The following is a 57,671-nucleotide window of genomic DNA, read 5'->3' on the forward strand; positions in this document are numbered from 1 at the left end:
CAAAGAGTAAATATTGTGATTCTTTATCCATAATAAATCGCCAAAATATATTCACACCACAAATAAAAACGCAATTGAAAACTAAAATAGAGTACAACAAAGCCAAATCGCAATATATTATTAATCTAAAAAACAATGGCGGGATAAATTAAAAAATGAATCATTCCATAACCAGTCATCCCTGCGACAACGTATCTTTAGCACAATTAACCGAACTGGCGCAGTCAGGAAATAGTGAAGCTCAATATATATTAGGCCGTTTATATAATGACGAGCGTATAGATGGCAGCGAAGAGGATAAGCTCTCTTTTTATTGGTTGCAGCAGGCAGCTGAACAAGGACACTGCGAGGCGCAATATTGGCTCGGCTTACGATACAAAGACACGCCTACCGAAATGAAAGATAACACTCTGGCTTTATTCTGGTCAGAAAAAGCCGCACAGCAAGGACACCGCCACGCTTTCAACACATTAGGCTGGGTTCAGGAAGGAAAAACCGGGATGGCGCCAGATTATGCTCAGGCCGTCATCTGGTATCGCAAAGGGGCAGAACAGAGCCACTGTTATTATGCGCAAAATAATCTCGGCAGAATGTATGAAGCGGGTCTGGGCATCGAAAAAGATTATAATCGGGCGCTTTACTGGTATAAACAAGCGGCGTTACAGGGTAATGCCACCGGTCAGATGAATCTGGCCGATATGTATTGGGGCGGTCGCGGCACGACAAAAAACCTACGCCTGGCTACCCTATGGTATTTGAGAAGTGCGCTACAAGATAAAGCTCATTCCCAGTACCAGCTTGGCTACGCGTATAGCGAAGGGGAAGGCGTCAAGCAGGATTATCAGCAGGCAATGCACTGGTATCAACAAGCTGCGGCTCAGGGAAATAGCAATGCTTGCGTTAATATCGGCTGGATGTACAAACAAGGACACGGTGTCGAGCGTGACGATGAAGAAGCGCTTAGCTGGTTTCATCGGGCGGCGGAAGCAGACAACGTTACCGCATGGTATAACCTTGGCTTTATGTACCGCGACGGGCGCGGTACCGCAGTGGATGTGAAGCAGGCGCTTTACTGGTTCAAAAAAGCACAGCCCACGGGCAAATGGAACGTCGATGAAGAGATCCGCAAACTGGAAGCCCAACTGCACGCTTAACATGGCGGACGGCAACCGTCCGCTCACGATAATGAACCTTACGGCTCGAACGGCCTGCGCTGGAACTGATCGTGCCCACACTTCGGGCAGAGCGGCAGCACATCCGGCGTGTAAACCGCCAGATGATAGTGGCATTTCTCGCACACCAGATTCCCCAATCCCACCACTTCGCCACTGTGATACACGCCGTGGTGATTCAAATCCTGGAATACCTCGCGCCATTCCAGCTGGGTTTTGTCGGTAATGTCCGCCAGTTCCTGCCAGAGACTCTCTTTAATCACCCGCAAGAAGACGCTATCGTCCTGGCTCTCTTCGTAGCTCATGGCGAACTCTTCCAGATCGCGTCTGACAGCGCGCGTCAGTTCGTCCACCTCGGTTCGCGTTAACTCCCCTGTTTGCATCACGCGCTGGCGCGCCTGCTCCACCAGCGCATCAATGTCGCGCTCGCCATTGCGTAAACGCTCGCTTAATGAGGCCACCAGTTCACGGTAATATTGAGCAACCTTGTTCATCACTTCACCTCTTGGATCGTTAACTGCCTATAATAATAGACGTTATTTGCGTTACGCTTTGCAAGGCTGCCCACAGAGTCTGTAAATTCTTGTCAGGCCGACTCGCGTATCCAGCGCGTCAGCGAGGTACGATCGACATTTAACCGTTTCGCCACTAACGATTTATTATCCCTTTCCGCCTCTAATAATTTTCTCAGAATACGCAGGCGAATCGTTTTATAATCGCCAGCCAGCATCTGGCAGTCGTGGCAGGTATTTGGCTCGCGTCGGCTCCCCTCTTCCAGATCGTCCAGCAAGAGGCGTCCCTCATCCAGCGTTGCCGGGGAGTGATCAATAGAGAGCACCAGCCGTTCGATAATATTGCTTAACTGCCTGACGTTTCCGGGCCAGGCGAAGCGCTGAAGCTCTTGCCACAGCGCCGGGGTTAACGTTAGTGCCGGGCGTTTATAATGCTGGCTGAAACTAGTAAGCAGCGACAGGCCGATGGCTTTGATATCCTCCGGACGTTTGCGTAGCGGGATGGTGGTCACTTTTAATACGTTAAGCCGATAGTAAAGATCTTCGCGAAATGTCCCGTCCGCAATGAGCTTCGTTAACGTCTGATTGGTCGCCGCAATCACGCGAATATCAACAGGTATCATCTGGTCTGAGCCCAGCCGCATAATCTGCCGCTCCTGCAATACCCGTAATAAGCGCGTCTGTAGCGGTTTATCCAGTTCGCTAATCTCATCCAGAAAAATGGTACCGTGGTGCGCTAATTCAAACAGGCCTATTTTGCCTTTCGGCGACGCGCCGGTAAATGCGCCGGCGACATAGCCAAAGAGTTCGCTCTCCAGAATCTGAGGGGCCATCGCGCCGCAGTTAATGGCGACAAACGGGCCGTTGACGCGTTGGCTGGCATTATGAATACTTTGCGCCAGCACCTCTTTCCCCGTCCCGCTTTCGCCATTAATTAAGATAGTCGCGTCCGTACCGGCATAATTTTTAATGATCGCCAGACGACGCAGCATTTCCGGGTTTTCGGTAAGCAGATCGTCGAAATGATAGCGGGCGCTCAAGCCACGGCGAGACAGTTCCTGGCGGCGAACATGATGTTCCGCCCCCTGTAAACTGGAGACGGTTTGCATCGTCAACACCACCCGGCTTAACTGTCTGGCCGCAAATACCGGATACAGATTAACCACCATCGCGCCTTGCGGCGTATCGACGACTTTCGCGCTGACGGTTTTTCCCTCACGTAATGTATGCCGCTCCTGGAGCAATACCTGTTTCAGAAAAGACGCGTCATAAATTTCACCGGAGGCGTTAATTTTAAAAAGTTGGCTCGCATATTTATTGTAATGCAGTAACGCGCCGGTATCATCAAGCGTGATAACAGCTTTATCAAACTGATCGAGAATCAGCTGCAGATGATGACGCTCGAGTAATTGGCTGCGAAAAGCCAGATATAATGAGCGGGCTTCTTCCAGAGCTTCGGTTATTGAGGCTGGGCTGGAATCAAGTAAACGGAATTGAGATCCCAGCGGTGAAAAATAATCCTGACAAACGGTATCGCCAACAATGCAATCTAATGGCGTGGACGCTAATTGTTGCTTCAGGCAAGAAATCGTTTCTTTATCATTTCCCTGTAAGGTAAAAATTTTATAGTTAATATTTAACTGTTCCGCTACGCGCGCGCATCCTTTGATCACACTGGAAAAGCCGACAATACCGACAGTGCCTTTTTGTCCTTTAAAAGGGATAAGCGCATCAAGAATGTCGTAGCCGGACATTTTAATTTCGACTACCGGTAATTTACTGTGCTTTTTTAATATTTCCGCACAGCCGCCACGACTAATCAGTACCTGGTGCCCACGGGACTCTAATAAAGGTAGCTCATCCAGGATACGATTAAGCGTCGTTTGATGAATAGTGACGGCGTAATCCAACTGCGCGACCAGCGCCTCGGCAGCCTTTGCCAGTTGCGGGTAAGGAGAGACAAAACAGAGAGGAGATGCGGCTATATCTTTCGTCTTATTCATCACTCACCATCCTGTTGGTTTATGAACGGGCGAGACCGCCCGTCGTGATTTATTTTCCGCCGAAACGCTAACCGCCTGCGGCGGCTGGGTTCAGTTTACGATCGTAGCGTTTTTTTATCCATACGGTCAGGAAGGGGGCGCACAGAGCGGTAATAATCGTCGAGGCCGCCACCTGCGCCGCCGCCGTCGACGCCAGGTCAGTAAAATGCGGATCGAGCAGCGCGATTGCCGCTGGCGTCGCGACGGCGTTGCCAGAGGTGGTGGATACCGCCGCGCCTGCCACGCCGCTGCCTCCCGTCAGACGATCGGCGAAAATATTAAAAAATCCGCCAATCGCCACCGTCATGAGTCCCAGTAAAATGCCTGAAGAACCTGCCGTGATAAGTCTTGCGAAATCAATACCGTATCCTAACCCAAAGGCAAAAAAGGGAATCGTTACCACGCTGCCCTGTTTAAGAAACTTGCGCATGTCCTCATCCAGATTACCCAAAATCATGCCAATGATAATGGGAATAATAACCGCCACCAGATTCATAAAGGGTATCGACACCATGCCTGCCGACCCTAACGCCAGCATGGTGAAAAAGGGACCATCGTTCAACGATATTACCGCAATCGCGCCGCCGTCGGTTTCATCGCCGTACTCCCCCACCAACGCGGCATATAACCCACTGTTCGAGTTGGTCATCGCCGAAATAATCGCTAAAGCCGACAGACCTAATAACCCATCCGGGCCGCAAAATTTCCCGACCAGAATGCCAATAATCACGCCGCTGGCAAATTTCGCAAAGGTGATAGCAGCGCCTTTTTTCAGTGCTTTCGGCGCGGCTTTAAACTGGATATCCGCGCCCATACAGACTAAAAACATACCTAAAATCGCCATTGCGCCATGCGAAATAGAGGTGACAAAACCGCCTATTTCCAGCGCCTCCGGCGCAAAGGTTTTAAACAATGCGCCGATGATCAGCGGTACAACCATCATACCACCAGGAAAACGTTCCAGTGTTTTTTTAATTTTCATAGTTTATTCCCAGGAGATAACCGGACAGCTTGTGCTGCCCGATTTGGTATCAGAACGTCGGCGCGATCTTATAAATAGAGAATTCGTTATGACCTAAATCTTCTGATTTAGTCGTTTTCCCATTCGCGACGCGTAAAATTTCCTGATAAATTTCCTCGCCCATTTGCGTAATAGAAGCCTCGCCAGACATAATGGCGGACACATCAATATCAATATTGTCCTGCATCATTTCCCACGTTGCTTTATTACCCGTAATTTTTATTACCGGCGCTATTGGGTTACCGGCAGGCGTTCCGCGACCGGTAGTAAAAATAACGATCTGCGCTCCACCCGCCACCATGCCGGAAATAGATTCAATATCCTGCCCCGGGGTATCCATAATCCACAGGCCCGGATGCGTTGGACTATCGGCATATTCCAGTACGCCCTGTAGCGGCGCATGACCCGCTTTATGCATACAGCCTAACGATTTTTCTTCAATGGTAGTCAACCCGCCTTTAATATTGCCCGGCGTCGGCTGTCCCCCGCGAATATCCTCGCCCAGCGCTTTTGCTCGCGCCTCGCAGCCGACCACTAAATCAATGAGCTGTTGACCAACCTCCGGCGTCACCGCGCGTTTCGCCATCACATGCTCGGCGCCAATAAATTCCGTCGTTTCAGAAAGAATTGAGCTTCCGCCACAGCGTATCAGCTTATCCGAGGCGACCCCGCAGGAAGGGTTAGACGCCAGCCCCGATGTCGTATCTGACCCGCCGCACTCCATCGCCAGCAGCAGCTCGCTAACCGGTGCTTGCTGCGGTTTTTGCATGGAGAGTTGTTGCGCATAGTCGCGGGCCAGCGAAATCCCCCTGGCCTGACATTTAAGCGTGCCGCCCTCTTCCTGAATGGTGATGCAGGAGGTCGGTTTGCCAAATGCGGTAATCTCTTCTGCGATGCGCAGCGGCTCCGCGCCTTCACAGCCTAAGCCCACAACCACAATAGCGCCGACGTTGGGATTATTCGCCACATTAATCAATGTCTTTTCCGTCAGACGCGCATCGCCTGCTACCTGGCAGCAGCCAAAATCGTTATTCACCCATGTCGCGCCTTTTACCTGCCGGGCAATATCCTGGGCAACTTTATTCGCACAAACGCTGGTAGGTAAAATCAGTACATAATTACGGATGCCAAAACGGCCGTCAGGGCGGCGGAAACCCAAAAAAGTCTCATTGCTCATAATCATTTTCCCTTGTTTTATATTATTTCCAGTCACCACGTCCGCGTTCGCTTTCCACATTGTGGACGTGCACATAGTCGCCACTTTTTATTTCCTGAGTGGCGCGGCCAATGGATTCGCCATATTTATAAACTTCGCCATGAAAAGGCACATCGCAGATGGCGAATTTGTGGCCAAATGGCACATCCTGATGTAACACAACGCTTATCTCGCGTTCGCCAATGAACATTGTGGCGGTTTCGCCGGCCTTGAGCGCCGTAATAGCCGTCGCGACGCAATCCTGAGGGTGAATCACCACTGCATTTTTTTTCACGATTAACTCCTTTGCTTTAGTCCTGTCTTCCCTAATCAAAAGGCGTGCCATTTTTTAACTACATGGTTTATATGACTTTATTTTTACAGGCCGATCTGGCGGTGACAGGAACTGCGGTAATTTGCCTCAGTCGTGTCGCATTTTGCGTCACCTCCTCACGGACGCCTGGCGCGACAAATGTTCTACCCCCTGTTTTGACGTGCGTGTTTGGGCTATGCTATGCGGATCTAAACACCACCTCTAAAGCTACATTTGTAGCTGTATCGAAAACAGGACTACTGGCTGCCATGCAAGAGCAATACCGCCCGGAAGAGATAGAATCCAAAGTACAGCTTCACTGGGATGAGAAGCGCACATTTGAAGTGACCGAAGACGAGAGCAAAGAGAAGTATTACTGCCTGTCGATGCTTCCCTATCCTTCTGGCCGACTACACATGGGCCACGTACGTAACTACACCATCGGCGACGTGGTTGCCCGCTACCAGCGTATGCTGGGCAAAAACGTGCTGCAGCCAATCGGCTGGGACGCCTTCGGCCTGCCGGCGGAAGGCGCGGCGGTGAAGAACAACACCGCGCCAGCGCCGTGGACGTACGACAACATCGCGTACATGAAAAACCAGCTCAAAACGCTGGGTTTTGGCTATGACTGGAGCCGTGAAATCGCGACCTGCACCCCGGAATACTACCGTTGGGAACAGAAGTTCTTCACCGAGCTGTATAAAAAAGGCCTGGTGTACAAGAAGACTTCTGCCGTTAACTGGTGCCCGAACGATCAGACCGTTCTCGCCAACGAACAGGTGATCGACGGCTGCTGCTGGCGCTGCGACACCAAAGTTGAGCGTAAAGAGATCCCACAGTGGTTTATCAAAATCACCGCTTACGCAGACGAGCTGTTGCGCGATCTGGATAAGCTGGACCACTGGCCTGATACCGTAAAAACGATGCAGCGCAACTGGATTGGCCGCTCTGAAGGCGTGGAAATCACCTTCGATGTGAAGGGTTACGATAACACGCTGACCGTCTATACCACCCGTCCGGATACCTTTATGGGCGCCACCTACCTGGCAGTGGCCGCCGGTCATCCGCTGGCGCAAAAAGCGGCGGCGAACAACGCCGAGCTGGCGGCGTTCATCGACGAATGCCGTAACACCAAAGTGGCCGAAGCCGAAATGGCGACCATGGAGAAAAAAGGCGTCGACACCGGCTATAAAGCGATTCATCCGTTAACTGGCGAAGAGATCCCGGTCTGGGCGGCAAACTTTGTCCTGATGGAATACGGCACTGGCGCGGTGATGGCCGTTCCGGGTCACGATCAGCGCGACTACGAATTTGCCTCCAAATACGGTTTGACCATCAAGCCGGTGATTCTGGCCGCCGACGGTTCCGAGCCGGATCTTTCCGAACAGGCGCTGACCGAAAAAGGCGTGCTGTTTAACTCCGGCGAGTTCGACGGCCTGGCCTTTGAAGCGGCGTTTAATGCCATTGCCGATAAACTGGCGGAAAAAGGCGTCGGCGAACGTAAAGTGAACTACCGTCTGCGCGACTGGGGCGTTTCCCGTCAGCGTTACTGGGGCGCGCCGATCCCGATGGTCACCCTGGAAGACGGCACCGTGCTGCCGACGCCGGAAGATCAACTGCCGGTTATTCTGCCGGAAGACGTCGTCATGGACGGCATCACCAGCCCGATTAAAGCCGATCCTGAGTGGGCGAAAACCACCGTTAACGGTATGCCGGCGCTGCGTGAAACCGACACCTTCGACACCTTTATGGAATCGTCATGGTACTACGCGCGTTACACCTGCCCGCAGTATCAGGAAGGAATGCTGGATTCGAAAGCGGCAAACTACTGGCTGCCAGTCGACATCTACATCGGCGGTATTGAACATGCCATCATGCACCTGCTCTACTTCCGCTTCTTCCATAAGCTGATGCGCGATGCGGGCATGGTCACCTCTGACGAGCCGGCTAAGCAGTTGCTGTGTCAGGGCATGGTGCTGGCGGATGCGTTCTATTATGTCGGCGAGAACGGCGAACGTAACTGGGTTTCGCCAGTTGACGCTATCGTCGAGCGCGATGAAAAAGGCCGCATCGTCAAAGCAAAAGACGCAGCGGGTCATGAGCTGGTCTACACTGGCATGAGTAAAATGTCCAAGTCGAAAAATAACGGTATCGACCCGCAGGTAATGGTTGAACGTTATGGCGCGGACACGGTACGCCTGTTTATGATGTTCGCTTCTCCGGCGGATATGACTCTGGAATGGCAGGAGTCCGGCGTAGAAGGCGCAAACCGCTTTATTAAACGCGTCTGGAAGCTGGTTTACGAACACACCGCTAAAGGTCCTGTCGCGGCGCTGAACGTCGATGCGCTGAGCGAAGATCAAAAAGCGCTGCGTCGCGATGTGCATAAAACCATTGCCAAAGTGACCGATGATATCGGCCGCCGTCAGACGTTCAACACCGCCATTGCGGCGATCATGGAGTTGATGAACAAACTGGCGAAAGCCCCGCAGGAAGGCGAACAAGACCGTGCACTGCTTCAGGAAGCGCTGCAGGCCGTCGTGCGTATGCTTAACCCGTTCACCCCGCACGTCTGCTTTACCTTGTGGCAGGAACTGGGTGGCGAAGGCGATATCGACAACGCGCCGTGGCCGGTTGCCGACGAGCAGGCAATGGTGGAAAACACCACGCTGGTTGTCGTGCAGGTTAACGGTAAAGTTCGCGGTAAGATCACCGTTGCGGTGGATGCCACCGAAGAACAGGTGCGTGAACGTGCAGGCCAGGAACATCTGGTGGCAAAATATCTTGATGGCGTTACCGTGCGTAAAGTGATTTACGTTCCGGGTAAACTCCTCAATCTGGTTGTTGGCTAAGCGCGGGAGGAAGCGTGCGATATCTGGTAACACTGTTGTTATCTCTGGCGGTGCTGGTCACCGCCGGATGCGGCTGGCATCTGCGTAGCACTACGCAGGTTCCGGCTTCAATGAAAACGATGATCCTCGATTCAGGCGATCCGAACGGTCCGCTAAGTCGTGCGGTACGTAATCAGTTACGGCTGAATAACGTAAACCTGCTTGATAAAGACACAACGCGCAAAGACGTTCCGTCTCTGCGGCTTGGAACGGTGACTATTTCGCAGGATACGGCGTCAGTGTTCCAGGACGGCCAGACGGCGGAATATCAGATGGTGATGACCGTCAATGCCTCGGTATTGATTCCGGGCCATGACATCTATCCTATCAGCACGAAAGTGTACCGTTCGTTCTTCGATAACCCGCAGATGGCGTTGGCGAAGGATAACGAGCAGGCCATGATCGTTCAGGAGATGTACGACAAAGCCGCTGAACAGCTGATTCGTAAGCTGACCAGCGTCCGCGCGGCGGATATTCAGGCGACGAAAGAGGAGGCTACCGCCGACAATGAGACGGCGGCGCCCGCCTCTACGCCAGCACGCGTCTCCACTACGCTGAGTAACTAATGATCAGGTTGTATCCTGAACAACTCCGCGCGCAGCTCAACGAAGGGCTGCGTGCGGCATATCTGCTATTGGGCAACGATCCGCTGCTGCTGCAGGAAAGTCAGGACGCTATTCGTCTGGCGGCTGCGTCGCAAGGCTTCGAAGAGCACCACGCTTTTACTCTCGATCCCAGTACCGACTGGGGATCGCTTTTCTCACTCTGCCAGGCGATGAGTCTGTTCGCCAGTCGTCAAACGCTGGTGCTGCAACTGCCGGAAAACGGGCCTAACGCGGCAATGAATGAGCAACTCGCCACGCTGAGCGAGCTGCTGCATGACGACCTGTTATTAATAGTACGTGGAAACAAGCTCACCAAAGCGCAGGAAAACGCCGCCTGGTATACCGCGCTGGCAGACCGTAGCGTTCAGGTCAGTTGTCAGACGCCGGAGCAGGCGCAGCTTCCCCGCTGGGTGGCCGCCAGAGCGAAAGCACAGAATTTGCAACTGGATGACGCCGCGAACCAACTGCTGTGCTATTGCTATGAGGGCAATCTGTTGGCGCTGGCGCAGGCGCTGGAACGGCTGTCGCTGCTTTGGCCTGACGGTAAGTTAACGCTTCCTCGCGTGGAGCAGGCCGTCAATGACGCCGCCCACTTTACCCCTTTTCACTGGGTGGATGCGTTACTGATGGGGAAAAGCAAACGCGCGCTGCATATTCTGCAACAGCTACGCCTCGAAGGCAGCGAGCCGGTTATTCTGCTGCGGACCCTCCAGCGAGAGCTGCTGCTACTGGTCAATCTCAAACGTCAGTCCGCGCATACGCCGTTACGCGCGCTGTTTGATAAACACCGGGTCTGGCAAAACCGTCGCCCCATGATCGGCGACGCGTTGCAGCGTCTCCATCCTGCGCAGCTTCGCCAGGCCGTGCAGTTACTGACGCGTACAGAAATTACGCTCAAACAGGATTATGGTCAGTCGGTATGGGCAGATCTTGAAGGGCTATCGCTCCTGCTCTGCCATAAGGCGCTGGCAGACGTATTTATTGATGGGTGATATGAAATCGTTACAGGCTTTATTCGGCGGCACCTTTGATCCGGTGCATTATGGACATCTTAAACCTGTTGAAACGCTGGCGAATCTGATCGGCTTATCGCGGGTGATTATTATGCCTAACAATGTGCCGCCGCATCGCCCCCAGCCGGAAGCCTCCAGCGCGCAGCGTAAATATATGCTGGAGCTGGCTATCGCCGATAAGCCGCTTTTTACGCTGGATGAACGCGAGCTACAGCGAAACGCGCCCTCTTACACTGCGCAAACGCTGAAAGCATGGCGCGAAGAACAGGGGCCCGAAGCGCCGCTGGCGTTTATTATCGGCCAGGACTCGCTGCTTAACTTCCCCACCTGGCATGATTACGACACCATCCTTGATAACACTCACCTGATCGTTTGTCGTCGTCCGGGCTATCCCCTTGAAATGACGCAGGCGCAACACCAGCAGTGGCTGGAACAGCATCTGACCCATACGCCGGACGATCTGCACCAGTTGCCAGCCGGTAAAATTTACCTGGCGGAAACGCCCTGGCTTAATATCTCCGCAACCCTCATCCGCGAACGGCTGGAAAAAGGCGAATCCTGCGACGATCTGTTGCCGGAAAACGTGCTGAACTACATCAATCAGCAGGGGCTATACCGGTAAGCACATTGCGCAGCGCCGCCAGCAGACGCTCGTTTTGCGCAGCGCTGCGTATCGCCACACGATAATAGCGGCTATCCAGCCCCGGGTAGTTAGCGCAGCTACGGATTAAAATCCGCTGCGTCAGCAACCGTCGCTGCAGATCAATATCCTCTCGCTCACAGCGTAACAACAGATAGTTTGCCCGCCCGGGATAGACCGTCAGCAGGGGGAGCTGACAAAGCGCCTGATAAAACCGGGCGCCCTCCTCCCGTAACCAATGCCAGGTCGCCTGTTGCCAGGCGCTATCCTGTAACGCTACCTCACCGGCAAGCGCCGCCAGCGCGTTAACCGACCACGGCATTTGTTGGCGACGCATCCGCGCTACCGCCGCGTCATTGCTGTTGACGAGATATCCCAACCGCAGGCCGGGAATGGCATAAAATTTGGTCAGCGAACGCAGCACCCAGATATGCGGATTATCTTTAAGAGCAGGAATAAAGCCCGCCTCATGCGGAATAAAATCGATAAACGCTTCATCCAGGATCAGGTTAATGTTCAGCGATTTGCAGCGATCGGCAATGGCCTGTAATAACTGCCGCTCCGGCAGCAGGCCGGTAGGATTATTGGGCGTACACAGAAACAGGCAGTCCAGATCGGGCGTCAACGCCTCAAGAATGGCATCGGTAAGCTGCCAGCCATCCGCTTCGCGTAGAGACCAGCGACGAATTTCACAGCCAATTTGCGCCAGCGCCCGGCCATACTCCGCGAAACCTGGCGTGACAATCATTGCACGACGCGGTTTAAGACCGCTCGCCACGGTAAAGATTGACTCCGTCTCGCCATTTCCCGCCAGTATCCACGATGCCGGCACCTGGTGATGACGCGCCAGCGCCTGGTGCAAATGAAAATAATCGGCGTCCGGGTAGCGCTCAATGCAGTCCAGATTGTCGATAAGCGCGCGTTTCACGCTGACAGGCATACCCAGCGGATTAATGTTTGCGCTAAAATCCAGTAACTGGTCAGGCGAGATGCCCAACACCGTCGCGGCTTCCCGAATGTTACCGCCATGCGCGCTGTTGAATAACGCCATTATGCCTCCGGCCAAAAAACGCTATTTTAGTGAAAAAAACGTTGCGCAATCAGGGGCATTATCATGTTTTGCGCATTTAACCTCATGAGGAATACCATGCGATTGTGGCTGGTGCGTCATGGCGAAACCGAGGCCAATGTCGCCGGGTTGTATAGCGGACATGCTCCCACGCCGTTAACGGAAAAAGGGATTGGCCAGGCGAAAACGCTACATACTTTATTGCGCCACGCGCCATTTGACAGGGTGTTATGCAGCGAACTGGAGCGCGCGCGCCATACCGCCCGGCTCGTACTGGAGGGCCGGGATACGCCGCAACACATCTTACCTGAGCTTAATGAGATGTACTTCGGCGACTGGGAAATGCGCCATCACCGCGACCTCACCCATGAAGATGCCGAAAGCTATGCCGCCTGGTGTACGGACTGGCAGAATGCGGTTCCGACCAATGGCGAGGGTTTTCAGGCTTTTACCCGGCGCGTAGAGCGCTTTATCTCGCGACTCGACGCGTTTAGCGATTGCCAGAACCTGCTGATCGTCAGCCATCAGGGCGTACTCAGCCTGTTGATTGCCCGTCTGCTCGCAATGCCCGCCGCCTCGCTATGGCATTTCCGGGTAGAACAGGGATGCTGGAGCGCAATCGACCTGTGCGAAGGGTTCGCCACCCTGAAAGTATTAAATAGTCGTGCCGTCTGGCGGCCTGAGTGATGAATTTTCCGTTTTTTCTCGCCGCAGCGGTTTCGCCCATTGACAGCCCCCGACAGGCTGTTATTCTCCGCAGCCAGGCTTTTTTCACCTTGCAGAGCTTTGCAGAAATTGTTTTACAAAAATGGCGATGCTTTCTGTGACGTGGGATGGGATGATAATCTGGTTTTAAACGCCGATCCGGCGACATAAGTCCCGGTATCGCCGCTGATTCAGGTATACTACACGGCGTCCCGCCGGAAGGTTAGCGTTAACTCGCAACGCCTTACCGGTCTAGCCTGTTGGCCTTTTTTCTATCGTTATAACGCAATTATTCACCCAGGGGGAAAACTTGCAGGGTAAAGCACTCCAGGATTTTGTTATCGACAAAATTGATGACCTGAAAGGTCAGGACATCATCGCCTTAGATGTTCAGGGTAAATCCAGTATCACCGACTGTATGATTATTTGTACCGGCACCTCCAGCCGTCACGTTATGTCTATTGCCGACCACGTGGTGCAGTCGTCGCGCGCGGCCGGTATGCTGCCATTGGGCGTCGAAGGCGAAAATGCGGCTGACTGGATTGTCGTCGATCTGGGCGATGTGATTGTGCATGTCATGCAGGAAGAAAGTCGCCGCCTGTATGAACTGGAAAAACTCTGGAGTTAATGCGTGAAGCTGCAACTTGTCGCTGTCGGCACGAAGATGCCCGACTGGGTTCAAACGGGATTTACGGAATATCTGCGTCGTTTTCCGAAAGATATGCCCTTTGAGCTGATCGAAATCCCTGCGGGCAAACGCGGCAAGAACGCGGATATCAAACGCATTCTCGACAAAGAGGGCGAGCAGATGCTGGCCGCCGCCGGTAAGAATCGCATTGTTACCCTGGATATTCCAGGCAAGCCGTGGGATACGCCGCAGTTAGCCAATGAGCTGGAGCGCTGGAAACAGGACGGGCGCGACGTCAGCTTGCTGATTGGCGGCCCGGAAGGATTATCTCCCGCCTGCAAAGCGGCAGCGGAACAGAGCTGGTCGCTCTCGGCGTTAACGCTCCCTCACCCGCTGGTTCGGGTTCTGGTTGCGGAGAGTTTGTACCGGGCGTGGAGCATCACAACCAACCACCCTTATCACCGTGAGTGATCGTGAAGTCTTGAGAAGATTAAGCAGCGGATGAAACGACAAAATTCTTTTCGTGACTATACGGCTGAGTCCGCACTGTTTGTGCGTCGGGCGCTGGTCGCCTTTTTGGGTATTTTGCTGCTGACCGGCGTACTGATCGCCAATTTGTATAATCTGCAAATTCTCCGTTTTACCGATTACCAGACCCGCTCGAACGAAAACCGTATCAAGCTGGTGCCAATTGCGCCAAGCCGCGGGATAATCTACGACCGTAACGGCATTCCCCTTGCGCTGAACCGCACTATCTATCAGATTGAAATGATGCCGGAAAAGGTGGATAACGTTCAGCAAACGCTGGATGCGCTACGCAGTGTGGTCGATTTAAACGACGACGATATCGCCGCCTTTAAAAAAGAGCGCGCCCGATCCCATCGCTTTACTTCTATTCCGGTGAAAACAAACCTGACGGAAGTTCAGGTCGCGCGCTTTGCTGTCAACCAGTACCGTTTTCCGGGCGTCGAAGTCAAAGGCTATAAACGCCGCTATTATCCATACGGATCGGCGCTGACCCACGTTATCGGCTACGTATCGAAAATCAATGATAAAGACGTCGAGCGTCTCGACAGAGAAAACAAACTGGCGAACTACGCCGCCACTCATGACATCGGCAAGCTGGGCATTGAGCGCTACTATGAAGATATTCTGCATGGGCAAACCGGTTATGAAGAGGTTGAAGTCAACAACCGCGGCCGCGTTATTCGCCAGCTTAAAGAGGTGCCGCCGCAGGCCGGACACGATATCTACCTGACGCTGGATCTCAAGCTCCAGCAGTATATTGAAACGCTGCTGGCAGGCAGTCGCGCGGCGGTGATTGTCACCGATCCGCGTACCGGCGGCGTGCTATCGCTGGTCTCCATGCCAAGTTACGACCCTAACCTTTTCGTGGACGGCATCTCCAGCAAAGATTACTCCGGGCTGCTTAACGACCCGAATACGCCATTAGTGAACCGCGCGACTCAGGGTGTCTACCCACCCGCTTCTACCGTTAAGCCTTACGTCGCCGTATCGGCGTTAAGCGCTGGCGTCATCACCCGTAACACCAGTCTTTTCGACCCTGGCTGGTGGCAGTTGCCGGGGTCTGAGAAACGCTACCGAGACTGGAAAAAATGGGGCCACGGGCATCTGAATATCACCAAATCCCTTGAAGAGTCGGCAGATACCTTCTTCTATCAGGTTGCCTATGATATGGGGATCGATCGCCTGTCAGAATGGATGGGTAAGTTCGGCTATGGTCACTATACCGGAATTGATCTCGCAGAAGAGCGCTCTGGTAATATGCCGACCCGCGAGTGGAAACAGAAACGCTTTAAAAAACCGTGGTATCAGGGCGATACGATTCCGGTGGGCATCGGCCAGGGCTACTGGACGGCAACGCCGATTCAGATGAGTAAGGCGCTGATGATCCTTATTAACGACGGTGTAGTTAAAGTCCCACACCTGTTAATGAGCACCGCGGAAAACGGTAAACAGGTGCCGTGGGTTCAGCCGCATGAACCGCCGGTGGGCGATATTCACTCCGGCTACTGGGAAATTGCGAAAGATGGCATGTATGGCGTCGCCAACCGCCCTAACGGCACGGCGCATAAATATTTTGCCAGCGCGCCCTATAAAATCGCGGCGAAGTCGGGCACCGCGCAGGTCTTTGGCCTGAAGGCCAACGAAACGTACAATGCGCATAAAATCGCCGAGCGCCTGCGCGACCATAAATTGATGACCGCCTTTGCGCCGTATAACAATCCCCAGGTCGCCGTCGCGATCATCCTTGAAAACGGCGGCGCAGGCCCGGCAGTAGGCACAATCATGCGCCAAATCCTTGATCACATCATGCTGGGCGACAACAACACCCATTTGCCTGCGGAAAACCCGGTGGTTGCAGCGGCGGAGGACCAATAATCATGACGGATAATCCGAACAAAAAAACCTTCTGGGATAAAATTCATATCGATCCCACGATGCTACTCATTCTGCTGGCGTTACTGGTTTACAGCGCGTTGGTCATCTGGAGCGCCAGCGGCCAGGACATCGGCATGATGGAGCGTAAAATCGGTCAGATTGCGATGGGGCTGGTGGTCATGGTGGTGATGGCGCAGATCCCGCCGCGCGTGTATGAAGGCTGGGCGCCCTATCTCTATATCATTTGTATCATTTTGCTGGTCGCCGTTGATGCCTTCGGCGCAATATCCAAAGGCGCGCAGCGCTGGCTCGATCTGGGCATCGTTCGCTTTCAGCCTTCGGAAATAGCCAAAATCGCCGTGCCGCTGATGGTCGCCCGCTTTATTAACCGTGACGTCTGCCCGCCCTCGCTGAAAAATACCGCCATCGCTCTGGTATTAATCTTTATGCCTACCCTGCTGGTCGCCGCCCAGCCGGACCTGGGGACGTCTATTCTGGTCGCCCTTTCCGGTCTCTTTGTCCTATTTTTGTCTGGTCTGAGCTGGCGCTTAATTGGGGTCGCCATTGTATTGATCGCTGCATTTATTCCTATTTTGTGGTTTTTCCTGATGCACGATTACCAACGCCAGCGCGTCATGATGCTCCTTGATCCGGAGACCGATCCGCTGGGCGCGGGCTATCATATTATTCAGTCTAAAATCGCCATTGGCTCAGGCGGCCTGCGCGGTAAAGGCTGGCTCCACGGCACCCAGTCGCAGCTGGAGTTTTTACCCGAACGCCATACCGACTTTATCTTCGCGGTACTGGCGGAAGAGCTCGGTCTGGTGGGCATCCTGATTCTGCTCGCGCTCTATATTTTGCTAATAATGCGCGGTTTGTGGATTGCCGCCAGAGCGCAAACTACATTTGGTCGCGTGATGGCTGGCGGATTAATGTTAATATTATTCGTTTATGTCTTCGTAAATATTGGTATGGTGAGCGGTATTCTGCCTGTGGTTGGAGTACCTTTACCCCTGGTCAGCTACGGGGGCTCCGCACTGATTGTGCTGATGGCCGGGTTCGGGATTGTGATGTCGATCCACACCCACAGAAAAATGTTGTCGAAAAGCGTATAAGGGGTGCGCAATGCGTAAGCAGTTGCCTGTAATCTGCGTCGCGGCAGGGATAGTACTACTCGCGGCATGTACTAATGACGGCGGTCAGCAGCAAACCACCGTCGCGCCGCAACCTGCGGTATGTAATGGTCCGACTGTGGAAATCAGCGGAGCGGAACCGCGTTATGAACCTCTGAATCCGACCGCAAACCAGGATTATCAGCGTGACGGTAAAAGTTATAAAATCGTTCAGGACCCGTCCCGCTTTAGCCAGGCTGGCCTGGCCGCTATTTATGATGCGGAACCCGGCAGTAATTTAACCGCCTCCGGGGAGATGTTCGATCCGATGCAGCTTACCGCCGCCCATCCGACACTGCCTATCCCCAGCTATGCGCGAATCACCAACCTGGCCAACGGTCGCATGATCGTCGTGCGTATTAACGATCGCGGCCCCTATGGCACCGATCGGGTCATCTCCCTGTCCCGCGCGGCGGCGGATCGTCTGAATACCTCGAATAATACTAAAGTACGGATTGACCCCATTATCGTGGCGCCGGATGGTTCGCTCTCCGGCCCGGGGATGGCCTGTACGACGGTGGCGAAACAGACCTACGCTCTGCCCCCGCGCCCTGATTTAAGCGGCGGCATGGGAAGCGCCTCTTCAGCGCCTGCGCAACCGCAAGGCGACGTGCTTCCGGTCAGTAATTCCACGTTGAAAAGTGACGATACCACCGGTGCGCCGGTGAGCAGCAGCGGCTTCCTCGGCGCGCCGACCACGCTGGCGCCTGGCGTGCTGGAGGGTAATGAACCGACGCCGGCACCACAGCCAGCGCCGGTTTCCGCGCCGGTGGCGGCTCCAGCGACGGCTCCAGCGACTGCGACGCCGGTAAGCGCGCCTGCTGCCGCGGCCCCGGTATCTGCCCCGGTGAGTGCGCCAGCCGCCGCGGCGAGCGGTCGTTTCGTCGTCCAGGTCGGCGCCGTCAGCGATCAAACGCGTGCGCAGCAGTACCAACAGCGTTTAAGCCAGCAGTTCAGCGTACCAGGACGCGTAATACAAAACGGCGCGGTCTGGCGTATTCAACTGGGGCCTTTTGCCAGTAAAGCCGAAGCCAGCGCGTTACAGCAACGTTTGCAAACAGAAGCACAATTACAGTCCTTTATCGCCAGCGCGCAGTAACCGATCGCAGGTATCTGTACTGTCAATTTCTGTAAATGACATTAACAAAGTCACGCGGAAAGTCAGATGCCTGCCAGTTATGCTTTTGCTATAGTAGGGCTCTTTTTTTAATTTCATCACGGACGTCGTAGTTCAGACCATGAAGACCACTTTTTCCGCTCGTTTTATGCAGCGCATGGCGCTCACCACGGCGCTTTGTGCCGCGTTTATCTCAACCGCACATGCCGATGACCTGAATATCAAAACTATGATCCCGGGCGTTCCGCAGATCGATGCGGAATCCTACATCCTGATCGACTACAACTCCGGCAAAGTTCTGGCGGAACAAAACGCCGACGAACGTCGCGACCCGGCTAGTCTGACGAAGATGATGACCAGTTACGTCATCGGACAGGCAATGAAAGCGGGTAAATTTAAAGAAACCGACCTGGTTACCGTCGGTAATGACGCCTGGGCCACCGGCAATCCAGTATTTAAAGGTTCCTCGCTGATGTTCCTCAAACCGGGAATGCAGGTACCCGTCTCTCAGTTGATACGCGGCATCAATCTGCAATCCGGTAATGACGCCTGTGTGGCGATGGCTGATTTCGCCGCCGGTAGCCAGGATGCTTTCGTCGGGCTGATGAACAGCTATGTGAACGCGTTAGGGCTGAAAAATACCCACTTCCAGACCGTACACGGCCTGGACGCCGACGGACAATACAGTTCAGCTCGCGATATGGCGCTGATTGGTCAGGCGTTAATTCGCGATGTGCCTAACGAATATGCCGTTTATAAAGAAAAAGAGTTCACCTTTAACGGCATTCGCCAGTTAAACCGTAACGGTCTGCTGTGGGATAACAGCCTGAATGTGGACGGCATCAAAACCGGCCATACCAGCAAAGCGGGCTATAATCTGGTCGCTTCCGCAACCGAAGGTCAGATGCGATTGATTTCCGCCGTGATGGGCGGACGGACCTATAAAGGCCGTGAAACAGAAAGCAAAAAACTGCTGACGTGGGGCTTCCGTTTCTTTGAAACCGTTAATCCGCTGAAGGCTGGTAAAGAGTTCGCCTCTGAACCCGCCTGGTTTGGTAATACCGATCGCGCCTCGCTGGGCGTTGATAAAGACGTTTACCTGACGATCCCTCGCGGTCGCATGAAAGATTTGAAAGCGAGCTATGTACTGAATACCGCAGAACTGCACGCGCCGCTGCAGAAAAACCAGGTGGTTGGCACTATCAACTTCCAGCTGGACGGTAAAACCATCGAGCAGCGTCCGCTGGTCGTACTGCAAGAGATCCCGGAAGGGAACTTCTTCGGTAAAATCATTGATTACATTAAATTAATGTTCCATCACTGGTTTGGATAAAAATTGAACGCTTGAAAGTGTGATTTTCGTCCCCATATACTATGCATCAGTAAAACTCCCGCCCTGTGGCGGGAGTTGTTATTTTTTTACGTAATGCCGGAGCTGACATGAAAACCAAACTTAACGAACTGCTTGAATTCCCTACGCCATTTACTTACAAAGTAATGGGGCAGGCGTTACCTGAGCTGGTTGATCAGGTGGTTGAAGTGGTACAGCGCCATGCGCCTGGTGATTACTCTCCGACGGTAAAACCGAGCAGCAAAGGCAACTACCACTCAGTCTCTATCACCATTAATGCCACCCATATTGAACAGGTTGAAACGCTGTACGAAGAACTGGGCAATATTGATATCGTGCGAATGGTATTGTAATACATCCAGACGGTTACCCGGTGTTATCCGGGTAACTCCCCGCCTCCCCCGCTGTGATATACTTTCCTCTCTTTTTTCATTCTCTACGGAGATGCCGTTTTGTATCAGGATAAAATCCTTGTCCGCCAGCTCGGCCTTCAGCCCTATGAAGCTATCTCTCAGGCCATGCATAACTTTACCGATATGCGCGATGAAAACAGCCATGATGAAATCTGGTTGGTTGAGCATTACCCGGTGTTTACCCAGGGCCAGGCCGGTAAAGCGGAACATATATTGATGCCTGGCGATATTCCCGTTGTGCAGAGCGATCGTGGAGGACAGGTGACCTATCATGGTCCGGGCCAACAGGTAATGTACGTTTTACTTAACCTGAAACGACGTAAACTGGGCGTGCGTGATTTAGTCACCCTACTTGAACAGACCGTGGTGAATACGCTGGCTGAAATGGGTATTGAGGCGCATCCGCGCGCCGATGCGCCGGGCGTCTATGTGGGTGAAAAGAAAATCTGCTCGCTGGGTTTACGTATCCGTCGCGGCTGCTCATTCCACGGTTTAGCGCTAAACGTTAACATGGATCTTTCTCCTTTCCTACGTATCAACCCGTGTGGTTATGCCGGCATGGAAATGGCCAAAATAACGCAGTGGAAGGAAGACGCTACCACGGATAATATTGCGCCCCGCTTGCTGGCGAATATTTTAGCTCTGCTAAATAATCCACCGTATGAATATATTGCTGCTTAATGCGTAAAATATAATGGCCCAAGAAATTTATGGGTCATTAATCATATATGATTTGAATGCTTTACTTCTCCCCCCGCTTTCTATATTTTCGTTATATCCCTGCTGTAGCCGCCAGGCGGCATGGCCTCTTCAGTCCTCATGATGAGGAATTTTCCGTGACCAAAATCCCGGCCCTGCTGTTACTTATCTTATTGAAATGACTAAAAATACATTCATAAGAGTAATTTTAAAACCAATTCATAAATGCAAAATATACTATTTCATCTATTATTCATAATACGAATGAATTCGGAGCCAGAGCGTGAGTGATAATAATCAGGCAGAAAGACAACCGGCCGATCAACACCTACAAGACAAACCGCAAATTTTCAGAACACTGAGAAATATTGACCTCAATCTGTTGACGATTTTCGAGGCCGTATATGTCCATAAAGGGATCGTCAATGCAGCGAAAATTCTTAACCTAACGCCGTCAGCCATCAGCCAGTCCATTCAAAAATTACGGACTATATTTCCCGATCCGCTGTTTATTCGCAAAGGCCAGGGCGTAACGCCCACGACGTATGCTACGCATCTGCACGAATACATCAGCCAGGGGCTGGAATCTATTCTTGGCGCCCTGGATCTTACGGGCAGCTATGATAAGCAACGCACCATTACGATTGGCACGACGCCTTCGGTCGGCGCGCTAGTGATGCCGATTATTTACCAGGCCATCAGGCCGCGTTATCCTCAGCTTTTGCTGCGCAACATTCCGGTAGACGATGCCGAAAGCCAGCTTAGTCAGTTTCAGACCGATCTCATTATCAATACCCATAGCTATAACAACCGGAGCATCCAGCATCACGTCCTGTTTAGCGATACGCTTGAGATTGTCTGCCGCCAGCATCACCCGTGTCTGGCGAACGCCATTACTGAAGAGAGACTGAACAGCGCGGATCACACCTTTCTGATGCTGGAGGGACAACATCTTTCCCTGCTGCGCCAGCGACTGCAGGAGACATTTCCCGATCAGCAAATCAGTTTTAGCAGCTACAATATTTTTACCATTGCCTCGCTGATCGCCAGCAGCGATCTGCTGGGACTGATGCCCACCCGCTTCTACGACTTATTTAGCCGCTGCTGGCCGCTTGAGCGCCTTCCCTACGCGCCGGTGAATAGTGAACAGGTCGAGTTCTCGCTGCATTACAATAAACTGAGTCTGCGCGATCCGGTGCTGGAGAACGTCATTGATATCATTCGTGAGGCGTTCTGACAAAAATGTTGCATCCAGGTCACGGAAGATATGGGCAAACAGCACAAAACAACAACTATTTTACATTTTGCCGGGCTGTCAGGCTGCTTTATGGCCCTTATCAATGATATACTGCGTGTCACAAATTCAAAAATAGTTGATAAATACAACTTTCCCTTGAATTGAAACGCTTTCCTTCGTTATTCGCAACTGGAACACGCACGCTATGAGTAAACCCATTGTGATGGAACGCGGTGTAAAATACCGCGATGCCGATAAGATGGCTCTTATCCCGGTTAAAAATGTGGTCACAGAGCGCGACGCTCTACTACGTAAACCGGAATGGATGAAAATAAAACTTCCGGCGGATTCTACCCGTATCCAAGGCATCAAAGCCGCAATGCGCAAAAATGGCCTGCATTCTGTCTGCGAGGAAGCGTCTTGCCCAAACCTGGCTGAATGTTTCAACCACGGTACCGCTACGTTTATGATCCTTGGCGCCATTTGCACTCGCCGCTGTCCGTTCTGTGATGTCGCCCATGGCCGCCCCGTTGCGCCGGATGCGGAAGAGCCGCAGAAACTGGCGCAAACGATCGCCGACATGGCGCTACGCTATGTGGTCATCACCTCTGTCGACCGTGACGATCTGCGTGACGGCGGCGCCCAGCATTTTGCTGACTGCATCACCGCCATCCGTGCCAAAAGCCCGGAGATAAAAATAGAGACGCTGGTGCCAGACTTCCGTGGACGTATGGATCGCGCGCTGGATATCCTTAACGCGACGCCGCCGGATGTGTTTAACCACAACCTGGAAAACGTGCCGCGTATTTACCGCCAGGTTCGTCCGGGCGCCGATTACAACTGGTCGCTGAAATTACTGGAACGCTTCAAAGAAGCACACCCGGAAATTCCGACAAAATCGGGTCTGATGGTGGGCTTAGGCGAAACCAATGCGGAAATCATTGAGGTTATGCGCGACTTACGCCGTCACGGCGTTACCATGCTGACGCTTGGTCAGTATCTACAGCCAAGCCGCCATCACCTGCCGGTACAGCGTTATGTCAGCCCGGAAGAGTTTGACGAGATGAAAGCGGAAGCTCTGGCGATGGGCTTTACCCATGCCGCCTGTGGCCCCTTTGTACGTTCTTCGTACCATGCTGATCTCCAGGCCAAAGGCATGGAAGTGAAATGATCGTGTAATAGACGCTTACATTTCAGGCAAAAAAAACCGGCAACTTGCCGGTTTTTTTACTCTGCGGAGCAAGCGCATCGCGCTATTACTCTTTGTGCGAGAGTTTTTCAGCCTGAACGCTACCGTCGACGTCTTTCTTAACGCCCGCGTCTTCATCGTTCATTGCTTTCTTGAATCCTTTAATCGCCGTGCCCAGGTCTCCGCCCAGCGTACGTAACTTCTTGGTACCAAACAGCAGAACAACCAGTGCGGCAACCACCAGCAGTTTGGTAATACTAATCTCACCCATAGATACCTTCTTCACTAAAAACAGGCTGCGTAACGCGCCGGATTAACCTGAGAATATTAACGGTCTTTCGACGCGCGCACACAATAGCAATCTGTAACAAGGTGAATCAAGCTTTGCGTAAAAAAACATCATAATAATTGCGGTGGCGCAAATCGTCGTTGCTGCAAAAGAGGAAGTTGCTCCCGCACCTGATCTATTCGTTCTCTGAATATTTCCGCGACGATCAGCGCCGGACGATCGGCTGCCGCGGCTATCGTTACCCCCAACGGATCGATAATACGACTTTGACCAATATTACGATTACCACACTCCCCGGCCGCAATCATATAGCAGGTGGTATCCAGCGCTCTCGCCGCCAGCAGCGTCGACCACTGCTGCTCTTTCAACGGGCCGCGAACCCAGCCCGTCGGCAGCGCCAGTACGTCAGCCCCCTGTAAAGCCAGCGCTAGCGCCATGTCCGGAAAGCGCAGGTCATAACAGGTCATAAGCCCCACCTTAACCCCCTCCACGTCCAGCACAGGCGCGATAGCGGTTCCGGCATCAATACTTTGGGATTCTTGCATCGAAAACGCATCATAGAGATGCAGCTTCGCGTAACGTGCGACAATGTGACCTGCCCGTAGCGCCACCAGCATATTAACCGCCCGTCCGGGCGTTGACGGGACAAGGACAGTGAATATCGTCGTCATATTATTATGAGCGCTTTCTTCCTGAAGCCGCGTCATAAACGCGCCATCCAGCGGCTGCGCGGCGCGAATCGGCAGGTCAAGGTCGATGTCATCTCGCGCTAATATCCCCTCAGGCAGCACCAGAAGCGATACGCCGCGGCCCGCCGCCTGAGCCATTAACGAAACGCAAACTTGCGCATTCTTTTCCCATACAGAACTCACCACAAACTGCCCGGCTGCAACGAACATATCCCCTCCCACACCTCCGTCAGGACTCGCCAATTATGCGTGTTCGGCGTTACACTCCTCTTGTATAGCAATTAAATAAAGGATTCGGCAGTGTTACAGCTTCTTTTAGCAGTTTTTATTGGTGGTGGAACGGGGAGCGTAGCCCGGTGGATGCTCAGTATGCGTTTTAATCCGCTTCATCAGGCGATTCCCATCGGTACGCTAACAGCAAATTTGCTTGGCGCGTTTATTATCGGCATGGGGTTCGCCTGGTTTAACCGCATGACACATATCGATCCGATGTGGAAAGTGCTCATTACGACCGGCTTTTGCGGCGGCCTGACGACCTTTTCTACTTTTTCTGCTGAAGTGGTATTCTTGCTGCAAGAGGGGCGCTTTGGCTGGGCGCTGCTGAATGTGCTGATTAACCTGTTGGGTTCGTTTGCCATGACGGCGCTGGCATTCTGGCTATTTTCTGCCGCAGCGGCGCGTTAAGCGCAAAAAAAACCCGCCGAAAGGGCGGGTTTTGAAATCTTGCTGTCGGACGTATGCTTACAGAGCAGTTACGTTTGCAGCGGAAGGGCCTTTGGCACCGTTAGTGATTTCGAACTCTACGCGCTGACCTTCAGCCAGAGTTTTAAAACCATTGGTCTGGATTGCAGAGAAGTGTACGAACACGTCTTTGCTGCCATCTTCCGGAGTAATGAAACCGAATCCTTTGGATTCATTAAACCACTTAACGTTACCTTTAATCTTAGACATCAAAATTACCTTTACATGAAAAATAGACACAAATGCTGTGTCGGATACCAGTACAACAATTGTGATGCATTTTGTCCAGTCGAACTTTGCGAAAAAGTGATAAATATCGCGTTAATTTTTAGCTAACCCTATCTACTTATTGTTTTTTAAGGCTTTTTAATTCACAACAGGACAATGCCCTTCTCCGTCAAAACTGGAAACGCATCCAGGCAAAATAGACGTTTCCGTTGTTATACGAACCCGGAATGTAGGTCATCTGAAAGGTAGCGGGACCATAGCCTATCGACGCTAAAGGCAACAGCACAGGGATGGGAATATAATTCCAGTTGTCGCGCGCGGTAACGCCTGCGGTAAAGCCCAGTCCCAGACGAAAATTATCGTCTTCCAGCGGTCGCCAGGTTTTTTCCCAGCCATAACCGCCTATGGGTTCCCATTTGTTAAATGAATCTTTAAAGGCCATCATATAGAGGCCATGCCAGTTGCCTTTATCGTCCCAGCGCGACTGACCAAAACCAACGCCCCACGGCCGTTCGTTATAGCGATCCGTTTTCTCTTTATCGTAGGCAAAGCGCGCATGCCAGGTAATGGCGGGGACATACAAATCATAATGCTCAGGCTGTCGCCACGTTTCTGCGACGTTATCGGTAAACGTGTTAAACCACCCTTTATCCGCCGCAGAGACTGAAGGAATAGCCAGCCATGGCATAACAAGGAGAGCAATAATAAGAAAATACTTTCTGATAATCATCACAACAGCCATACCGTTCAAAAATTCGACTGTGATAATAACAACATTAACCTGAATAAAATCTTAACAAACTATAAACAGAGAATAATCTGAGAGAGTATCGGGTTAACGGCGTTTGATTTAGCACTCAGAACCGTCGCGCGCTCCTTAATAAGCTTTCACAAAAAACACAAAACAAAGCACAACAAATAAAACAATAAAATAACAATAAATTAATACTTATAGCGCTACAGAAAATTCGTATAAGCATATTTCATCTTTAGCGATGACATGAAAAAATAACCGCGCCGTGATTTTAATCAGTAAGGCGCCATCCTTTATTCGGTACATTTTTATACCACTTTTGTGGTTCTTATTTTTACTCTGGGTGTCGATAAGACAGGGGAAACAATGCTAACAGTTATAGAGCTCCTTATCGGAGTCGTCGTTATTGTGGGTGTAGCACGCTACATCATTAAGGGATATTCCGCCACTGGCGTTTTATTTGTCGGCGGTCTGGTTCTGCTTATTATCAGCGCGCTGATGGGGCATAAGGTATTACCTGCCAGCGAAACCAGTACCGGCTATACCGCAACAGATATTGTTGAATACATCAAAATTTTGCTTATGAGTCGCGGCGGCGATCTTGGCATGATGATCATGATGCTGTGCGGCTTTGCCGCCTATATGACGCATATCGGCGCGAATGATATGGTCGTGAAGCTGGCGTCGAAACCTTTACAGTACATAAACTCGCCCTACCTGTTGATGATTGCCGCCTATTTTGTCGCCTGCCTGATGTCGCTGGCCGTCTCTTCCGCGACGGGGCTTGGCGTACTGCTCATGGCTACTCTCTTCCCGGTGATGGTCAACGTCGGCATTAGCCGCGGCGCGGCGGCGGCTATTTGCGCCTCTCCGGCCGCCATCATCCTCTCGCCAACGTCTGGCGATGTGGTTTTAGCCGCAAAAGCGGCGGAGATGCCGTTAATCGATTTCGCGTTCAAAACCACGCTGCCGATTTCCATCGCCGCCATTATCGGTATGGCGATTGCGCACTTTTTCTGGCAACGCTATCTGGATAAAAAAGAGAACATTTCACATGAGATGCTGGACGTGGCGGAGATTACCACCACGGCCCCGGCGTTTTATGCCCTTTTGCCGTTCACGCCCATTATCGGCGTACTGATTTTTGACGGTAAATGGGGGCCGCAGTTGCACATTATTACCATTCTGGTGATCTGTATGCTGCTGGCCGCCGTGCTGGAATTCGTGCGCGGCTTCAACACGCAAAATGTGTTTTCCGGCCTGGAAGTGGCTTATCGCGGCATGGCGGATGCGTTTGCCGGTGTCGTGATGCTGCTGGTCGCGGCGGGCGTTTTCGCCCAGGGGCTGAGCACCATTGGCTTTATCCAAAGTTTAATCTCGATTGCCACTTCTTTTGGCTCCGCCAGCATTATTCTGATGCTGGTATTAGTGATTTTAACCATGCTGGCCGCGATGACCACCGGTTCAGGCAATGCGCCTTTTTACGCCTTTGTTGAGATGATCCCTAAACTGGCGCACTCCTCCGGCATCAACCCAGCCTATTTATCCATCCCAATGCTGCAAGCCTCAAACCTGGGGCGCACGATTTCGCCGGTCTCCGGCGTCGTGGTCGCTGTCGCCGGGATGGCTAAAATATCACCGTTTGAAGTGGTGAAGCGCACGTCCGTTCCGGTCATCGTCGGTCTGTTGATCGTCATTATCGCCACGGAAATTATGGTGCCAGGCGCCTCTTCCGCCGTTACTGGCGGCTGATAGCCGATAAGCCGGGGCGAGGGAAAACATCGCCCCGGCATCTTAAACCAGGCTTAGCCGCCGTGGTAAATACGCTGCGGCCTGCCCACTTTGCCATGAATAATCTCTGCGACAATCAGGTGCCGACTCGCGCAATATTCCAGGTAGCGTCGGGATGTGGTGCGGCTTATCGTTAAGGCCTGCGCGACCGTTTCAGCCGTATGGCGTACGGTTGGATCGGCAAACAGCTTCATCACCGCATTAAGGGTTAAGGCATCAATACCTGTCGGCAAATCCCCTTTCGGTTCGCCGCGCGCATAGGCGTTGAACATTTCATCTATCTGCTTCTGGCTTGCGCTATCCGCGCTCGCCAGCATACGTCTGCGCTGTTGATAGCGGGTCAGCGTCTGCCCCAAACGCTCATAAGCAATAGGTTTGACCAGATAATCAAACGCGCCGCTACGTACCGCTTCCGCTACCGTCTCCATGTCACTGGCGGCGGTCGTAAACACGACGCCGCCGGGATAGCGCGACTGCATTAATTCATGCAGCAGCGTAATCCCCTTCCCATCCGGCAGATAATTATCCAACAGAATTAATCCAGGTTTGAACCGGTCAATCATCATTCTCGCCTGCGCCAGATTGCCCGCCAGCCATATCTGCTTAAAGCCAGGAATATGGCGGATATATTCTGCGTGCATTTCCGCCAGCAGCGTTTCATCCTCAACGATCAATAGGGTTAATGGTTCTGTCATCGTTTTTTTTCACTTTCGGAAGGAATAAAGAAAATAAGGTGCCACAAGGATCATTGTCTTCCAGCGTAATGACCCCGCCACAGCGCCCCACATAACTTGCAATCAGATATAACCCGATACCATGCTCACCGGGTTCGTCGGTTCGGGTACTTACGCCCTGTTCAAAAATTTTTTCCCGCAGCGCTTCAGGAACGCCGCAGCCCTGGTCGGCGACCTCTATTACCACCTCGTCGCCCTCGTCGCTCAGGAAAAGTTCGATGGTCTTGTCGCCTTCCTGTGTACGCAAACTCGCCTCAAACGCGTTATCCAGCAGATTCCCGACGATGGCGGCGAACTCCGTGCTATCCAGCCCCTCCGGCAGTTGATGTAGCTGGCTGCCGGGAACAATCACCATCTTGAGCCCCAGTTCACGCGCGCGCTGAACTTTGCCAAACAGCAAACCGGCCACCTGACGATCGGCGAAGGCGCCGCGTAAACTATCAATAAGTTGCTGCTGCGCCTGCGACTCACCCTGCACCATCTCTCTGACCCGATCATACTCTTTCATTTGCAGCAGGCCGTTCAGAGTCGACATCCAGTTCAGGTGCTCATGGCGTAGCGTGCGCAGGCTCTCAACATACTGTTTAATCTGGGTTAGCTGCGCGTTCAACGTCGCGATTTCATCTTTGCTGCGAAAACTAATAATAGCGCCCAGCAGCTCCTCGCCGGAACGGATAGCCTCACGATTGGCGATGACGCTCAGGCCATTGAAGTTGGCCATCACGTCCTGGCGTCTTTCTGCGATCTGGCAGGTAAAAAAGTCTGCCGGATTGACGACTTCCGCTATCAGCTTGCCCAGCCACTGACGCCCCGGCGACGGTAGCCCCAACATTTTTCTCGCATTGCGGTTAATCGCGGTGATATGTCCCTCCGGATCAACGGCGATCAGCCCTTCATAAACCGAGCTAAATAACGCCTCCTGCTGGCGTACCACACGCGCAATCTGTTTCGGCTCCATGCCCAGCATTTGTCGGCGGATATGCGCGGCGAAAAACCAGGAAAGCAGCATTAATACCACCAGCAACAGGACAAAAACCCCCGCCATCGGTAATAAGAAGTCCAGCCGCCAGGAGTCGATTTTACTGACCAGATAGCCAATTGAAACAACGCCGATCACGTTGCCTTCGTTGTCAAAGATAGGCGTTTTGGCGCGCATCGCCATCCCTATTGAGCCCTTACCGGTAATGAAATAACTTTCTCCTCTTTCCAGCGCGCCGGGTTTCGTAAATTGCATGGGATAGCCGATTTTTTCCGGATTCGGATGGTAAAGCCGGATCGAGTGGCGATCGCCTATCACCACATAGTCAAAATCCGTCCCGCGCTGCAGTTTATTCGCAATTATCGCCAGGCGTTTATAGTCCCGGTTTTTTACGGCAGCGATAATGCTGTCGTTAGAAGCAATAATTTTTGCCTGATTCATCGCCATATCACGAACATGGGACGCCAGATAATCTTCGAAACTGGCAGACAAATATTGTGCTAACGCTGCCACGATGAAAACAGAAACCACCAGAATGAGCAGAAAAATACGTAACGGAAACGCGAGTTGCCGAAAAAAAGGAAACAGCTTTTTATTTTTCTGATAGGACATTAAGGTTCCTTATGGGCATTTCTCTTCAGATTTATCGCAAATGTAATAAAAATGTTTTCAGCATCTTGAAGCATATAAAAACCAATCGTTACAGATTCCCCACATTAAATCAATTAAACAACTAAAACCCACTGCCGGAATGGCGATTAAATTAATTAAAAAACTTAAAACCATAAAACACTTAAAAACCATCTAACGCTTTGTGAAATAAATCAAAATTTACCACCAAAATACTCCTTACGATGTATACGTCAGTGAGAAAAAATAAATAACTCGTCATAAAAATACTCCCACTCTGACTGAAAAGAAAAAGTTATCAAGTTGCAACACAGCGCAACATATACAGAAAAGTGGCAACAAGCATATCACCAGGATATTTCTTACTATGTTTGGCAATAATGTATTCACTCGGGTAAAACGCTCTGAAAATAAAAAAATGGCGGAGATCGCTCACTTTCTCAAAGAGAATGATTTAAGCGTCGATACCACTGTAGAAGTGTTTATTACCGTCAGCCGTGATGACCGTCTTATTGCCTGCGGCGGTATTGCCGGAAATATCATTAAATGCGTGGCCATTAGCGAATCAGTACGCGGCGAAGGCTTAGCGTTAACGCTGGCGACGGAATTGATTAATCTCGCCTGGGAGCGGCACTGCACCCATCTTTTTATTTATACCAAAACGGAATACGAAGCGCTGTTTAAACAGTGCAGCTTTTCGACGATAGCCAGCGTCCCTGGCGTAATGGTCTTAATGGAAAATAGCGCGACCCGGTTGAAACGGTATGCGGAATCGCTGGCGACATTGCGTCATGAGGGAAAGAAAATTGGCTGTATTGTGATGAACGCCAATCCTTTCACGCACGGCCATCGCTATCTGATCCAACAGGCGGCGGCACAGTGCGACTGGCTGCATCTGTTCCTGGTCAAAGAAGATACATCACGCTTTCCCTATGAAGACCGACTCGATCTGGTTCTTAAAGGGACCACCGATATCCCGCGCTTAACCGTTCACCGCGGCTCCGAATACATTATTTCTCGGGCGACGTTCCCCTGCTATTTCATTAAAGAGCAGAGCGTCATTAATCACTGTTATACCGAAATCGACCTGAAGATTTTTCGCCAGTATCTGGCGCCCGCGCTTGGCATCACACACCGCTTTGTCGGTACGGAACCGTTTTGCACCGTTACCGCCCAGTACAACCTTGATATGCGTTTCTGGCTGGAGACGCCAACGCTTCCCGCCCCACCCATTACGCTGGTGGAAATAGAGCGGCTTTGCTTCCAGGAGACGCCGATATCCGCCTCCTGGGTACGCAAGCTGCTGGTTAAACACGATCTCACGGCTATCGCGCCGCTGGTTCCCGACGCCACCCTGCGCTATTTGCAGGGCATGGTCGAACGCCATCCGGGCAGCGCGGCAGCCCGTCAAAAGTCCCCCGTCTTAGCAACAGGTGAAAAATGAAAATAAACCAGCTAGCCGTCGCAGGCACGCTTGAGTCCGGCGATGTGATGATACGCATTGCGCCGCTCGATACGCAGGATATTGACCTGCAAATCAACAGTAGCGTTGAAAAACAGTTTGGCGAGGCCATTCGCGCCACCATCCTGGAGGTGCTTTCTCGCTACGACGTGCGCGGCGTACAACTGAACGTCGATGATAAAGGCGCTCTGGACTGCATTTTGCGCGCCCGACTGGAAACGCTACTGGCGCGCGCCAGCGGTATTGCCGCTCTGCCCTGGGAGGATCGCCAATGATTTCCGCCTCTCTGCAACAACGTAAAACCCGCACCCGCCGCAGTATGTTATTCGTACCGGGCGCCAACGCGGCGATGGTGAGCAATTCGTTTATCTATCCGGCCGACGCGCTGATGTTCGACCTGGAAGACTCCGTTGCATTACGCGAAAAAGACGCGGCGCGCCGTCTGGTATATCACGCGCTGCAACACCCGCTTTACCGTGACGTCGAAACCATTGTCCGCGTGAATGCGCTGGACTCCGAATGGGGCGTCAACGATCTGGAAGCGGTCGTGCGCGGCGGCGCGGACGTGGTGCGTTTACCGAAAACCGACACCGCGCAGGACGTCATTGATATCGAAAACGAAATTCTGCGCATTGAAAACGCCTGCGGTCGCGAACCGGGCAGTACCGGCCTGTTAGCCGCCGTGGAATCGCCGCTGGGTATTACCCGCGCGGTAGAAATCGCCCACGCCTCTGAACGGTTGATCGGGATTGCGCTGGGCGCGGAAGACTATGTTCGCAACCTGCGCACCGAACGCTCTCCGGAAGGCACCGAACTGCTGTTCGCCCGCTGCGCCATTTTGCAGGCCGCGCGTTCCGCCGGCATTCAGGCCTTCGATACCGTCTATTCCGACGCCAACAACGAAGCCGGTTTCCTGCAAGAAGCCGCCCACATTAAACAGTTGGGCTTTGACGGTAAGTCACTGATCAACCCCCGCCAGATCGAACTGCTGCACAACCTTTATGCGCCGACGCGTAAAGAGGTCGCCCATGCGCGTCTGGTCGTTGAGGCCGCAGAAGCCGCCGCCCGCGAAGGTCTCGGCGTCGTTTCCCTTAACGGCAAGATGGTCGACAGCCCGGTGATTGAACGCGCCCGTCTGGTGCTCTCCCGTGCAGAACTTTCCGGTATTCGCGAAGAATAAGGCAAAAAAATGACGCAGAAAAATGAATCTCAACGCCAGGATCGCGTAGCAGCCTGGAGCCGTCACGCTGAAAGCGAACTGAGCGCTTACCAAAGTGCGGCAAAATTGGATCTACAAGCGCAAAAACCGCGCGACCACAAACTGTGCGCCAGCCTGGAAGAGGCCATCCGCCGTTCCGGTTTACGCGACGGCATGACGCTTTCCTTTCACCACGCGTTTCGCGGCGGCGATCTGACGATTAACCTGGTGATGGAAACCATCGCGAAGATGGGCTTCAAAAATCTGACCCTGGCCTCCAGCTCGCTGAGCGACTGCCACGCGCCGCTGGTTGAACACATTCGTAACGGGGTGGTCAGCCGCATCTACACGTCAGGCCTGCGCGGCCCGCTGGCGGAAGAAATTTCTCGCGGCCTGCTGGCTGAGCCGGTTCAGATTCACTCCCACGGCGGTCGTGTGCATCTGGTACAAAGCGGCGAACTCAATATTGATGTTGCGTTTCTTGGCGTGCCCTCCTGCGATGAATTCGGTAATGCTAACGGTTATACCGGCAAAGCCTGTTGCGGTTCACTGGGCTACGCGATGGTGGATGCCGACAGCGCGAAGCAGGTCGTGATGCTGACGGAGCAACTGCTGCCGTATCCGCATAACCCGGCAAGCATCGCTCAGGATCAGGTTGATCTGATCGTGCAAATCGAAGAAGTCGGTGATGCAAACAAAATCGGCGCTGGCGCGACCCGCATGACCACTAATCCGCGTGAACTGCTGATCGCCCGCAGTGCGGCGGAAGTCATTGCTCACTCCGGCTACTTCAACGAAGGTTTCTCCCTACAAACCGGCACCGGCGGCGCATCGCTGGCGGTCACCCGCTTCCTGGAAGACAAAATGCGTAGCCGCAACATTGTGGCTAATTTCGCGCTGGGCGGTATCACCGCCACCATGGTCGACCTGCATGAAAAGGGCTTAATCCGCAAACTGCTTGACGTTCAGAGCTTCGATCGTAACGCTGCGCAATCTTTGGCCCGCAACCCGAACCATATCGAAATCAGCGCTAACCAGTACGCCAACTGGGGCTCTAAAGGCGCTTCCGTCGACCGTCTGGACGTGGTGGTACTGAGCGCGCTGGAAGTAGACACTCACTTCAATGTTAACGTGCTGACCGGCTCCGACGGCGTTCTACGCGGCGCGTCCGGCGGTCACTGCGATACCGCCGTCGCGGCGGCGCTGTCCATCATCGTCGCGCCGCTGGTACGCGGTCGCATCCCAACGCTGGTTGATAACGTCACCACCTGCGTCACACCAGGCTCCAGCGTCGACATTCTGGTCACCGATCACGGTATCGCCGTCAATCCGGCGCGTCCGGAGCTGGCTGAACGCCTGAAAGCAGCGGGAATGAAAGTGGTATCGATTGAGTGGCTGCGCGAACGCGCGCAACTGCTTACCGGTCAGCCCCGCCCTATCGAATTCACCGACCGCGTGATTGCTGTCGTGCGTTATCGCGACGGTTCAGTGATCGATGTGGTGCATCAGGTGAAGGAATAAGCCATGCGCCTGTTTCCTGAACTCGCCACCTGTCACGACGTTTCTATTCCTGAGCTGCTCGCCAGCCGGGATGAGAGACAAGCAAGACAGCGCGCCTGGCTAACGCGTCACGCTACTCCGCTGGTCTCCTTTACCGTGGTGGCGCCAGGCCCGATGAAAGACAGCGCGTTAACCCGCCGGATCTTTAATCACGGCGTGGCTGCCCTGCACACGCTGGCAGAAGAGTATGGCTGGACTATCCGGGAGCAGGCTGCACTGGTTTCCGCCAGCGGGCCGGAAGGACTGCTGGCGATTGACGCGCCCGCTCAGGCGCTCAAACAGGCGACCATCGCACTTGAACAGCGTTATCCACTGGGGCGCCTGTGGGATATCGATGTCCTGACGGCGGAAGGCGAAATACTCTCCCGCCGCCATTTCGCGCTTCCCGCTCGCCGCTGTCTGCTGTGCGGGCAAAGCGCGGCTGAATGCGCGCGGGGTAAAACCCACGCGCTGACTGATTTACTGATTCATATGGAGGCGCTGCTGCATGATGCCGATTCCCGCCAACCCGACTAACGCCTCCATTCAGCCTCAGTCGCTGTATGACGCCTGGGCCGATTTGGCCTGGCGCGCCATGCTGACCGAGGTAAATTTATCGCCAAAACCCGGTCTGGTAGACCGACTAAACTGCGGCGCGCACAAAGATATGGCGCTGGCGGATTTTCACCGCAGCGCGGAGGCGATTCGACACTGGCTGCCGCGCTTTATGGAATATGGCGCCAGCTGCACGCGCCTGCCGCCAGAGTCAGTTCTGGCGGGCCTGCGTCCATTGGGGATGGCCTGTGAAGCAGCGATGTTTCGCGCAACGGCGGGCGTCAATACCCATAAAGGCAGCATTTTCTCGCTGGGGTTACTGTGCGCCGCCATTGGCCGCCTGTATCAGCTACGCCAGCCGATCGCTGCAGAAACACTCTGCGCTACCGCCGCCGATTTTTGCCGCGGCCTGACCACGCGCGAACTGCGCCAGAACAACCTACAGCTCACCGCAGGTCAGCGGCTGTATCAGCAACTGGGATTAACCGGCGCGCGCGGCGAAGCGGAAGCGGGCTATCCGCTGGTCATCCGCCACGCGTTACCGCACTACCGCGCATTGCTGGCGCAGGGGCGCGATCCGGAACTGGCGCTGCTTGATACCTTACTGCTGCTGATGTCGCTTAACGGCGATACCAACGTCGCGTCGCGCGGCGGGGCGGACGGTCTGCGCTGGTTACAGCAGCAGGCGGCGGTCTTATTACATCAGGGCGGCATACGGACGCCTGACGATCTCGTTTATCTCCACCGGTTCGATCAGCAATGCATTGAACGCAATCTCAGCCCAGGCGGTAGCGCCGATCTGCTGATCGTGACCTGGTTTTTAGCGCAAATTTCGCAAGTTAATCATTAACACAATTATAGAAAATATCCTTTCCGGAGAGTCATTTATGTCTTTATCCAAAGATAATATATGGAAGTTGTTGGCCCCATTAGTGGTGATGGGCGTCATGTTGCTAATTCCTGTTCCAGATGGTATGCCGCCGCAGGCCTGGCACTATTTTGCGGTTTTCGTCGCGATGATTGTCGGTATGATCCTGGAGCCGATCCCGGCGACAGCGATCAGTTTTATCGCCGTAACCATTTGCGTTATCGGCAGCAATTACCTGCTATTTGACGCTTCAGAACTGGCCGATCCGGCGTTTAAAGCCAGTAAACAGGCGCTGAAATGGGGGCTTGCCGGTTTCTCCAGCACCACGGTCTGGCTGGTTTTCGGCGCGTTTATTTTCGCGCTGGGCTACGAAGTGACCGGGCTGGGGCGCCGCATTGCGCTGTTTCTGGTAAAATTCATGGGTAAACGCACGCTGACGCTCGGCTATGCGATTGTCATTATCGATATTTTGCTGGCGCCGTTTACTCCCTCCAATACGGCTCGTACCGGCGGGACTGTCTTCCCGGTCATCAAGAACCTGCCGCCGCTGTTTAAATCGTTTCCAAACGATCCTTCCGCACGCCGCATCGGCGGTTATTTGATGTGGATGATGGTGATCAGTACCAGCCTGAGCTCTTCGATGTTTGTCACTGGCGCGGCGCCAAACGTGTTAGGTCTGGAGTTCGTCAGCAAGATCGCCGGGGTCCAGATTAGCTGGCTGCAGTGGTTTCTCAGCTTTCTGCCGGTAGGGATTATTTTACTGATCGTTGCGCCGTGGCTCTCCTATGTGCTTTATAAACCTGAAGTGACCCACAGTGCGGAAGTCGCGGCCTGGGCTGGCGGCGAGTTAAAAAACATGGGGCGTCTGTCCCGCAAAGAGTGGACGCTGATTGGCCTGGTGCTGCTTAGCTTAGGATTGTGGGTTTTTGGTGGAAAAATCATCAACGCCACTGCCGTGGGTCTGCTGGCCGTCTCGCTGATGCTGGCGCTGCATGTTGTGCCGTGGAAAGACATTACGCGCTACAACAGCGCCTGGAACACCCTGGTGAACCTCGCTACGCTGGTGGTCATGGCCAATGGCTTAACCCGCTCCGGCTTTATTGACTGGTTCGCCAATACCATGAGTACGCATCTGGAAGGTTTCTCGCCGGATGCAACCGTGATTGTACTGGTACTGGTGTTCTATTTCGCGCACTATCTGTTCGCCAGTCTTTCCGCTCACACCGCGACCATGCTGCCGGTCATTCTGGCGGTGGGTAAAGGCATTCCGGGCGTTCCGATGGAACAACTGTGTATTCTGCTGGTGCTGTCTATCGGTATCATGGGCTGTCTGACGCCGTATGCCACCGGCCCTGGTGTGATTATCTACGGCTGCGGTTACGTGAAATCCAGAGACTACTGGCGGCTTGGCGCAATCTTTGGCGTTATCTATATCACGATGCTGTTGCTGGTGGGCTGGCCGATTCTGGCAATGTGGAATTAAACATTACGCCAACGTAGGTTAAAAATGATGCCGTTCAGGTTCACCTGAGCGGCATTTTTTATGATTAAATGAGTAACATTCATAATGTCTATAAATTATCGAATTCATCATGAACACAATATGGCATTACAGTCCGCTGCTGGCTGCCCTCTTAACCCCGATTTTTGCCGCCAACGCCGACGAACTTCAGGCGCAACAGTACGGTGATTTCACTGACTATGTGCTGGCGCTTTCCTGGCAAACCGGTTTTTGTCAAAGCCAGCATGAACGCCGCCATCGGGAACCCGATGAGTGCCGTCTGCAAAAAGAGCCAGCCAACAAAGCAGACTTTCTGACCGTCCACGGCCTGTGGCCTGGATTACCCAAATCTATCGCCGCACACGGTGTTGACCAGAGACGCTGGCAGCGCTTTGGTTGTGCGACGCGGCCAATCCCGAATCTGCCTGAAGTCAAGGCCAGCCGGAAATGCTCCGCCCCCGCCCCCGGACTTTCGCCTGACATCGCGGCAGCGCTTAAGGAAGTGATGCCCGGCGCGGGGGGGAATTCCTGTCTGGAGCGCTACGAATATGCTAAACATGGCGCCTGTTTCGGGTTTGATTCCAATGCCTATTTCGGCACCATGATACGGCTGGATAAGGCGATAAAAGACAGCGCACTGGGGCAGTTTCTGGCGGATAATTACGGCAAGACCGTTAGCCGCGCTGAGTTTGATAGCGTCGTCGCACAAACGTGGGGCCAGGATAATGTCAAAGCCGTTAAAGTAAACTGCCATGGCAATCCCGCCTATTTAACAGAGATTCAGTTTTCATTAAAGGCGTCGATGATTAACGCCCCGCTCTCCTTTGCCTCATTCCTGCCGCAGCCGCATCCCGGCAACTGCGGGAAACAGTTTATTATCGATAAAGCCGGTTATTGACGAAGCAGAGGTTTAAAACCGTAGCCACATTTGAGAACACGCCCGAATGTAGACTAAAATTCACTCAGGGCTATGACGTTTGAGGATTTACCCGAATGTGAACTAAATCACTTCAAAGACGGGGTAAGTCTCAGTATCATCATGAGAGTTAAACCCTCGCCGCCAGACGGTGAGGGTTTTCTTTTGGGACCATTTACCTGCACTACTCGCAGTATCGATGACATGGAGTAAGAAATGTCCAGACCCACTATTATCATTAACGACCTTGACGCCGAACGTATTGATCGTCTTCTGGAACAGCCTGCGTATGCGGATCTGCCGATTGCCGACGCGCTCAACGCCGAACTGGATCGCGCGCAAATGTGTTCGCCACAAGAGATGCCGAACGATGTCGTCACCATGAACAGCCGCGTTAAATTCCGCAATTTGAGCGATGGTGAAACACGCGTGCGGACGCTGGTGTACCCCGCCAATATGACGGACAGCAGTACCCAGCTTTCGGTAATGGCGCCCGTCGGCGCGGCGTTGCTGGGACTGCGCGTCGGCGACACCATTCACTGGGAACTGCCGGGCGGCGCCTCCACCCATCTCGAAGTGCTGGAACTCGAATATCAGCCTGAAGCCGCGGGCGACTTCCTGCGTTAAACCCCATCTGCATAAGCGTTAATGCGTTTACACAGAGGATGCCTGCGCATCCTCTTTCCGTTAGCCCTTTCATTTCTGCCTGCTTCAGACAACGCCGCCTGGCATCGGGTTGACTACTCCCGTCGCCTGTTTCTGCGCCGCTTGTGCCGACGTCGCTCCCGGCACCAGAATGACCTTCCGGCACTCTTCTTCGCGTTTTTCGAAAATTTCGTAGCCGCGCGCCGCCTCTTCAAACGGCATATAATGCGTGACAATCTCCTCCGGCTTCAGCAACCCTTTTTCAATAAGCGGTAATAATTCCCCCAGCCACGCGTGAACATGGGTTTGACCCATTTTAAAAGTTAGCCCCTTATCAAAGGCGTCGCCGAATAAAAAGCCGTGAATAAAACCGGCATACACGCCGGGCACGCTGACCACGCCGCCACGTCTGACCGCCGCGATACATTGTCGCAGCGCTTTGCCGCTGCTGCCTTCCAGTTTAAGGTTCGTCAGCACCGTCTCCGTCATGCTGCCTTTCGCTTCAAAGCCTACGGCATCAATTACCGCGTCCACGCCGCGGTGTCCTGCCGTCTGCTCGATGATTTTTTCCGCCGGATCGTTCTCATCATCGAAGTTGATCGGTATCGCGCCGTAACGTTCTTCGGCGAAACGCAGGCGCCAGGCGTGGTGATCAACGACGAAGATCTGCTCCGCGCCCAGCAGTCGCGCACAGGCGATAGTCAGTAATCCTACCGGCCCTGCGCCAAAAACCGCCACGCTGGAACCTTGCTGAATCTGGGCATTTTTTGCCGCCTGCCAGGCGGTAGGCAAAATATCAGAAAGAAACAGCGCCTTATCGTCAGATAACAGCGGCGGCACCTTAAATGGACCGACATTACCTTTTGGCACGCGAACATATTCGGCCTGTCCGCCGGGAACGCCTCCATACAGATGGCTATACCCAAACAGCGCCGCCGGTGGCGGGATCTGTTTTTTATTCATCGCCGCGCCGTGTCCGTCGTTAGTGTTTTCACACGCTGAATATTGCTGTAGCCGACAGAAAAAGCAGTCACCACAGGCAATGACAAACGGGATAACGACCCGATCCCCTTTCTGAATATTCTTTACATCATGTCCGGTTTCCACCACTTCGCCCATAAATTCATGGCCGAAAATATCGCCATGTTTTACCTGTGGGATCTTGCCGCGATAAAGATGCAAATCAGATCCGCAAATCGCGGTGGCGGTAACACGCAAAATGATATCGTCAGGCTGCTCAATGCCGGGATCGGGTACGTTTTCAACCTTTACGTGATGTGGACCGTGATACGTCAATGCTTTCATGCAGCCTCCGGGGTAACGGTGAATGTTGCGTTCGACTATAAAAGGGTAGCTATCCCGGAGAGACTGCCGGAAAAACAGGCAGCTTTAGGATTTTTCCTGGAAAATACACGACTTTTTTAACGTCAGGTTGTCGCAATATTTAAAATTGCCAGACAAATAGCAGAAAGAAACATTATTATATGCTTGAATAAATTCAGTATTGATTAACAGGGAGTAACGGGTATGTATAAGACAATCATTATGCCGGTTGATGTTTTTGAAATGGAACTTAGCGATAAAGCCATTCGCCACGCTGAGTTTCTGGCGCAACAGGATGGCGTCATTCATCTGTTGCATGTACTGCCTGGGTCCGCGAGCATGAGTCTGCACCGCTTTGCCGCCGACGTGCGTCGCTTTGAAGAACATTTACAGCATGAGGCGGAAACGCGTCTGCAAACGATGGTGGGACACTTCAGTATCGATCCTTCACGAATTAAAACGCATGTTCGCTTTGGTAGCGTGCGCGATGTCGTTAATGAGATGGGCGAAGAACTGGATGCGGATGTCGTGGTAATCGGTTCGCGTAATCCGTCCATCACGACACACCTGTTGGGGTCTAACGCCTCAAGCGTGGTGCGCCATGCGACGCTGCCGGTATTGGTTGTGCGTTAACTCTGGCGGCTAAAAACTGACACGCCCTGCCAGGTCGCGCCTGGCAGGGCTTTTTACTGCATCATCGTTAGTACAAATGCCCGATATTCACAATAGTACTCACCGTGTCGCCAAAAAAGACCAGCCGACTCAGAAATACGCCGACGAATAACAAGACGAACAGGAGTTTCGGGCGCGAATCACCGTGACGGCTGGCGACAAAAGCGAGCGCAAGGCAGACCAGGCTTGCCAGATAAAACGGTGAAGCCAACCATGAACGCGCCGTCATCTGCATTACCGTTCCCCCGCTTAACCACACCAGCGGCGCCGCGATAAGTACCGCGATACACACCACAATTCCCTGGCGTAACGCAGGAACGGCAGGCCTGAGTTTTAACAGCGGAATCGCCGCGCAACCCATGACCCATACCGTAATAAAAAATAACAGCATGGTAAACCCATTAGCGATAGCCACCATCGCTGGCGCGGCGTAGGTCATCCCCTGCACCGCCACCAGTAACACGCCGAACACGGAGGCGATAAGAGCCATCGCTTTATGTCCCTTTGCCAGGAACGTTACGCCGACCGCTGCGCCAAACAACGTGGCGCCAAGGATTTCCCGACTTAACCAGGCATGTCGCAGGTTAATCAGCGCATCATAAGCGCGATCGGGATGCGCCAGATGCAGAATCGCGGCAATAGACGCCAATGCCAGCACCAGCCCGGTGGCCAACCAATAGAAACGCTGGCCTTCCACTTCACCACGCAGCGTACGCCATGTCAGTACCAAAGCCATCCCGACAGACATCTGGCTTAATACCGTAAAAAACACCAGCGGCAGTTCATATTTTTCCATTACTTGTCCTCCGGCTGCTTAGGCTGGCGCGCCAGAATAAAGCGCGTTCCTGGATTGAGCTGTGGCATATGCGGGAACCCTGGCGGATACTGCACCGCATTATCGGGCACAGGATCGGCATCCAAATCGATAATCGACAAGGCGCCCACCGGACAGGCGTTTACGCACGCCGGATTCATACCGATATCAAGACGCTCGTAGCACATACTGCATTTTTCCGCTTTACGCGTCTCTTCATTAAAACGCGGCGCGCCATAAGGACAGTTGCGAATACAGTTTTTACAGCCGATGCAGCGCTCAGGGTTATGCACCACCACGCCATCTTCACGTTTGGTATAGGCTTCGACCGGACAGGCGGCGACGCAGGCCGGATGTTCGCAGTGGTTACAGGCCAGCGAGTAAAACGCCCGCTCTTCATGTGGATAGATGTCTTTATCCAACGGATAAACGTAGCGCCAGAAGCGATCCGGCTCCAGTTGGTTAAAGCTTTTACACGCCATAGCACAGCCGCGGCAGCCGATGCACTTATCGCTATTCACTAAAAACGCACGTCTCATGCTACGGACTCCCCTTTACCGATCAATACAACGTCAGCAAACTGACTGTGGATAGCGGCGCCCGGCGCGCCAGTTTTCATCAGCCCCATATCAGCAGGCGTATCGGCCACGACGTTTTGCACGTTGTACTGCCGTTTCGGGAACCACGCTTCATACATCACCAGAAAATCTTCCGGCACGTTGGTGGTGACTTTTGCCCGCAGCTCAACTTCACCGGTGCCATTGAAAACTTTGACCAGATCGTTCTCGCTGATGCCCTTTTTCTTCGCGGAAGAAGGATGGATATAAACGAACGGTTCCGGGTAGAACACCTGCATCCAGTCCAGGTTGATAAACTGCGAGTGCAGGCCAAACTGCACGTGCGGCGTAAACAGATGGAACGGCAGTTTGCTCTCGGCTTCCGGTTTGTATTCCGGCAGCGCGGTATGGCCGTTTTTCTCCGCCAGTTCAGATTTAAATTCATACTTGCCTGACGGCGTTTTGAATTTGCGGTCGTACCAGGCGGCAGAGCTTGGCAGAATCGCTTTTTTCGGCCCGTCCAGCAGATCGTCCCAGGAAGAGATGCCGAACATTTTCGCCATTCCGTCGTTGAACTCCTGATCCAGCCAACGCTTGTGATCGAACTCTTGCGGGAAGGAACAGGAACCCGGCGCCATCTTATTAATGGTGCGCGACAGCATGGTAGCGATTTCAAGGTCGCATTTTGCTTCATACATCGGCTTAATCGCCGGCTGATTAATGGAAAGCCAGTAGTGCCAGTAAGAAGCATCCACGTTCCACTCTTCAAACGCGGTGGTAACGGGCAGCACGATATCAGCGTGTTGCACCGTTTCGTTGAAGAACTGATCGGCGCAGACCACCATTTCCAGTTTTTCAAACGCTTTTTTCATCTTGCTGCGATCGAAATCCTGGGCAAACGGGTTTTTACAGGCGACCCACAGCATACGAACCGGCGGATCGTTGGCCTCCAGAATCCCCTGCGCCGTCTGGTTAATATTCAGAGAGCGATCGGAGTACTGCACGGCGTCGCTGCCAGCGGCAGCCCCGAATTCACTGGTGGTGCCCGCCGCTCCCGGTATGCCAATAGCGCCCTCCGGCGGCTTCTGCAGCATGGCGTTATAGTTAAAACCCCAGGTATGCAGATGACCATAACGCGCGCCACCGCCTTCGACACCGATGTTGCCGGACATAGCGACAAAGGCATCGATAGCGCGAACGTTGGCGCCGCCGTTGACATGACGCTGCATCCCGTAACCAATCCAGACCGTGGCCGGCTTAACCGCCGTAAACTCTTCCGCCAGCTGGCGAATGACATCCGCAGACAGGCCGCAGATTTCTGCCGCCCATTCCACGGTGACGTTACTGCGCAGATAGGCTTCAAATTCCGGATAGCCATGAGCATCGTTGTTGACAAAGTCCTGATCCACCAGGCCTTTATCCACCAGATGACGCGCCATCCCCAGCGCCAGCGCGCCGTCTGAGCCAGGCCGTACGCGCAGGTAGAGATCGGCTTTGGCGGCAGTCTGCGACAGCAGCGGGTCGATAACCACGACCTTCGCCCCTTTCTCGCGCGCCTGATAGATGTACTTCATGCTGTGCATTGAGCACCAGGCTGGGTTGGCGCCCCAGATAATGATGTATTTCGCTTTCACCATATCTTCCGGGTCGTTACACCACATGTCGCCCATGTCGTAGTTTTGCGCGTCGATACCGGCAGGCCAGCACGGCGTACCGGCAAAACGGGTGGTATAGCCAAGCGAGGACATCATCCCTTCAACGGCATAGTTCAGCACGCCAAACTTACCGGAATATTTGGTCAGCGCCAGACCGAGCATAGAACCGTCTTTTTTCTTAATCTCCAGCATTTTGGCGGCAATGCGCTGCATCGCCTCTTCCCATGAGATGCGACGCCAGTTGCCGCTACCGCGAACGTCCTGCGCCATGGGATATTTAATACGATCGGGGCTATAAACCCGGCGCGGATAGCTCAACCCTTTGACGCAAGGCGTACCGTGAGTAAATGTTGACTCCGGCGCGCCCTCCACGAAAGTAATGACCCCGTCCTTTACCCACGTCTTGAGGCTACAGGTGTCATAGCAGTTACGCGGACACGCGTTACGATAAATTTTGTACGTTTTAGGGTTAAAGGGAACAGGCGGCTGCGCAAGCGCGCATCGGGAGGTCAGTAATCCTCCGGGTAAAGCCGCAACGGCGCCCAGTGCCACTATCCCCTTTAAAAAAGAACGTCTGTTCAGATGTCCTGTCTCATTACTCATATTGATACTCTCGTTTTAATTCATCAAGCCAATAAAATAAGATGTCCGCCACCGTATATAACGTGGTCGTTTGTGCATGAGTTTTTATTTTTTCGATATATAATGGCACCCACTTTGTTAAATAGTTATTGATATATTGAGTGAGAGTAGATCGGTATTGTGACGTTTGCCGGGTATTAGCCAGTAATAGTGTGGTCAATTCCAGCACGCAGGAAATATGATCGTCAGGGATATTGCTTTCCTGATTAACCGATAATCCCAACGCTGCCATAAAATCCCGTATCTCCAGCGTCGCCTTTCCCATCACCAGCGCATCGTCTTCCAGATACACTGAAGCGAAAGGCGCAGCCAGCAGCTTGCCAGGGCCGACGAATAGCGCATTAAAGTCATACTCCGCTTCCAGCCACGCCCGGTCGGTAAGGTTTACCGCAGCAGAGGGATTTAATCTCACGTAGGCAGATTTCAGTGAATGACTATCATGAGAATTAAAAAAATCACGCAATGTAAGCCCTGTTTTTTCTAATTCCGTCAGTGATTCATAGATTGAATCCATGAATAAATAACCTCACATACAAATGCAATATAAATCAAGAAAAAAGAATGGGCATGTTAGCAGAAGCGCTTAATCTTTCTTTGATAAAAAAACAGAAAAATTCCAGTTAAATCCGTAGAAGGCTTTTTTATTGTTTCAAAGTTTAAAAACAGAAGACCGTTGAAATAAAAAACCGTCTGTTATTAACAGACGGTTTCAGAGTATTGATAATGAAGAAGGTGTTTTAGCCGGCGGCGTTCCCCAGGCATAAACGCCGCAGGCCCGAATAGCTTACACTATCGGGCCATTTACGATGGCCAGTTAACTGACCTTGCAGGTGTGCTTACTTCTTTTTATGCGATTTTGGTACGAATCAGATAATCAAAGGCGCTCAACGAGGCTTTCGCCCCTTCGCCGGTGGCGATGATAATCTGTTTGTAAGGAACGGTGGTACAATCGCCTGCGGCGAAGACGCCCTTAACGCTGGTTTCACATTTGGCGTCAATAATGATCTCGCCCATGCGGTTACGCTCAAGCGCGCCTTCCAGCCAGTGGGTATTCGGCAACAGACCAATCTGCACAAAAATTCCTGCCAGCGCGACGCTATGAATATCGCCGCTGACACGGTCACGATACTCCAGTCCCACCACTTTCGAACCGTCGCCCTTCACTTCTGTCGTTTGCGCATTCAAAATGATATCGACATTTTTCAGGCTACGCACTTTGTCCTGTAGCACCTGATCCGCCTTCATCTCCGGCGCGAACTCCAGCAACGTAACATGTTCTACAATACCTGCCAGATCGATAGCCGCTTCGACGCCGGAGTTGCCGCCGCCGATGACCGCCACACGTTTGCCTTTAAATAGCGGGCCGTCGCAGTGCGGGCAGTAGGTCACGCCTTTGGTGCGATACTGATCTTCGCCCGGTACGTTCATGTTGCGCCATTTCGCGCCGGTGGCGATGATGATACTGCGCGCTTTCAAGACTGCGCCGGATGCCGTTTCAATCTGATGCAGGCCGCCTTCTGTCGCTGCCGGAACCAGTTTACTTGCGCTCTGGCTGTCGATAACGTCAACGTCGTAATCGCTGACATGCGCTTTCAGCGCGCCCGCCAGTTTCTGGCCTTCGGTTTTCGGCACCGAGATATAGTTTTCGATATCCACGGTATCCAGCACCTGACCGCCGAAGCGCTCGCCCATCAGACCGGTACGGATGCCTTTGCGCGCCGAGTAGACCGCCGCCGCCGCGCCCGCCGGGCCGGAGCCGACAATCAGCACGTCATACGCATCGCGTTTGTTCAGCGCTTCCGCCGCGCGTTTTTCTGCGCCAGTATCCACTTTGGCGACAATCTCGGTCAGAGTCATACGTCCCTGGCCGAACTCTTTACCGTTAACAAATACCGCCGGAACACCCATCACGTTACGTTCGGTGATTTCGTTCTGGAAGGTGCCGCCATCAATTGCCGTATGTTTAATACGCGGGTTCAGCACCGCCATCAGGTTCAGCGCCTGCACTACGTCCGGGCAGTTATGGCAGGAGAGTGAATAATAAGTTTCGAATTCAAAATCGCCGTCAATATCGCGAATCTGCTCCAGCAGCGACTGCGCTTCTTTTGACGGATGACCGCCGGTCCACAGCAGCGCCAAAACCAGCGAGGTAAATTCGTGGCCCAGCGGAGAACCGGCAAAGCGCGGCCCTTGCTGAGAACCTGGATTCGTAATCAGGAAAGACGGCTTGCGCACCGGCAGAGTATTGTCTTCTTTAAACGTGACTTTGTCGGACAGCTCGGCGATTTCAGCCAGCAGTTCCTTGATTTCCGCCGATTTAGCGCTGTCATCCAGCGTGGCAATCAGCTCAACAGGTTTGGTCAGTTTCTCAAGGTAAGCCCTGAGCTGGGTTTTCATATTTGTGTCGAGCATTCTTCTTCCCTCTCTGAAAACATCATCATGCAAGCCGACTTCGCGGGACTGCATTAATGCAACTTGCGTCATGGTGCTGAAATGAAATGGGCGCGGGTGCGCCCATGACTGAAACAATTTCCAAAGTATTTCACGTCAGAGTAAGGCGGCTAGCCTGAGAATCCCCGGGAGCTTACTGAAGTAAGTGACCGGGGTGAGCAGGCAACGCCAACGCAGCTATGGCGTGAAAGACGACGGAAATTTAGATTTTACCGACCAGGTCTAAGGATGGAGCCAGAGTCGCTTCACCTTCTTTCCATTTCGCCGGGCATACTTCGCCTGGGTGAGCGGCAACGTACTGTGCTGCTTTAATTTTACGCAGCAGGTCAGACGCGTCACGGCCGATACCTTCAGCGGTAACTTCGATCGCCTGGATGATACCCTGCGGGTCAACAACAAAGGTTGCACGGTCTGCCAAACCTTCGTCTTCACGCATGTTGTCGAAGTTACGGGTCAGGGCGCCAGTCGGGTCGCCGATCATCGCATATTTGATTTTTGCGATAGTTTCAGAGCTGCTGTGCCATGCTTTGTGCGTGAAGTGAGTATCGGTTGAGACGGAATAAACGTCTACGCCCAGCTTCTGCAGTTCTTCGTAATGGTCGGCAACGTCACCCAGTTCAGTCGGGCAAACAAAGGTAAAATCGGCCGGGTAGAAGAAGAAGACGCTCCAGCGGCCTTCGGTATCTTTCTCGGTGACTTCAATGAATTCACCGTTTTTGAACGCCTGGTTTTTGAAAGGTTTGATTTTGGTGTTAATTAAGGACATCTATACTTCCTCCGTGTTTTCGTTGAGGAGTAAGTTAACGAAATTTTGCTGATTCGGCTAATGCGTTTCCATTATCAAATCAATAAGCGTTAACTAACAACCCGATTCGGGCGACATTGTGAACACTGCGCCCTGTCAGCCATCTAAAGTAAAAAGGCCGCCTGACAGGCGGCCCCATTACCTGAACTACCCGTAGGTAACTTCAGAGCCAGTACGACTCGTCTTGCAAATGGCAGGCGTATTGCCTGCCACTCGAAATCCATAGCGTATATGCTGGCTAAGTGTTGCGCTCTACATTACCTTAACAAAGGCTGTAACAGCGAAAAGGATTACATCACCCCAGCATAGAAAGGGCAATCCTGGCACGCCAGCTCTTACCTATGTCTGCGATAGGCATCATCATTAATACTCTTTTCGCTTTGATATTAAAAGGAAAAAATATGATTAAACGTACATTGCTGCTTGCTATGCTGCCCATTCTCGCCCACGCGGAAGAACTGCCTGCGCCGGTTAAAGCCATTGAAAAACAGGGTATAACTATCCTGAAATCCTTCGAGGCGCCGGGGGGTATGAAGGGCTATCTCGGAAAGTATCAGGATATGGGCGTCACGATTTATCTGACGCCGGACGGTAAACACGCGATTTCCGGCTATATGTATAATGAAAAAGGTGAAAATCTTAGCAACGCCCTGATAGAAAAAGAGATCTATGCGCCAGCCGGACGTGAAATGTGGCAGAAAATGGAAAAAGCGTCATGGATACTCGACGGTAAAAAAGACGCGCCGGTGGTGCTGTATGTCTTTGCCGATCCTTTCTGCCCCTATTGTAAGCAGTTTTGGCAACAAGCTCGTCCGTGGGTCGAATCCGGCAAGGTACAATTACGCACATTACTGGTCGGCGTGATTAAACCGGAAAGCCCGGCCACAGCCGCAGCGATTTTAGCCGCGAAAGACCCGGCGAAAACCTGGCATGACTATGAAGCCTCCGCAGGAAAGATGAAGCTGGAGGTTCCGGCGTCCATCCCCCCGGCGCAGATGAAAGTCATTAATCAGAATCAGCAGTTAATGGACGATCTTGGCGCTAACGCGACGCCAGCAATTTATTACATGAATAAAGATAAGATTTTGCAACAGGTTGTTGGTTTACCGGAAAAAGCGCAACTGGACGCCATGATGGGGCAGCCTTAACGCAGAAATTAGCAAGGCAGAAGCTTAACCGTACCACGCCCGACAGCGCTACGTTTGTCGGGCCAACCACCTCCCGGCATTAACGCGACGCCAGACCAGCATGTCATCCGGCACAGCCTTTTTAGGCTAGCGGCGTGATTATATCAGTGTAAGTTATGTTCGCCTTTACCGTAATTATTTACTCGCTAAAATATTCATAACTGTGGTATTTTAGTTTAAATAAACTCTACATTAAGTTTAATAAACATAATTCTGGTAAATTATTGAGATTAAGTCATAATCATGGGAGATACCATGATAATGCCGGGAAGATACTATGGCTAACCTTTACGACCTTAAAAAATTTGATCTTAACCTGTTGGTTATATTTGAATGTATTTATCAACATTTAAGCATTAGCAAAGCAGCGGAAACACTCTATATTACACCTTCTGCCGTCAGTCAGTCATTGCAACGCCTGCGCACGCAATTCAATGATCCTCTATTTATTCGTTCAGGCAAAGGAATTACGCCTACCGTAACAGGCATTAATTTACATTATCATTTAGAAAATAACCTTAACAGTCTGGAACAAACTATTAATATAATGAATCAGTCCAGCCTGAAGAAAAAATTTATTATCTACAGCCCACAGTTGTTGATCACCCAATATGCGATGAAATTAGTTAAATATATCCGCAAAGATCCACAGGTTGAAATTGAACATCACGACATTTTGACCACTGACGAACTGCCTGAAGATCTGCTTGCCTACCGCAAAGCAGATGTTGTGGTTTCAATGGCCCCACTTAATAATCGTTCTATTGTTTGTACTCACTTTAATAGGCTAGAATGTATCCTGGTTTGCAGTGAAAACCATCCCCGACTAGGCGACACCGCCACTATCGATGAAATTCTACAAGAGTCATTTACGCAACTCGTCTCCCAGGCAACCGGTATGAAAGAGTATCATTCACTTATAGATGATGTGCTGGGAGAGAGAATAATTGGTTTAAGAAGCAAATCGGTGATGACTATCGCCAACTCCATCAGCTCCACGGAGCTTATTGGTTTTTTACCACAAACATTTGTTGACTATTACTCTTCCTCTATCAAACTTAAAAAAGTCGCCACACCTTTTACCATTGCTCCTATACAATTCTATCTTATGTACAATAGAGCTTCGCTGAATAATAGCGGATTTGCTGAGCTCATTGAGCACATCACAAAAAAGCGTTAATAAGGAGATCAGAGAACGAGTAATAATATAAATTAAGTGTATACATTCGTAGAATGTATTTACTTAGAGAATATAATAAGACATTGCAAGTTCATATAATCAGATTATCCTTTATGTTAATTATTGCGAATATATTGTAGTTAACACATTGGAGACTATCCAGAGATGTCGGTTTATAAAGTTCCGCTTGAGCAAAATGTTCTGGAAGCGGCTCAAGAGCGTATAACATGGACCCTGAAAACTTTACCCCGGGTCTGCGTCTCATTTTCTGGTGGTAAAGATTCAGGACTTATGCTGCACCTGACGGCAACGTTGGCGCGCAAAATGAATAAAAAGATCCATGTTCTCTTCATTGACTGGGAAGCGCAATTCTCCTGTACCATCACCTATATTGAATCGTTACGTGAATACTACGCGGACGTTATTGAGCGTTTTTATTGGGTCGCATTACCCTTAACCACACAAAATTCCCTTTCACAATACCAGCCGGAGTGGCAGTGTTGGCAGCCGGGTACCGACTGGGTACGACAACCGCCAGAAGATGCGATTACCGATCCGGCCTTTTTTGCCTTTTATCAACACGGCATGACTTTTGAACAATTCGTTCGCGATTTTGCCGACTGGTTTTCAGAAAAGCGCCCTGCCGCTATGCTGGTCGGTATTCGTTCCGACGAATCCTATAACCGGTTTGTCGCTATCGCTAACTCGCATAAGCTGCGCTTTGCCGACGATAAGCCCTGGACCACGTTGGCCCCCAAGGGGCACACCTGGTATATCTACCCCATCTATGACTGGAAAACCGCAGATATCTGGACCTGGTTCGCCAAAACAGGTAAATCATGTAACCCATTGTATAATTTGATGTATCAGGCTGGCGTACCGGTCCGTTACATGCGTATTTGCGAACCATTCGGCCCGGAACAACGGCAGGGATTATGGCTGTATCATGTTATCGAACCTGAGCGCTGGGCGGCCATGTGCGCCAGAGTCAGCGGCGTACTCAGCGGAGGAATATACGCCGGGCAGGACAGCCATTTTTACGGCCACCGGAAAATTTTAAAACCCGATCACCTTAACTGGGAGGAGTACGCGCTGCTCCTGCTACACAGTATGCCTGAAGTCACTGCCGAACATTACCGTAATAAAATCGCCGTTTATTTGCAGTGGTATAAGAAAAAAGGCATGAACACCATTCCACAGACGCAGCAGGGCGATATCGGATCGCGGGATATTCCGTCATGGCGACGGATCTGCAAAGTATTACTGAACAATGATTACTGGTGCCGGGCGCTGTCATTCAGTCCGACAAAACCTAAGAGTTACCAGCGTTATAACGAACGCATGAAAGCTAAACGCCAGGAATGGGGGATCTTATGCAACACCGACTCACAACCGAAATAACTCACTTTCTCTCTGGACTGCCTGAAGAGGAAAGGATCGCCGCCATTAATGAATTTAGAATGGCGATACATAACGTTAGTCCTTTTCGCGATGAGCCAGTCGATTGTGTCCTGTGGGTGAAAAACGATCATATTTCGCCTAATGACTACAACCCGAATAACGTTGCGCCGCCGGAGAAAAAATTGCTGCTTAAATCGATTGAAAAAGATGGGTTTACTCAGCCGATTGTGGTGGTAAAGGCCAATACGGAGGAATACGAGATTGTGGACGGCTTTCACCGTCATGAGTTGGGCAAAGGAAAAGCGGTCCTGAAAAGGCGCCTGAAAGGTTATCTGCCGGTAGCGTGTCTGGACAGAAAACGTCACGAACGGATGGCGGCAACCATCCGGCATAACCGCGCGCGCGGACGCCACCAGATCCACGCCATGTCCGAAATCGTACGCGAACTTTCTCAGCTAGGCTGGGACGAGAGCAAAATCGGACAGGAGTTAGGTATGGACGCCGATGAAGTCCTGCGCCTGAAACAGATCAACGGACTGCAGGAACTTTTTGCAGACCGTCGATTCTCCAGAGCGTGGACGGTTAAATAACTACAGTTTACACAGGCGCTCTGCGGCGGCCAGCAGCGTTGATTCCTGTTTAGCGAAACATAAACGTATAAGCTGATGCGGGAAAGGGGCGGCGCAAAAGACAGAGAGCGGAATAGCGGCGACACCGACTTCTTCGGTTAGCCACTGGCAAAACTCAACGTCATTTAGCGTCGACACTGCGCTGTAATCGATTAACAGAAAATAGGTACCTTCACAGGGCAGCACTTTTAATCGGCTTTGCGCCAGCGCGTTAACCAGCACATCGCGTTTTTTCCGGTAAAAATCGGGTAACGCGCGATAGTGTTCCGGCGCGGCGCGCAGCATATCCGCCAACGCCAGTTGCGCCGGCGTATTGACGCAAAACGTCAGGTACTGATGAACTTTGCGTATTTCGGCGCTAATGGCCGCAGGCGCAACGCAGTAACCAATCTTCCATCCTGTCATATGAAAGGTTTTACCAAACGATGAAACGGCAACCGCCCGCTCTCGTAACTGAGGGTGCGCCAGTACGCTGGCATGACCTTCGGCGGCAAAACAAATATGTTCGTACACTTCATCGCTTAATACATAAATTTCCCGCTCGCCGATAGCCAGCCACAGCGCCTCGATATCCGCCTGGCGCCAGACGGTAGCGGTGGGATTATGCGGCGTATTGAGGATCACCAGCCGCGTGCGCTCGCTAAGCAACGCCGAAAACGCCTGCCAGTCGACGCGAAAATGCGGCGGCGTAAGCGCTATGCGTTTTAACACGCCGCCGGAAAGCGCCACGGCCGGGGCATAGCTGTCGTAACTGGGATCGAAACAGATAACCTCATCCCCTGCCCGCACCAGCGCGGTAATCGCCGCATACAGCGCTTCTGTCGCTCCCGCCGTGACGGTGATATCACTTACGTCATCGGGTCGATAACCATATATTTCCGCCGTTTTATCGGCTATGGCCTCCCGCAGCGCCTGCGCGCCCGTCATCGGCGCATATTGATTCGCGCCCTGCGCGACATGATAAGCCAACCGCTCGTGCAAATAAGAAGGACCATCAAAATCAGGGAAGCCTTGCGATAAATTTATTGCCTGATGTTTCTGCGCCAGCGCGCTCATTTGCGTAAAAATCGTGGTGCCAAGATTGGGCAATTTGCTCTTTGGAATCAGTGGGTTATTTCTCATTATCTTCATACCCGCCAGTGATGTGGTTGTTGACACACTATCACAGGGTGTTAGTATTTGGCAATCAAGACGTTTAGATGTCTAAATATAATAACAACGGTGAGAAGACCCTAAGGACAACACAACATGAACCACACTGAGATCCGCGTCGTTACCGGCCCGGCGAATTATTTTTCCCATGCAGGAAGCCTCGAAAGACTGACCGACTTTTTCACGCCGGAACAGCTTTCCCACGCCGTTTGGGTGTACGGCGAACGCGCGATTGCCGCCGCCCGGCCTTACCTGCCGGAAGCGTTTGAACGTGCTGGCGCAAAACATCTGCAGTTTACCGGCCATTGTAGCGAACGCCATGTTGCCCAACTGGCGCACGCCTGCAACGACGATCGTCAGGTGGTGATAGGCGTCGGCGGCGGCGCGCTGCTCGATACCGCCAAAGCGCTCGCCCGCCGTCTGGCGCTGCCGTTTGTCGCTATCCCGACGATCGCGGCGACCTGCGCCGCCTGGACACCGCTTTCCGTCTGGTATAACGACGCGGGACAGGCGTTACAGTTCGAAATTTTTGATGATGCCAATTTTCTGGTGCTGGTCGAACCGCGCATTATTCTGCAGGCGCCCGATGACTATCTGTTAGCTGGCATTGGCGATACGCTGGCGAAATGGTATGAAGCCGTTGTGCTTGCGCCGCATCCTGAAACGTTGCCATTGACCGTAAGGCTGGGCATTAACAGCGCGTGCGCTATTCGCGATCTCCTGCTGACCAGCAGCGAACAAGCATTAGCGGATAAACAGCAGCGTCGGCTGACCCAGGCATTTTGCGACGTGGTGGATGCGATTATTGCTGGCGGCGGTATGGTCGGCGGCCTCGGGGAACGCTATACCCGTGTCGCCGCCGCCCATGCGGTACACAACGGTCTGACCGTCCTGCCGCAAACGGAAAAATTCCTGCACGGAACGAAAGTGGCTTATGGCATTCTGGTGCAAAGCGCGCTACTGGGACAAGATGACGTGCTGGCGCAATTGATTGCAGCATACCGGCGATTTCATCTGCCGGCCCGGCTTAGCGAACTGGACGTGGATATTAATAACACCGCCGAGATCGATAGGGTCATCGCGCATACCCTGCGCCCGGTCGAATCCATCCACTATTTACCGGTGACGTTAACGCCAGACACCCTGCGTGCGGCGTTTGAAAAAGTTGAATTTTTCAGAATATAGCCTGGTGGCGTTGCGCTTATCAGACCTGGCAACACTCAGCAGCAACGCGCGCCGCCTTTTCCACCATAGCGCGCATCCTGCCGCTCGCGGAAAAATTCTTCATAGGTCATCGGCGTCTGATCCGGATGCGTTATGCGCATATGTTCCACATAGTTGTCGTAGTCTGGCACGCCAATCATCATTTTTGCTGCCTGTCCCAGATATTTTCCGGCTTTCGAAAGCGTATCGAACATCGTTGTCACCTGTCATCCAAACGCCCTCTCCTTATTCTGGAGAGGGCTATTGATGTAAAAAGATTAGTGCGCGCCTTTCGCCTGCGTCACGATCTCATCCACATTTTCCGGCATCGGCTCATACGGCGTTTCATTCGCCGTCGGTTTATCAATCTTCAGAGCGGCCAGCGCCGTCTTAATAGAGAAGACCGCCAGCACCACGACCACCACCATAAAGAAGATGGTTAGCCCGGCATCCAGACGGTTATTGAATACCAACTGCGCGAGCTGCGATTCGGTGTACTGCGGCGGAATATTGCCGCTGTCGATCATCGCCTGGAACTTATTGGCAATGGCCAGGAAGCCGATTTTCGCATCCGGACTAAACGCTTTCTGCCAGCCCGCCGTCAGCGTACAAATCAGCAGCCAGGCCGTCGGCACCAGCGCGACCCACGCATAACGCTGACGCTTCATTTTGAACAGTACCACGGCGCAAAGCATCAGCGCCATACCCGCCAGCATCTGGTTAGCGATGCCAAACAGCGGCCACAGGGTGTTAATACCGCCCAACGGATCGACCACGCCCTGATGGAGGAAATACCCCCACGCCAGCACGCACAATGCCGTAGCAAGCAGGTTCGCTGGCAGCGAATCGGTACGTTTCAGCCCTGGCGACACTACGCCCAACAAATCCTGCAACATAAAGCGCGCCGCACGGGTACCCGCATCCACCGCCGTCAGAATAAACAGCGCTTCAAACAGAATGGCGAAGTGATACCAGAACGCCACATCCATCATGCCGCCCAACGCGCCATGTAAAATGTAGGCCATCCCTACCGCCAGCGTTGGCGCACCACCTGCGCGGGAGATAATGGATTGTTCGCCGACTTCATTGGCAATCTGGTGTAACGTATCCGGCGTGATAGCGAAACCCCAACTACTGACCACCTGCGCGGCAGAAGCTACGACATCCGCTGTCCCCGCTGGCGCCAGTACCGCCATCGGGCTATTCATCGCAAAGTAAACGCCCGGATCGATAATACAGGCGGAGACCAGCGCCATAATGGCGACGAAAGATTCCATTAACATCCCGCCGTAGCCGATAAAGCAGGCCTGGCCTTCGTTGGCCAACATCTTCGGCGTCGTGCCGGAGGAGATGAGCGCATGGAAACCGGATACCGCGCCGCAGGCAATGGTAATAAACAGGAACGGGAACAGGTCGCCCGTCCAGACCGGTCCGGTACCATCAACAAATTTGGTCAGCGCCGGCATAGTCAGCGTCGGACGCATGATCAGAATCCCGACCGCCAGACCGACAATCGTACCAATTTTCAGGAAGGTAGAGAGGTAATCACGCGGCGCGAGCAGCAGCCAGACCGGCAGTACCGCCGCGACAAAACCATACCCCACCAGCATCCAGGTAAGCTGCACGCCAGTAAAATCAAAGTACGGCGCCCAGGTTGGGCTTGCCGCCACCCATCCGCCGGAAATAATAGCGAAAATAAGAAATACCAGCCCAATGACCGACACCTCGCCGATGCGCCCCGGACGCAGATAACGCAGGTAGATGCCCATAAAAATCGCCAGTGGAATAGTGAACGCGACAGTGTACGTTCCCCACGGGCTATGGGTCAGCGCTTTCACCACGATCATCGCCAGGACGGCCAGAATGATCACCATGATCATAAAGCAGGCCACCAGCGCGATCACCCCTGCCGTCGCACCCATCTCCTCTTTAACCAACTCGCCAAGCGAACGCCCATCGCGCCGGGTCGAGACGAACAGCACCATAAAGTCCTGCACCGCTCCCGCCAGCACGACGCCCGCCAGCAGCCAGATCATCCCCGGCAGATAGCCCATCTGCGCCGCCAGTACCGGCCCGACCAGCGGACCTGCGCCAGCAATGGCCGCAAAATGGTGACCAAAAAGCACTTTCTTATCGGTCGGGACATAATCCAGACCATCATTATGACGTACCGCGGGCGTCATACGCGTTGGGTCAACCGCCAGCACTTTTTTGGCGATATAGAGCCCATAAAAACGATACGCAATTAGATAGACACAGACCGATGCCACCACGATCCATAGCGCGTTGATCTGTTCCCCACGATTTAACGCAATATAGCCCAGGGCAAACGCACCCAATACTGAGAGCGCTGTCCAGACGAGGTATTTCCCTGATTTATTCATAGTTGTTGTCCGTTTGGGTGTTCCAGAGAGATGTTACATTTTGTTTCTATAACACCTTTACCGTAATTAACAACACAACAACATGATAAAACCGTATCGTTACCCATTTTTTACATTACAGTGTTAACCAGATCACTTCCTTTCTTCGTTAATGCTGCAATTGCATTTTACTTTGCCAGAACTATCCCATTACCGCCGTTCCCAGGCGACAGGTACAGCAGCGCCTCCCCTGCTCGTCAAAGAGCGTAATTTCCCAGCTTTGATTCTGCCGCCCCAAATGCAGCGGCAGGCAAACGCCGCGTACTTTCCCCTGCGAGACGACGCGGTGGTGGGTGGCGTTTAACTCGGTCCCGACCACGCACTGCCCGTCGCGGGTCATCAGATAACCCGCCATTGATCCTAACGTCTCCGCCAGCGCTGCCGATGCGCCGCCGTGTAGCAGACCAAACGGTTGATGAGTGCGGGCATCGACGGGCATTTCCGCCTCCAGCACGTCATCGCCCAGACGGGTGTAAACAATACCCAGATGCGCCACCAGCGTGTTCTGACTGGTAGCGTTCAATTCATCCAGCGTTAAATGCCGTTTCCAGATCATCGTCAGGCTCCCAATGTTGAACCGCCGTCCACCACGATATCCTGCAAGGTAATGTGGCTGGCCAGATCGGAGGCAAGAAACAAAATGGTATTGGCTATCTCCTGCGGACGGGCGA

The 57,671-nt window shown here is 52.7% G+C and carries 58 protein-coding genes (2 of these 58 running past the window's edge); 33 read left to right on the forward strand and 25 right to left on the reverse strand.

Features of this window, described 5'->3' with window-relative positions; translation table 11 throughout:
• On the reverse strand, positions 1–31 hold the start of the coding sequence (locus HV477_RS05610; protein ID WP_079899186.1) for a DUF1266 domain-containing protein. Its footprint begins 677 nt before the window's first position; only the first 31 of its 708 coding nucleotides appear in the window; the start codon lies at positions 29–31; its stop codon lies off the left edge, out of view.
• Positions 32–155: 124 nt separating this feature from the next.
• Between HV477_RS05610 and HV477_RS05615 the strand changes: the two genes are divergently transcribed.
• Complete coding sequence (locus HV477_RS05615; protein WP_023240950.1) at positions 156–1,154, forward strand: tetratricopeptide repeat protein; 999 nt, start codon at positions 156–158, stop codon at positions 1,152–1,154.
• 38 nt (positions 1,155–1,192) lie between these two features.
• Here the strand turns inward: HV477_RS05615 and HV477_RS05620 are convergent, their stop codons facing one another.
• From HV477_RS05620 to HV477_RS05640, 5 genes are all read right to left on the reverse strand, one after another.
• Positions 1,193–1,666 carry a zinc ribbon-containing protein gene (locus tag HV477_RS05620; protein ID WP_001044884.1) on the reverse strand — a complete coding sequence of 158 codons (474 nt, stop codon included), beginning with the start codon at positions 1,664–1,666 and terminating at the stop codon, positions 1,193–1,195.
• 92 nt (positions 1,667–1,758) lie between these two features.
• Positions 1,759–3,687, reverse strand: a complete 1,929-nt coding sequence (locus HV477_RS05625) for a sigma-54-dependent Fis family transcriptional regulator (RefSeq protein ID WP_079899187.1) — start codon at positions 3,685–3,687, stop codon at positions 1,759–1,761.
• A gap of 67 nt (positions 3,688–3,754) precedes the next feature.
• Complete coding sequence (locus HV477_RS05630; protein WP_000694477.1) at positions 3,755–4,708, reverse strand: 2-keto-3-deoxygluconate permease; 954 nt, start codon at positions 4,706–4,708, stop codon at positions 3,755–3,757.
• 49 nt (positions 4,709–4,757) lie between these two features.
• Positions 4,758–5,930 (reverse strand): UxaA family hydrolase, encoded by a 1,173-nt coding sequence (locus HV477_RS05635; RefSeq protein ID WP_001670689.1) that lies wholly within the window; start codon positions 5,928–5,930, stop codon positions 4,758–4,760.
• Positions 5,931–5,946: 16 nt separating this feature from the next.
• Positions 5,947–6,288 carry a UxaA family hydrolase gene (locus tag HV477_RS05640; RefSeq protein WP_001574029.1) on the reverse strand — a complete coding sequence of 114 codons (342 nt, stop codon included), beginning with the start codon at positions 6,286–6,288 and terminating at the stop codon, positions 5,947–5,949.
• A gap of 236 nt (positions 6,289–6,524) precedes the next feature.
• Here HV477_RS05640 and leuS point away from each other — a divergent pair, with 236 nt between their 5' ends.
• Genes leuS through nadD form a run of 4 tightly spaced genes read left to right on the forward strand, consistent with a single transcriptional unit; the run spans position 6,525 to position 11,386 of the window.
• A complete protein-coding gene (gene leuS, locus HV477_RS05645; RefSeq protein WP_001157916.1) occupies positions 6,525–9,107 on the forward strand; it encodes a leucine--tRNA ligase in 2,583 nt (860 codons plus the stop codon).
• 14 nt (positions 9,108–9,121) lie between these two features.
• Entirely contained in the window at positions 9,122–9,712 is a 591-nt protein-coding gene (gene lptE, locus HV477_RS05650; protein WP_001269950.1) for an LPS assembly lipoprotein LptE, read from the forward strand.
• Positions 9,712–10,743, forward strand: a complete 1,032-nt coding sequence (gene holA, locus HV477_RS05655) for a DNA polymerase III subunit delta (protein WP_000620491.1) — start codon at positions 9,712–9,714, stop codon at positions 10,741–10,743. The genes lptE and holA overlap by 1 nt, the downstream gene beginning before the upstream one ends.
• A gap of 1 nt (position 10,744) precedes the next feature.
• On the forward strand, positions 10,745–11,386 hold the full coding sequence (gene nadD / locus HV477_RS05660) for a nicotinate-nucleotide adenylyltransferase (protein WP_001518902.1): 642 nt from the start codon (positions 10,745–10,747) through the stop codon (positions 11,384–11,386).
• Here nadD and cobD read toward each other — a convergent pair.
• Positions 11,361–12,455: a threonine-phosphate decarboxylase CobD gene (gene cobD / locus HV477_RS05665; protein WP_079899188.1), complete on the reverse strand. Its 1,095-nt coding sequence runs from the start codon at positions 12,453–12,455 to the stop codon at positions 11,361–11,363. The two genes, nadD and cobD, sit on opposite strands and share 26 nt — an antisense overlap.
• 96 nt (positions 12,456–12,551) lie before the next feature.
• On the opposite strand from cobD, the gene HV477_RS05670 reads away from it, so the two are divergent.
• The 11 genes from HV477_RS05670 to lipA all read left to right on the forward strand — a co-directional run bounded on the left by HV477_RS05670 (position 12,552) and on the right by lipA (position 23,369).
• Positions 12,552–13,160 carry an adenosylcobalamin/alpha-ribazole phosphatase gene (locus tag HV477_RS05670; protein ID WP_020438218.1) on the forward strand — a complete coding sequence of 203 codons (609 nt, stop codon included), beginning with the start codon at positions 12,552–12,554 and terminating at the stop codon, positions 13,158–13,160.
• 328 nt (positions 13,161–13,488) lie between these two features.
• Positions 13,489–13,806, forward strand: coding sequence for a ribosome silencing factor (gene rsfS / locus HV477_RS05675; RefSeq protein ID WP_001161670.1), 318 nt, complete (start codon positions 13,489–13,491; stop codon positions 13,804–13,806).
• Between the two features lie 3 nt (positions 13,807–13,809).
• Positions 13,810–14,277 (forward strand): 23S rRNA (pseudouridine(1915)-N(3))-methyltransferase RlmH, encoded by a 468-nt coding sequence (gene rlmH, locus HV477_RS05680; RefSeq protein WP_000776107.1) that lies wholly within the window; start codon positions 13,810–13,812, stop codon positions 14,275–14,277.
• A gap of 30 nt (positions 14,278–14,307) precedes the next feature.
• Positions 14,308–16,209, forward strand: a complete 1,902-nt coding sequence (gene mrdA, locus HV477_RS05685) for a peptidoglycan DD-transpeptidase MrdA (RefSeq protein ID WP_000828700.1) — start codon at positions 14,308–14,310, stop codon at positions 16,207–16,209.
• Positions 16,210–16,211: 2 nt separating this feature from the next.
• Complete coding sequence (gene mrdB, locus HV477_RS05690; protein WP_000131713.1) at positions 16,212–17,324, forward strand: peptidoglycan glycosyltransferase MrdB; 1,113 nt, start codon at positions 16,212–16,214, stop codon at positions 17,322–17,324.
• Positions 17,325–17,334: 10 nt separating this feature from the next.
• Complete coding sequence (rlpA, locus tag HV477_RS05695; RefSeq protein ID WP_001231295.1) at positions 17,335–18,480, forward strand: endolytic peptidoglycan transglycosylase RlpA; 1,146 nt, start codon at positions 17,335–17,337, stop codon at positions 18,478–18,480.
• Between the two features lie 139 nt (positions 18,481–18,619).
• Positions 18,620–19,831: a D-alanyl-D-alanine carboxypeptidase DacA gene (gene dacA / locus HV477_RS05700; protein WP_000858711.1), complete on the forward strand. Its 1,212-nt coding sequence runs from the start codon at positions 18,620–18,622 to the stop codon at positions 19,829–19,831.
• Between the two features lie 107 nt (positions 19,832–19,938).
• Positions 19,939–20,202: a DUF493 family protein YbeD gene (ybeD, locus tag HV477_RS05705; RefSeq protein ID WP_000850547.1), complete on the forward strand. Its 264-nt coding sequence runs from the start codon at positions 19,939–19,941 to the stop codon at positions 20,200–20,202.
• A 99-nt stretch (positions 20,203–20,301) separates the two neighbouring features.
• On the forward strand, positions 20,302–20,943 hold the full coding sequence (lipB, locus tag HV477_RS05710; RefSeq protein ID WP_000284016.1) for a lipoyl(octanoyl) transferase LipB: 642 nt from the start codon (positions 20,302–20,304) through the stop codon (positions 20,941–20,943).
• A gap of 301 nt (positions 20,944–21,244) precedes the next feature.
• Positions 21,245–22,198, forward strand: a complete 954-nt coding sequence (locus HV477_RS05715) for a YbeF family transcriptional regulator (protein WP_001282817.1) — start codon at positions 21,245–21,247, stop codon at positions 22,196–22,198.
• A 205-nt stretch (positions 22,199–22,403) separates the two neighbouring features.
• On the forward strand, positions 22,404–23,369 hold the full coding sequence (gene lipA / locus HV477_RS05720) for a lipoyl synthase (protein WP_000042640.1): 966 nt from the start codon (positions 22,404–22,406) through the stop codon (positions 23,367–23,369).
• Positions 23,370–23,454: 85 nt separating this feature from the next.
• Here lipA and tatE read toward each other — a convergent pair whose 3' ends face one another.
• Positions 23,455–23,658 carry a twin-arginine translocase subunit TatE gene (gene tatE, locus HV477_RS05725; protein ID WP_000503938.1) on the reverse strand — a complete coding sequence of 68 codons (204 nt, stop codon included), beginning with the start codon at positions 23,656–23,658 and terminating at the stop codon, positions 23,455–23,457.
• A gap of 128 nt (positions 23,659–23,786) precedes the next feature.
• Complete coding sequence (locus tag HV477_RS05730) at positions 23,787–24,575, reverse strand: deaminated glutathione amidase (RefSeq protein WP_000495794.1); 789 nt, start codon at positions 24,573–24,575, stop codon at positions 23,787–23,789.
• Positions 24,576–24,665: 90 nt separating this feature from the next.
• Between HV477_RS05730 and crcB the strand changes: the two genes are divergently transcribed.
• Positions 24,666–25,049 (forward strand): fluoride efflux transporter CrcB, encoded by a 384-nt coding sequence (crcB, locus tag HV477_RS05735; protein WP_000939753.1) that lies wholly within the window; start codon positions 24,666–24,668, stop codon positions 25,047–25,049.
• 57 nt (positions 25,050–25,106) lie between these two features.
• On the opposite strand, the gene cspE is transcribed toward crcB, so the two are convergent.
• Together cspE and pagP are read right to left on the reverse strand one after the other, a co-directional pair.
• Positions 25,107–25,316 carry a transcription antiterminator/RNA stability regulator CspE gene (cspE, locus tag HV477_RS05740; RefSeq protein WP_000034826.1) on the reverse strand — a complete coding sequence of 70 codons (210 nt, stop codon included), beginning with the start codon at positions 25,314–25,316 and terminating at the stop codon, positions 25,107–25,109.
• A gap of 187 nt (positions 25,317–25,503) precedes the next feature.
• Positions 25,504–26,076 (reverse strand): lipid IV(A) palmitoyltransferase PagP, encoded by a 573-nt coding sequence (gene pagP / locus HV477_RS05745; RefSeq protein ID WP_001623090.1) that lies wholly within the window; start codon positions 26,074–26,076, stop codon positions 25,504–25,506.
• 378 nt (positions 26,077–26,454) lie between these two features.
• On the opposite strand from pagP, the gene dcuC reads away from it, so the two are divergent.
• Positions 26,455–27,840, forward strand: a complete 1,386-nt coding sequence (gene dcuC / locus HV477_RS05750; RefSeq protein WP_000958619.1) for an anaerobic C4-dicarboxylate transporter DcuC — start codon at positions 26,455–26,457, stop codon at positions 27,838–27,840.
• Positions 27,841–27,893: 53 nt separating this feature from the next.
• On the opposite strand, the gene dpiA is transcribed toward dcuC, so the two are convergent.
• Both dpiA and dpiB read right to left on the reverse strand, forming a co-directional pair.
• Positions 27,894–28,574 carry a two-component response regulator DpiA gene (gene dpiA, locus HV477_RS05755; protein ID WP_000138779.1) on the reverse strand — a complete coding sequence of 227 codons (681 nt, stop codon included), beginning with the start codon at positions 28,572–28,574 and terminating at the stop codon, positions 27,894–27,896.
• Positions 28,543–30,204 (reverse strand): sensor histidine kinase DpiB, encoded by a 1,662-nt coding sequence (gene dpiB / locus HV477_RS05760; protein WP_023205726.1) that lies wholly within the window; start codon positions 30,202–30,204, stop codon positions 28,543–28,545. Before dpiB ends, dpiA begins: the two co-directional genes overlap by 32 nt.
• Positions 30,205–30,589: 385 nt before the next feature.
• Between dpiB and citC the strand changes: the two genes are divergently transcribed.
• The 9 genes from citC to rnk all read left to right on the forward strand — a co-directional run bounded on the left by citC (position 30,590) and on the right by rnk (position 38,888).
• A complete protein-coding gene (citC, locus tag HV477_RS05765) occupies positions 30,590–31,666 on the forward strand; it encodes a [citrate (pro-3S)-lyase] ligase (protein WP_000467872.1) in 1,077 nt (358 codons plus the stop codon).
• Complete coding sequence (gene citD / locus HV477_RS05770; RefSeq protein WP_000700679.1) at positions 31,663–31,959, forward strand: citrate lyase acyl carrier protein; 297 nt, start codon at positions 31,663–31,665, stop codon at positions 31,957–31,959. Before citC ends, citD begins: the two co-directional genes overlap by 4 nt.
• On the forward strand, positions 31,956–32,864 hold the full coding sequence (citE, locus tag HV477_RS05775) for a citrate (pro-3S)-lyase subunit beta (protein WP_000622342.1): 909 nt from the start codon (positions 31,956–31,958) through the stop codon (positions 32,862–32,864). The genes citD and citE overlap by 4 nt, the downstream gene beginning before the upstream one ends.
• Before the next feature lie 9 nt (positions 32,865–32,873).
• Complete coding sequence (gene citF / locus HV477_RS05780; RefSeq protein ID WP_000192323.1) at positions 32,874–34,403, forward strand: citrate lyase subunit alpha; 1,530 nt, start codon at positions 32,874–32,876, stop codon at positions 34,401–34,403.
• A gap of 3 nt (positions 34,404–34,406) precedes the next feature.
• Positions 34,407–34,958 (forward strand): citrate lyase holo-[acyl-carrier protein] synthase, encoded by a 552-nt coding sequence (gene citX, locus HV477_RS05785; protein WP_001236070.1) that lies wholly within the window; start codon positions 34,407–34,409, stop codon positions 34,956–34,958.
• Positions 34,930–35,826, forward strand: coding sequence for a triphosphoribosyl-dephospho-CoA synthase CitG (gene citG, locus HV477_RS05790; protein ID WP_000982655.1), 897 nt, complete (start codon positions 34,930–34,932; stop codon positions 35,824–35,826). Before citX ends, citG begins: the two co-directional genes overlap by 29 nt.
• Before the next feature lie 37 nt (positions 35,827–35,863).
• Entirely contained in the window at positions 35,864–37,327 is a 1,464-nt protein-coding gene (gene citT, locus HV477_RS05795) for a citrate/succinate antiporter CitT (RefSeq protein ID WP_079899189.1), read from the forward strand.
• A 109-nt stretch (positions 37,328–37,436) separates the two neighbouring features.
• Complete coding sequence (rna, locus tag HV477_RS05800) at positions 37,437–38,243, forward strand: ribonuclease I (protein WP_079899190.1); 807 nt, start codon at positions 37,437–37,439, stop codon at positions 38,241–38,243.
• Between the two features lie 234 nt (positions 38,244–38,477).
• Positions 38,478–38,888 (forward strand): nucleoside diphosphate kinase regulator, encoded by a 411-nt coding sequence (gene rnk, locus HV477_RS05805; RefSeq protein ID WP_000089748.1) that lies wholly within the window; start codon positions 38,478–38,480, stop codon positions 38,886–38,888.
• An 84-nt stretch (positions 38,889–38,972) separates the two neighbouring features.
• Here the strand turns inward: rnk and HV477_RS05810 are convergent, their stop codons facing one another.
• Entirely contained in the window at positions 38,973–40,211 is a 1,239-nt protein-coding gene (locus tag HV477_RS05810; RefSeq protein WP_000646110.1) for a zinc-dependent alcohol dehydrogenase, read from the reverse strand.
• A 222-nt stretch (positions 40,212–40,433) separates the two neighbouring features.
• Here HV477_RS05810 and uspG point away from each other — a divergent pair, with 222 nt between their 5' ends.
• The gene (gene uspG / locus HV477_RS05815) at positions 40,434–40,862 is read left to right on the forward strand and encodes a universal stress protein UspG (RefSeq protein ID WP_000278499.1); all 429 of its coding nucleotides are present in this window, start codon (positions 40,434–40,436) and stop codon (positions 40,860–40,862) included.
• Between the two features lie 67 nt (positions 40,863–40,929).
• Here the strand turns inward: uspG and HV477_RS05820 are convergent, their stop codons facing one another.
• From HV477_RS05820 to ahpC, 6 genes are all read right to left on the reverse strand, one after another.
• Entirely contained in the window at positions 40,930–41,697 is a 768-nt protein-coding gene (locus HV477_RS05820) for a dimethyl sulfoxide reductase anchor subunit family protein (RefSeq protein WP_000417096.1), read from the reverse strand.
• A complete protein-coding gene (locus HV477_RS05825) occupies positions 41,697–42,254 on the reverse strand; it encodes a 4Fe-4S dicluster domain-containing protein (protein WP_001250381.1) in 558 nt (185 codons plus the stop codon). The genes HV477_RS05820 and HV477_RS05825 overlap by 1 nt, the downstream gene beginning before the upstream one ends.
• Positions 42,251–44,530, reverse strand: coding sequence for a molybdopterin-dependent oxidoreductase (locus HV477_RS05830; protein WP_079899191.1), 2,280 nt, complete (start codon positions 44,528–44,530; stop codon positions 42,251–42,253). Before HV477_RS05830 ends, HV477_RS05825 begins: the two co-directional genes overlap by 4 nt.
• Entirely contained in the window at positions 44,523–45,083 is a 561-nt protein-coding gene (locus HV477_RS05835) for a molecular chaperone (protein ID WP_052932433.1), read from the reverse strand. Before HV477_RS05835 ends, HV477_RS05830 begins: the two co-directional genes overlap by 8 nt.
• 332 nt (positions 45,084–45,415) lie before the next feature.
• Positions 45,416–46,981: an alkyl hydroperoxide reductase subunit F gene (gene ahpF, locus HV477_RS05840; RefSeq protein WP_000887644.1), complete on the reverse strand. Its 1,566-nt coding sequence runs from the start codon at positions 46,979–46,981 to the stop codon at positions 45,416–45,418.
• A 241-nt stretch (positions 46,982–47,222) separates the two neighbouring features.
• A complete protein-coding gene (gene ahpC / locus HV477_RS05845; protein WP_000052802.1) occupies positions 47,223–47,786 on the reverse strand; it encodes an alkyl hydroperoxide reductase subunit C in 564 nt (187 codons plus the stop codon).
• Between the two features lie 440 nt (positions 47,787–48,226).
• Between ahpC and dsbG the strand changes: the two genes are divergently transcribed.
• From dsbG to HV477_RS05865, 4 genes are all read left to right on the forward strand, one after another.
• The gene (gene dsbG, locus HV477_RS05850) at positions 48,227–48,973 is read left to right on the forward strand and encodes a thiol:disulfide interchange protein DsbG (RefSeq protein ID WP_000597122.1); all 747 of its coding nucleotides are present in this window, start codon (positions 48,227–48,229) and stop codon (positions 48,971–48,973) included.
• A gap of 316 nt (positions 48,974–49,289) precedes the next feature.
• Positions 49,290–50,192, forward strand: a complete 903-nt coding sequence (locus tag HV477_RS05855; RefSeq protein ID WP_052932437.1) for a LysR family transcriptional regulator — start codon at positions 49,290–49,292, stop codon at positions 50,190–50,192.
• A gap of 165 nt (positions 50,193–50,357) precedes the next feature.
• Positions 50,358–51,593 (forward strand): phosphoadenosine phosphosulfate reductase, encoded by a 1,236-nt coding sequence (locus HV477_RS05860; RefSeq protein ID WP_079899192.1) that lies wholly within the window; start codon positions 50,358–50,360, stop codon positions 51,591–51,593.
• Positions 51,566–52,183, forward strand: coding sequence for a ParB/RepB/Spo0J family partition protein (locus HV477_RS05865; protein WP_031622542.1), 618 nt, complete (start codon positions 51,566–51,568; stop codon positions 52,181–52,183). Before HV477_RS05860 ends, HV477_RS05865 begins: the two co-directional genes overlap by 28 nt.
• Here HV477_RS05865 and HV477_RS05870 read toward each other — a convergent pair whose 3' ends face one another.
• On the reverse strand, positions 52,184–53,344 hold the full coding sequence (locus tag HV477_RS05870; protein ID WP_079899193.1) for a pyridoxal phosphate-dependent aminotransferase: 1,161 nt from the start codon (positions 53,342–53,344) through the stop codon (positions 52,184–52,186).
• A 126-nt stretch (positions 53,345–53,470) separates the two neighbouring features.
• Here HV477_RS05870 and HV477_RS05875 point away from each other — a divergent pair, with 126 nt between their 5' ends.
• Positions 53,471–54,559 (forward strand): oxidoreductase, encoded by a 1,089-nt coding sequence (locus HV477_RS05875; protein WP_079899194.1) that lies wholly within the window; start codon positions 53,471–53,473, stop codon positions 54,557–54,559.
• 35 nt (positions 54,560–54,594) lie between these two features.
• Here the strand turns inward: HV477_RS05875 and HV477_RS05880 are convergent, their stop codons facing one another.
• The 4 genes from HV477_RS05880 to entA all read right to left on the reverse strand — a co-directional run.
• Complete coding sequence (locus HV477_RS05880; protein ID WP_000460619.1) at positions 54,595–54,792, reverse strand: YbdD/YjiX family protein; 198 nt, start codon at positions 54,790–54,792, stop codon at positions 54,595–54,597.
• Between the two features lie 63 nt (positions 54,793–54,855).
• Positions 54,856–56,961 carry a pyruvate/proton symporter CstA gene (gene cstA, locus HV477_RS05885; protein ID WP_001043108.1) on the reverse strand — a complete coding sequence of 702 codons (2,106 nt, stop codon included), beginning with the start codon at positions 56,959–56,961 and terminating at the stop codon, positions 54,856–54,858.
• A gap of 181 nt (positions 56,962–57,142) precedes the next feature.
• Positions 57,143–57,556 carry a proofreading thioesterase EntH gene (entH, locus tag HV477_RS05890; protein ID WP_058821485.1) on the reverse strand — a complete coding sequence of 138 codons (414 nt, stop codon included), beginning with the start codon at positions 57,554–57,556 and terminating at the stop codon, positions 57,143–57,145.
• A 2-nt stretch (positions 57,557–57,558) separates the two neighbouring features.
• Positions 57,559–57,671 carry the final stretch of a 2,3-dihydro-2,3-dihydroxybenzoate dehydrogenase EntA gene (gene entA, locus HV477_RS05895; protein WP_000752163.1) on the reverse strand. The gene runs 643 nt beyond the window's last position, so only the last 113 of its 756 coding nucleotides appear in the window; its start codon lies off the right edge, out of view — the gene reads right to left on this strand; it ends in the stop codon at positions 57,559–57,561.

The sequence above is a fragment of the Salmonella sp. SG203 genome, assembly GCF_013350575.1.
Lineage (GTDB): Bacteria > Pseudomonadota > Gammaproteobacteria > Enterobacterales > Enterobacteriaceae > Salmonella > Salmonella enterica.

Excerpts from the sequence above, each read along its gene's own strand:
- HV477_RS05635 (WP_001670689.1), bottom strand. The coding sequence starts at position 5,930 with ATGATTATGAGCAATGAGACTTTTTTGGGTTTCCGCCGCCCTGACGGC.
- citD (WP_000700679.1), top strand. The coding sequence starts at position 31,663 with ATGAAAATAAACCAGCTAGCCGTCGCAGGCACGCTTGAGTCCGGCGAT.
- cspE (WP_000034826.1), bottom strand. The coding sequence starts at position 25,316 with ATGTCTAAGATTAAAGGTAACGTTAAGTGGTTTAATGAATCCAAAGGA.
- citT (WP_079899189.1), top strand. The coding sequence starts at position 35,864 with ATGTCTTTATCCAAAGATAATATATGGAAGTTGTTGGCCCCATTAGTG.
- dpiA (WP_000138779.1), bottom strand. The coding sequence starts at position 28,574 with ATGACAGAACCATTAACCCTATTGATCGTTGAGGATGAAACGCTGCTG.
- pagP (WP_001623090.1), bottom strand. The coding sequence starts at position 26,076 with ATGGCTGTTGTGATGATTATCAGAAAGTATTTTCTTATTATTGCTCTC.
- HV477_RS05630 (WP_000694477.1), bottom strand. The coding sequence starts at position 4,708 with ATGAAAATTAAAAAAACACTGGAACGTTTTCCTGGTGGTATGATGGTT.
- ahpF (WP_000887644.1), bottom strand. The coding sequence starts at position 46,981 with ATGCTCGACACAAATATGAAAACCCAGCTCAGGGCTTACCTTGAGAAA.
- citC (WP_000467872.1), top strand. The coding sequence starts at position 30,590 with ATGTTTGGCAATAATGTATTCACTCGGGTAAAACGCTCTGAAAATAAA.
- mrdA (WP_000828700.1), top strand. The coding sequence starts at position 14,308 with ATGAAACGACAAAATTCTTTTCGTGACTATACGGCTGAGTCCGCACTG.
- HV477_RS05825 (WP_001250381.1), bottom strand. The coding sequence starts at position 42,254 with ATGAGACGTGCGTTTTTAGTGAATAGCGATAAGTGCATCGGCTGCCGC.
- HV477_RS05615 (WP_023240950.1), top strand. The coding sequence starts at position 156 with ATGAATCATTCCATAACCAGTCATCCCTGCGACAACGTATCTTTAGCA.
- HV477_RS05810 (WP_000646110.1), bottom strand. The coding sequence starts at position 40,211 with ATGAAAGCATTGACGTATCACGGTCCACATCACGTAAAGGTTGAAAAC.
- citE (WP_000622342.1), top strand. The coding sequence starts at position 31,956 with ATGATTTCCGCCTCTCTGCAACAACGTAAAACCCGCACCCGCCGCAGT.
- ahpC (WP_000052802.1), bottom strand. The coding sequence starts at position 47,786 with ATGTCCTTAATTAACACCAAAATCAAACCTTTCAAAAACCAGGCGTTC.
- HV477_RS05670 (WP_020438218.1), top strand. The coding sequence starts at position 12,552 with ATGCGATTGTGGCTGGTGCGTCATGGCGAAACCGAGGCCAATGTCGCC.
- tatE (WP_000503938.1), bottom strand. The coding sequence starts at position 23,658 with ATGGGTGAGATTAGTATTACCAAACTGCTGGTGGTTGCCGCACTGGTT.
- HV477_RS05870 (WP_079899193.1), bottom strand. The coding sequence starts at position 53,344 with ATGAGAAATAACCCACTGATTCCAAAGAGCAAATTGCCCAATCTTGGC.
- HV477_RS05875 (WP_079899194.1), top strand. The coding sequence starts at position 53,471 with ATGAACCACACTGAGATCCGCGTCGTTACCGGCCCGGCGAATTATTTT.
- dsbG (WP_000597122.1), top strand. The coding sequence starts at position 48,227 with ATGATTAAACGTACATTGCTGCTTGCTATGCTGCCCATTCTCGCCCAC.
- uspG (WP_000278499.1), top strand. The coding sequence starts at position 40,434 with ATGTATAAGACAATCATTATGCCGGTTGATGTTTTTGAAATGGAACTT.
- ybeD (WP_000850547.1), top strand. The coding sequence starts at position 19,939 with ATGAAAACCAAACTTAACGAACTGCTTGAATTCCCTACGCCATTTACT.
- entH (WP_058821485.1), bottom strand. The coding sequence starts at position 57,556 with ATGATCTGGAAACGGCATTTAACGCTGGATGAATTGAACGCTACCAGT.
- HV477_RS05820 (WP_000417096.1), bottom strand. The coding sequence starts at position 41,697 with ATGGAAAAATATGAACTGCCGCTGGTGTTTTTTACGGTATTAAGCCAG.
- HV477_RS05730 (WP_000495794.1), bottom strand. The coding sequence starts at position 24,575 with ATGTTCGTTGCAGCCGGGCAGTTTGTGGTGAGTTCTGTATGGGAAAAG.
- mrdB (WP_000131713.1), top strand. The coding sequence starts at position 16,212 with ATGACGGATAATCCGAACAAAAAAACCTTCTGGGATAAAATTCATATC.
- HV477_RS05625 (WP_079899187.1), bottom strand. The coding sequence starts at position 3,687 with ATGAATAAGACGAAAGATATAGCCGCATCTCCTCTCTGTTTTGTCTCT.
- dpiB (WP_023205726.1), bottom strand. The coding sequence starts at position 30,204 with ATGTCCTATCAGAAAAATAAAAAGCTGTTTCCTTTTTTTCGGCAACTC.
- leuS (WP_001157916.1), top strand. The coding sequence starts at position 6,525 with ATGCAAGAGCAATACCGCCCGGAAGAGATAGAATCCAAAGTACAGCTT.
- HV477_RS05865 (WP_031622542.1), top strand. The coding sequence starts at position 51,566 with ATGCAACACCGACTCACAACCGAAATAACTCACTTTCTCTCTGGACTG.
- holA (WP_000620491.1), top strand. The coding sequence starts at position 9,712 with ATGATCAGGTTGTATCCTGAACAACTCCGCGCGCAGCTCAACGAAGGG.
- dcuC (WP_000958619.1), top strand. The coding sequence starts at position 26,455 with ATGCTAACAGTTATAGAGCTCCTTATCGGAGTCGTCGTTATTGTGGGT.
- cobD (WP_079899188.1), bottom strand. The coding sequence starts at position 12,455 with ATGGCGTTATTCAACAGCGCGCATGGCGGTAACATTCGGGAAGCCGCG.
- HV477_RS05855 (WP_052932437.1), top strand. The coding sequence starts at position 49,290 with ATGGCTAACCTTTACGACCTTAAAAAATTTGATCTTAACCTGTTGGTT.
- nadD (WP_001518902.1), top strand. The coding sequence starts at position 10,745 with ATGAAATCGTTACAGGCTTTATTCGGCGGCACCTTTGATCCGGTGCAT.
- rnk (WP_000089748.1), top strand. The coding sequence starts at position 38,478 with ATGTCCAGACCCACTATTATCATTAACGACCTTGACGCCGAACGTATT.
- HV477_RS05835 (WP_052932433.1), bottom strand. The coding sequence starts at position 45,083 with ATGGATTCAATCTATGAATCACTGACGGAATTAGAAAAAACAGGGCTT.
- citF (WP_000192323.1), top strand. The coding sequence starts at position 32,874 with ATGACGCAGAAAAATGAATCTCAACGCCAGGATCGCGTAGCAGCCTGG.
- HV477_RS05860 (WP_079899192.1), top strand. The coding sequence starts at position 50,358 with ATGTCGGTTTATAAAGTTCCGCTTGAGCAAAATGTTCTGGAAGCGGCT.
- HV477_RS05830 (WP_079899191.1), bottom strand. The coding sequence starts at position 44,530 with ATGAGTAATGAGACAGGACATCTGAACAGACGTTCTTTTTTAAAGGGG.
- citG (WP_000982655.1), top strand. The coding sequence starts at position 34,930 with ATGATGCCGATTCCCGCCAACCCGACTAACGCCTCCATTCAGCCTCAG.
- rna (WP_079899190.1), top strand. The coding sequence starts at position 37,437 with ATGAACACAATATGGCATTACAGTCCGCTGCTGGCTGCCCTCTTAACC.
- rlpA (WP_001231295.1), top strand. The coding sequence starts at position 17,335 with ATGCGTAAGCAGTTGCCTGTAATCTGCGTCGCGGCAGGGATAGTACTA.
- cstA (WP_001043108.1), bottom strand. The coding sequence starts at position 56,961 with ATGAATAAATCAGGGAAATACCTCGTCTGGACAGCGCTCTCAGTATTG.
- citX (WP_001236070.1), top strand. The coding sequence starts at position 34,407 with ATGCGCCTGTTTCCTGAACTCGCCACCTGTCACGACGTTTCTATTCCT.
- dacA (WP_000858711.1), top strand. The coding sequence starts at position 18,620 with ATGAAGACCACTTTTTCCGCTCGTTTTATGCAGCGCATGGCGCTCACC.
- HV477_RS05620 (WP_001044884.1), bottom strand. The coding sequence starts at position 1,666 with ATGAACAAGGTTGCTCAATATTACCGTGAACTGGTGGCCTCATTAAGC.
- lipA (WP_000042640.1), top strand. The coding sequence starts at position 22,404 with ATGAGTAAACCCATTGTGATGGAACGCGGTGTAAAATACCGCGATGCC.
- HV477_RS05880 (WP_000460619.1), bottom strand. The coding sequence starts at position 54,792 with ATGTTCGATACGCTTTCGAAAGCCGGAAAATATCTGGGACAGGCAGCA.
- HV477_RS05640 (WP_001574029.1), bottom strand. The coding sequence starts at position 6,288 with ATGGCACGCCTTTTGATTAGGGAAGACAGGACTAAAGCAAAGGAGTTA.